Annotated in this window: 44 protein-coding genes, 2 tRNA genes, 1 pseudogene and 1 riboswitch; of the genes and pseudogenes, 20 read left to right on the forward strand and 27 right to left on the reverse strand. The window is 57.8% G+C overall.

Features of this window, described 5'->3' with window-relative positions; translation table 11 throughout:
• Nucleotides 1-414 precede the first annotated feature (414 nt).
• From G494_RS0110865 to G494_RS0110885, 5 genes are all read right to left on the reverse strand, one after another.
• The gene (locus G494_RS0110865) at nt 415-1,596 is read right to left on the reverse strand and encodes an iron-containing alcohol dehydrogenase (RefSeq protein ID WP_028584568.1); all 1,182 of its coding nucleotides are present in this window, start codon (nt 1,594-1,596) and stop codon (nt 415-417) included.
• A gap of 397 nt (nt 1,597-1,993) precedes the next feature.
• A complete protein-coding gene (locus tag G494_RS0110870) occupies nt 1,994-3,334 on the reverse strand; it encodes a sigma-54-dependent transcriptional regulator (RefSeq protein ID WP_035246203.1) in 1,341 nt (446 codons plus the stop codon).
• Nucleotides 3,327-4,523, reverse strand: a complete 1,197-nt coding sequence (locus G494_RS0110875; protein WP_028584570.1) for a two-component system sensor histidine kinase NtrB — start codon at nt 4,521-4,523, stop codon at nt 3,327-3,329. The genes G494_RS0110870 and G494_RS0110875 overlap by 8 nt, the downstream gene beginning before the upstream one ends.
• Nucleotides 4,523-5,671 carry an iron-containing alcohol dehydrogenase gene (locus G494_RS0110880; protein WP_028584571.1) on the reverse strand — a complete coding sequence of 383 codons (1,149 nt, stop codon included), beginning with the start codon at nt 5,669-5,671 and terminating at the stop codon, nt 4,523-4,525. Before G494_RS0110880 ends, G494_RS0110875 begins: the two co-directional genes overlap by 1 nt.
• Before the next feature lie 420 nt (nt 5,672-6,091).
• Nucleotides 6,092-7,387, reverse strand: coding sequence for a multiheme c-type cytochrome (locus G494_RS0110885; protein WP_028584572.1), 1,296 nt, complete (start codon nt 7,385-7,387; stop codon nt 6,092-6,094).
• Nucleotides 7,388-7,830: 443 nt separating this feature from the next.
• On the opposite strand from G494_RS0110885, the gene G494_RS0110895 reads away from it, so the two are divergent.
• Nucleotides 7,831-9,576, forward strand: coding sequence for a DUF342 domain-containing protein (locus tag G494_RS0110895; protein ID WP_028584573.1), 1,746 nt, complete (start codon nt 7,831-7,833; stop codon nt 9,574-9,576).
• A gap of 494 nt (nt 9,577-10,070) precedes the next feature.
• Here the strand turns inward: G494_RS0110895 and G494_RS26730 are convergent.
• Both G494_RS26730 and G494_RS0110905 read right to left on the reverse strand, forming a co-directional pair.
• Nucleotides 10,071-10,169 (reverse strand) — tRNA-Sec (locus G494_RS26730).
• A gap of 914 nt (nt 10,170-11,083) precedes the next feature.
• Nucleotides 11,084-11,659: a recombinase family protein gene (locus G494_RS0110905; protein WP_028584575.1), complete on the reverse strand. Its 576-nt coding sequence runs from the start codon at nt 11,657-11,659 to the stop codon at nt 11,084-11,086.
• A 500-nt stretch (nt 11,660-12,159) separates the two neighbouring features.
• Here G494_RS0110905 and G494_RS0110910 point away from each other — a divergent pair, with 500 nt between their 5' ends.
• The 4 genes from G494_RS0110910 (at nt 12,160) to G494_RS25430 (ending at nt 16,487) form a co-directional block, all read left to right on the forward strand.
• Nucleotides 12,160-13,584, forward strand: coding sequence for a hypothetical protein (locus G494_RS0110910; protein WP_153305839.1), 1,425 nt, complete (start codon nt 12,160-12,162; stop codon nt 13,582-13,584).
• Between the two features lie 879 nt (nt 13,585-14,463).
• A complete protein-coding gene (locus G494_RS0110920) occupies nt 14,464-14,742 on the forward strand; it encodes a hypothetical protein (RefSeq protein ID WP_028584578.1) in 279 nt (92 codons plus the stop codon).
• A 166-nt stretch (nt 14,743-14,908) separates the two neighbouring features.
• Complete coding sequence (locus tag G494_RS25425) at nt 14,909-15,553, forward strand: Rha family transcriptional regulator (protein WP_051305604.1); 645 nt, start codon at nt 14,909-14,911, stop codon at nt 15,551-15,553.
• Nucleotides 15,537-16,487 carry a BRO-N domain-containing protein gene (locus tag G494_RS25430; protein ID WP_051305605.1) on the forward strand — a complete coding sequence of 317 codons (951 nt, stop codon included), beginning with the start codon at nt 15,537-15,539 and terminating at the stop codon, nt 16,485-16,487. Before G494_RS25425 ends, G494_RS25430 begins: the two co-directional genes overlap by 17 nt.
• Before the next feature lie 343 nt (nt 16,488-16,830).
• Here G494_RS25430 and G494_RS0110940 read toward each other — a convergent pair whose 3' ends face one another.
• Nucleotides 16,831-17,970 (reverse strand): tyrosine-type recombinase/integrase, encoded by a 1,140-nt coding sequence (locus G494_RS0110940; protein ID WP_028584579.1) that lies wholly within the window; start codon nt 17,968-17,970, stop codon nt 16,831-16,833.
• 116 nt (nt 17,971-18,086) lie between these two features.
• Nucleotides 18,087-18,184 (reverse strand) — tRNA-Sec (locus G494_RS0110945).
• Between the two features lie 127 nt (nt 18,185-18,311).
• Between G494_RS0110945 and G494_RS27260 the strand changes: the two genes are divergently transcribed.
• Nucleotides 18,312-18,659, forward strand: a complete 348-nt coding sequence (locus tag G494_RS27260) for a hypothetical protein (RefSeq protein WP_035246206.1) — start codon at nt 18,312-18,314, stop codon at nt 18,657-18,659.
• A gap of 293 nt (nt 18,660-18,952) precedes the next feature.
• Here the strand turns inward: G494_RS27260 and G494_RS0110955 are convergent, their stop codons facing one another.
• The 10 genes from G494_RS0110955 to hgcA all read right to left on the reverse strand — a co-directional run bounded on the left by G494_RS0110955 (nt 18,953) and on the right by hgcA (nt 31,616).
• The gene (locus G494_RS0110955; RefSeq protein WP_035246208.1) at nt 18,953-20,065 is read right to left on the reverse strand and encodes an ABC transporter permease; all 1,113 of its coding nucleotides are present in this window, start codon (nt 20,063-20,065) and stop codon (nt 18,953-18,955) included.
• The gene (locus tag G494_RS0110960; protein WP_028584581.1) at nt 20,062-21,006 is read right to left on the reverse strand and encodes an ABC transporter ATP-binding protein; all 945 of its coding nucleotides are present in this window, start codon (nt 21,004-21,006) and stop codon (nt 20,062-20,064) included. The genes G494_RS0110955 and G494_RS0110960 overlap by 4 nt, the downstream gene beginning before the upstream one ends.
• A gap of 2 nt (nt 21,007-21,008) precedes the next feature.
• Nucleotides 21,009-21,959, reverse strand: coding sequence for an HlyD family secretion protein (locus tag G494_RS0110965; protein WP_028584582.1), 951 nt, complete (start codon nt 21,957-21,959; stop codon nt 21,009-21,011).
• Nucleotides 21,960-22,054: 95 nt separating this feature from the next.
• Nucleotides 22,055-22,345 (reverse strand): mercury methylation ferredoxin HgcB, encoded by a 291-nt coding sequence (hgcB, locus tag G494_RS0110970; protein ID WP_028584583.1) that lies wholly within the window; start codon nt 22,343-22,345, stop codon nt 22,055-22,057.
• A gap of 68 nt (nt 22,346-22,413) precedes the next feature.
• Nucleotides 22,414-23,340: a diguanylate cyclase domain-containing protein gene (locus G494_RS0110975; protein ID WP_028584584.1), complete on the reverse strand. Its 927-nt coding sequence runs from the start codon at nt 23,338-23,340 to the stop codon at nt 22,414-22,416.
• On the reverse strand, nt 23,337-26,180 hold the full coding sequence (locus G494_RS22970) for a response regulator (RefSeq protein ID WP_084456683.1): 2,844 nt from the start codon (nt 26,178-26,180) through the stop codon (nt 23,337-23,339). Before G494_RS22970 ends, G494_RS0110975 begins: the two co-directional genes overlap by 4 nt.
• A complete protein-coding gene (locus G494_RS25435; protein WP_161629972.1) occupies nt 26,180-26,626 on the reverse strand; it encodes a hydrogenase maturation protease in 447 nt (148 codons plus the stop codon). Before G494_RS25435 ends, G494_RS22970 begins: the two co-directional genes overlap by 1 nt.
• A complete protein-coding gene (locus G494_RS0110990; RefSeq protein WP_028584585.1) occupies nt 26,623-28,164 on the reverse strand; it encodes a nickel-dependent hydrogenase large subunit in 1,542 nt (513 codons plus the stop codon). Before G494_RS0110990 ends, G494_RS25435 begins: the two co-directional genes overlap by 4 nt.
• Before the next feature lie 15 nt (nt 28,165-28,179).
• Nucleotides 28,180-29,115, reverse strand: coding sequence for an NADH-quinone oxidoreductase subunit B family protein (locus tag G494_RS0110995; RefSeq protein WP_028584586.1), 936 nt, complete (start codon nt 29,113-29,115; stop codon nt 28,180-28,182).
• A gap of 1,352 nt (nt 29,116-30,467) precedes the next feature.
• Nucleotides 30,468-31,616 (reverse strand): mercury methylation corrinoid protein HgcA, encoded by a 1,149-nt coding sequence (gene hgcA, locus G494_RS0111000; protein WP_250697403.1) that lies wholly within the window; start codon nt 31,614-31,616, stop codon nt 30,468-30,470.
• A 268-nt stretch (nt 31,617-31,884) separates the two neighbouring features.
• On the opposite strand from hgcA, the gene G494_RS27915 reads away from it, so the two are divergent.
• Together G494_RS27915 and G494_RS22980 are read left to right on the forward strand one after the other, a co-directional pair.
• Entirely contained in the window at nt 31,885-33,531 is a 1,647-nt protein-coding gene (locus G494_RS27915) for an alpha-keto acid decarboxylase family protein (protein ID WP_028584588.1), read from the forward strand.
• 374 nt (nt 33,532-33,905) lie between these two features.
• Entirely contained in the window at nt 33,906-35,144 is a 1,239-nt protein-coding gene (locus tag G494_RS22980; protein ID WP_035246211.1) for an aminotransferase class I/II-fold pyridoxal phosphate-dependent enzyme, read from the forward strand.
• 31 nt (nt 35,145-35,175) lie between these two features.
• Here G494_RS22980 and G494_RS0111020 read toward each other — a convergent pair whose 3' ends face one another.
• Nucleotides 35,176-36,612 (reverse strand): DUF3999 domain-containing protein, encoded by a 1,437-nt coding sequence (locus G494_RS0111020; protein ID WP_028584589.1) that lies wholly within the window; start codon nt 36,610-36,612, stop codon nt 35,176-35,178.
• Nucleotides 36,609-39,326, reverse strand: a complete 2,718-nt coding sequence (locus tag G494_RS22985; protein WP_084456684.1) for a DUF2339 domain-containing protein — start codon at nt 39,324-39,326, stop codon at nt 36,609-36,611. Before G494_RS22985 ends, G494_RS0111020 begins: the two co-directional genes overlap by 4 nt.
• A 144-nt stretch (nt 39,327-39,470) precedes the next feature.
• Between G494_RS22985 and G494_RS22990 the strand changes: the two genes are divergently transcribed.
• Both G494_RS22990 and G494_RS0111035 read left to right on the forward strand, forming a co-directional pair.
• A complete protein-coding gene (locus tag G494_RS22990) occupies nt 39,471-41,273 on the forward strand; it encodes a chorismate-binding protein (RefSeq protein WP_161629973.1) in 1,803 nt (600 codons plus the stop codon).
• A gap of 132 nt (nt 41,274-41,405) precedes the next feature.
• Complete coding sequence (locus G494_RS0111035) at nt 41,406-42,350, forward strand: 2-hydroxyacid dehydrogenase (protein ID WP_028584590.1); 945 nt, start codon at nt 41,406-41,408, stop codon at nt 42,348-42,350.
• A 131-nt stretch (nt 42,351-42,481) separates the two neighbouring features.
• Here G494_RS0111035 and G494_RS0111040 read toward each other — a convergent pair whose 3' ends face one another.
• The 3 genes from G494_RS0111040 to G494_RS22995 are packed head-to-tail and all read right to left on the reverse strand — an operon-like array spanning nt 42,482 to nt 45,362.
• The gene (locus tag G494_RS0111040) at nt 42,482-43,831 is read right to left on the reverse strand and encodes a Ni/Fe hydrogenase subunit alpha (protein ID WP_028584591.1); all 1,350 of its coding nucleotides are present in this window, start codon (nt 43,829-43,831) and stop codon (nt 42,482-42,484) included.
• 42 nt (nt 43,832-43,873) lie between these two features.
• The gene (locus tag G494_RS0111045; protein ID WP_232362534.1) at nt 43,874-44,812 is read right to left on the reverse strand and encodes an NADH-quinone oxidoreductase subunit B family protein; all 939 of its coding nucleotides are present in this window, start codon (nt 44,810-44,812) and stop codon (nt 43,874-43,876) included.
• Entirely contained in the window at nt 44,790-45,362 is a 573-nt protein-coding gene (locus G494_RS22995) for a hydrogenase maturation protease (protein ID WP_084456689.1), read from the reverse strand. Before G494_RS22995 ends, G494_RS0111045 begins: the two co-directional genes overlap by 23 nt.
• A gap of 232 nt (nt 45,363-45,594) precedes the next feature.
• On the opposite strand from G494_RS22995, the gene G494_RS0111055 reads away from it, so the two are divergent.
• Both G494_RS0111055 and G494_RS0111060 read left to right on the forward strand, forming a co-directional pair.
• Nucleotides 45,595-45,966: a nucleotide pyrophosphohydrolase gene (locus G494_RS0111055; protein WP_028584593.1), complete on the forward strand. Its 372-nt coding sequence runs from the start codon at nt 45,595-45,597 to the stop codon at nt 45,964-45,966.
• Nucleotides 45,963-47,045, forward strand: a complete 1,083-nt coding sequence (locus G494_RS0111060; RefSeq protein ID WP_028584594.1) for a phosphotransferase enzyme family protein — start codon at nt 45,963-45,965, stop codon at nt 47,043-47,045. Before G494_RS0111055 ends, G494_RS0111060 begins: the two co-directional genes overlap by 4 nt.
• Nucleotides 47,046-47,142: 97 nt before the next feature.
• On the opposite strand, the gene G494_RS0111065 is transcribed toward G494_RS0111060, so the two are convergent.
• Together G494_RS0111065 and G494_RS0111070 are read right to left on the reverse strand one after the other, a co-directional pair.
• Complete coding sequence (locus G494_RS0111065) at nt 47,143-47,340, reverse strand: hypothetical protein (RefSeq protein ID WP_028584595.1); 198 nt, start codon at nt 47,338-47,340, stop codon at nt 47,143-47,145.
• A 338-nt stretch (nt 47,341-47,678) separates the two neighbouring features.
• Nucleotides 47,679-48,671 (reverse strand): sirohydrochlorin cobaltochelatase, encoded by a 993-nt coding sequence (locus tag G494_RS0111070; protein WP_028584596.1) that lies wholly within the window; start codon nt 48,669-48,671, stop codon nt 47,679-47,681.
• Nucleotides 48,672-48,822: 151 nt separating this feature from the next.
• Nucleotides 48,823-49,005, reverse strand: a riboswitch (cobalamin riboswitch).
• A 410-nt stretch (nt 49,006-49,415) separates the two neighbouring features.
• Between G494_RS0111070 and G494_RS0111075 the strand changes: the two genes are divergently transcribed.
• The 7 genes from G494_RS0111075 (at nt 49,416) to G494_RS0111105 (ending at nt 54,487) form a co-directional block, all read left to right on the forward strand.
• Nucleotides 49,416-49,718: a hypothetical protein gene (locus tag G494_RS0111075; RefSeq protein WP_028584597.1), complete on the forward strand. Its 303-nt coding sequence runs from the start codon at nt 49,416-49,418 to the stop codon at nt 49,716-49,718.
• 167 nt (nt 49,719-49,885) lie between these two features.
• Nucleotides 49,886-50,449 carry a CBS domain-containing protein gene (locus tag G494_RS0111080; RefSeq protein WP_028584598.1) on the forward strand — a complete coding sequence of 188 codons (564 nt, stop codon included), beginning with the start codon at nt 49,886-49,888 and terminating at the stop codon, nt 50,447-50,449.
• A 93-nt stretch (nt 50,450-50,542) separates the two neighbouring features.
• Complete coding sequence (locus G494_RS0111085; RefSeq protein WP_028584599.1) at nt 50,543-51,964, forward strand: transferase; 1,422 nt, start codon at nt 50,543-50,545, stop codon at nt 51,962-51,964.
• Between the two features lie 70 nt (nt 51,965-52,034).
• The gene (locus G494_RS0111090) at nt 52,035-52,292 is read left to right on the forward strand and encodes a hypothetical protein (protein WP_153305840.1); all 258 of its coding nucleotides are present in this window, start codon (nt 52,035-52,037) and stop codon (nt 52,290-52,292) included.
• Between the two features lie 575 nt (nt 52,293-52,867).
• A complete protein-coding gene (locus G494_RS0111095) occupies nt 52,868-53,371 on the forward strand; it encodes a hypothetical protein (RefSeq protein WP_028584601.1) in 504 nt (167 codons plus the stop codon).
• 162 nt (nt 53,372-53,533) lie between these two features.
• Nucleotides 53,534-53,965: a hypothetical protein gene (locus tag G494_RS0111100; protein WP_028584602.1), complete on the forward strand. Its 432-nt coding sequence runs from the start codon at nt 53,534-53,536 to the stop codon at nt 53,963-53,965.
• An 81-nt stretch (nt 53,966-54,046) separates the two neighbouring features.
• Nucleotides 54,047-54,487 (forward strand): NUDIX domain-containing protein, encoded by a 441-nt coding sequence (locus G494_RS0111105; RefSeq protein WP_035246214.1) that lies wholly within the window; start codon nt 54,047-54,049, stop codon nt 54,485-54,487.
• 179 nt (nt 54,488-54,666) lie between these two features.
• On the opposite strand, the gene G494_RS0111110 is transcribed toward G494_RS0111105, so the two are convergent.
• Complete coding sequence (locus G494_RS0111110) at nt 54,667-54,933, reverse strand: amidohydrolase family protein (protein WP_028584604.1); 267 nt, start codon at nt 54,931-54,933, stop codon at nt 54,667-54,669.
• A gap of 150 nt (nt 54,934-55,083) precedes the next feature.
• On the opposite strand from G494_RS0111110, the pseudogene G494_RS27395 reads away from it, so the two are divergent.
• A pseudogene (locus G494_RS27395) lies at nt 55,084-55,263 on the forward strand (IS21 family transposase); the annotation flags it as partial.

Raw genomic sequence — 55,263 nt, forward strand, 5'->3', positions numbered from 1 at the left:
TCAAGGGTACGTTGAAAATAGACCCGGACACAATGGATGTACCGACAAGGGCATCTTGAATAGTTGTTTTTCCTGCCAATCCCGAGGCCGAGGAGCTGCCAATCGGATCATATCTGCCTGCAACAGGATGGGGCATCCTTCCTCGACCCTGGTCGAAAAAGCTAACTATTCAAGATACTCTTAAGCTGGACATCTGGTGACCGGCAACAGCCCCAGACCTTCTTGGTAACAGGCAGGCAGTTGATGATGCGGCGAGGTAAGGAGGGGCTCAGCGCATCATCCCCTGCCACGGCGTGGCACACAGAGACCAAAAACTCTGTGACGGCCGACCTGTAGAGGAGAAAGGGACCACGCCGGCTGCGTCTCCAACCGACCTAGGTTGACCGGACGCAGTCCCTTATCTCGAATCAGGATTTAGAGGGCTGCGGTATAGATGGCCGCAACGTCCATATCCTTGGGACGACGAGGGTTGGTCAGCCCACAGGCATCCTTCTGGGCATTACCGGTCATGGTCTCGATATCTTCGGCCTTTACCTCTTTGCCGTAGCGCTTGCCCAACTCGATCAGGCCGCTGGGGATGCCGATATCTGCGGAGAGCTTCTGGATGGCTTCCAGGGCCAACTCAGCAGCATCACGGGGCGCCAGGCCGTCCACATTCTCACCCATCAGTTCGGCGATCTTGATGAAACGATCCATCTTGGCGATCAGGTTGAAACGGCTGACATGGGGCAGGAGGATGGCGTTACACTCACCATGGGGCAGGTCATAGAAGCCGCCCAGCTGGTGGGCCATGGCGTGGACGTGACCCAGACTGGCGTTATTGAAGGCCATGCCGGCCAGGTACTGGGCATAACACATCCCCTCACGGGCCACGATGTCGTCGCCGTTGGCCACGGCCGGACGGAGGTGCTGGGCGATCAGCTCGATGGCCTTCTCGGCAGCAGAGTCGGTCATGGGGGTGGCGATGGTGGAGACATAGGCCTCGACCGCGTGGGTCAGGGCGTCCATACCGGTGGCTGCGGTGAGTGCAGGGGGCATGCCCATCATCAGGAGCGGATCATCCAGGGCGATGCCCGGGGTTACCCGCCAGTCCACGATGGCCATCTTGACCTTGCGGCTGGTGTCGGTGATGATGCAGAAACGGGTCATCTCCGAGGCCGTTCCGGCGGTGGTGTTGACCGCTACGTAGGGAGGCATGGGCTTGGTGGACTGATCCACGCCTTCAAAGTCATGGATCTTGCCGCCGTTGGCAACCACCAGACCGATACCCTTACCACAGTCGTGGGAAGAGCCGCCGCCCAGGGTGATCAGGCTGTCACAGTTGTTTTCCTTATAGACATCCACCCCGTCGTGGACGTTGATATCCGTGGGGTTGGGAATGGTTTCATCGTATACCACATAGGCCATCTCTGCTCCATCCAGCAGGTCGGTGATCTCTTTGGTGATACCGGCTGCGGTGATCCCCTTGTCGGTAACGATCAGGGGCTTGGACCCGCCAAGGTCTTTGATCTTTGCAGGGATCTCTTTTGCTGCACCAATACCAATCAAGGTAACGCTGGGGATAAAATAACCGTATACTTCTTCACGAATTGCCATAATGATACCTTCCTCGTAGTGTGGATTGCTCAAAAACTATCGTTATCTCTTCTGGATCCATTAACTGTGCGCTGACCTCTTTAAAGCAACCGCCGTGCCAACCGTAAAGTTCGCATAATTTCAAGGCGTTACCGACAAGAACCCTCTCCTGGAGAGGTCACTCTCAGCCCAGATAGCGGCCGACACAGCGACAGGCACCGCCATCCCCACAAACAAACACTATAAAAAAACAGCTACTTACAGAGAAAGGGTCGTAATGACCCGCAGGGAGCGCCGGATGGGGCACAATGACCCGGGAAAGATACTGCCTGGAAAAGCTGCTCCAGGCAGGGGCGCAGACAGGCAGCGCCGGACCAGGAAACCGGTTCCGGCTGCAGCGAGAAGGGAGGAGAGGGGACTACTCCTGGGAATAATTCCGCAGCTTGCGGTAGAGGGTCTTTCTGCTGACCCCCAGGGTTTCAGCGGTTTTGCCCCGGTTGCCGTCATGGAAATCGAGAATCCGGAGGATATGGAGCCGCTCCACCGACTCCAGGGTGAGGATATTTTCAGCCGCATCGGCCTGGACCACCAGCTCATGGGGCAGACAACGCTCGCTGATGATACCGTTTTCCGCCAGGATGATGGAACGCTCGATCACGTTGCGCAGCTCCCGGACATTGCCGGGCCAGTCATAGCGGAGCAGACAGGCCATGGCACTGTCCACCACCTGGTAGGAGCGGCCGTCGGAGTTGAGGGTGTTGAGGAAGTAGTTGACCAGCAGAGGCAGGTCTTCCTTGCGCTCCGCCAGGGACGGAACCCGGATGGTAAAGGCATTGATCCGGTGATAGAAGGCCTCGTTGAAACGCCCCTTTTCCACCTCCCGGGCCAGGTTGCGGTTGGTGGCAAAGAGAAAGCGGATATTCACCCGCCGCTCCTCCTTGCCGCCAACCTGCCGGTAGGTCTGGGTCTCCAAAGCCCGGAGCAGGGAGGCCTGGACCGCCATGGGCAGCTCACCGATCTCATCCAAGAAGAGGGTACTCTCATGGGCCAGGTCCAGGAGGCCGTCCCGGGACTCGTCGGCACCGGTAAAGGCACCCCTGACGTGGCCGAAGAGCTCGCTGCGGGACAGCTCCTTCTGCAGGGAGGCGCAGTTCTTGATCACCAGGGGACGGGCCGAACAGTTGGAGCGCTGGTGGATCAGGCGGGCGATCACATCCTTGCCCACCCCGGACTCGCCGTTGATCAGCACCGGGATGGAGGCAGGCGCCACCTTGTTGACCAGAAACATGATCTCAGCCACAGCCTTGGACTTACCGATAAAGTCCACCCTGCCGTCGTCGTCGCCGGCGCGCTGGCGCAGGAGGGCATTTTCCCGGGACAGGGCCGCCCGCTGCTGGGCCTTGGAGACCAGCAGATCCAGCCGATCCAGGTTAAAGGGCTTACGGATAAAATCATAGGCCCCCAGCTTCATGGCCTCCACCGCGGTATCGATATCGCCGTGACCGGTGATCATAATGATCTCGGTGCCGGTGAGGCTCTCCTTGAGGCGGATCAACAGCTCCAGCTCGGTCACATCGGGCAGGCGCAGATCCATGATGATCACCTCAAAGCGCTCCTCCTTGATCAGCTCCAGGGCCTGGCTGCCGGAGGCAGCGGTGACAATCCTGCGGTTGCTGTTCTTCAGCTCTTTTTCCAGGAGCAGACGGATATACTCCTCATCGTCGATGACCAGCACATTATACGAATCCACATCAATCATTGCTCACCCCCGGCAGGGTGACCAGAAACGAGGTCCCCTCCCCCAAAGTGCTCTCCACCGAGATCTCCCCCCGATGATTCTTGACGATGGAGTAGCAGGTGGAGAGGCCGATCCCCACCCCCTGGCCCACCGGCTTGGTGGTAAAGAAGGGTTCAAAGAGTTTATCCACCATCTCCGGGGCAATGCCATCGCCGTTATCCTCCACCACCAGGACCACGCTGCCCCGATCGCCGCTGCAGGTCTGGACCACGATGGTCCCCCCGCCGCGGGTGGCGTCAACGGCATTGGTCAGGAGGTTGATGATCACCTGCTTGAGCTGGGATTCATCGCCGATGATGTGGGGGAGTTGCTCCTCCAGATCGGTCTTGAGGGTGATCTGCTGTTGCCCCTTGAAGTGGTGTTTGAGGATGAAGAGGGTGTCCCGGATACAGCGGTTGAGGTCCACCGGCCGTTGGCTGGCAGCGACCGGTCGGCTGAAGGAGAGCAGGGTCTGGACAATGTCCCGGCAGCGGCCGCACTCCTTGAGGATGATCTCGGTATACTCGGAAAAATCCGCCAAGAGCTCCTTGTCCGGGTGGTCTTCCAGGCGGGAGATCCGCCGTTTCAGGCCCTCGGCAAAACCGCTGATGGCGGTCAGGGGGTTGTTGATCTCATGGGCCACCCCGGCGGCAAGGGTGCCGACGGTGGCCATCTTCTCGGCCTGGTAGAACTGGGCCTGGAACTCCTTGTCCAGGGTCACGTCCCGTTTAAAGAGCAGCACCTGGCGCTCACCGGTGGGCTCCGTCTTCAGAGGCGAGGCAATGATCTCAAACTGGCGGTAGCGGCCGTTGACCTTGTAGATGGCCAGGTCCTTGACGATCTCATCCCGGTCCAGGGACCTGATGGCGGGACAGTTCTCACAGATACTCAAGTTGTTGCGGAAGACCTCGTAGCAGTATCGGCCCACCGGATCCTCGTCCGCGAACCAGTCTTTAAAGACATGGTTGATGGTCAGGATACGCATATCCTCGGAAAGGACCACCATCAGGTCGGTGATCCCGTCCAGGACCGCCTGCATCTCCTGGCGCCGCTTCTCCAGTTCCAGGTTGGAGGTCTTCAAGAGCTCGACCTTCTGCTGCAGCTCCTGGTAAAAGCCCTGTTTACAGTGCTCGATCCCGATCAGGTCATGGAGGGTGGTTGAGGGTCCCATTACCACACCTCCTCACAGATCTTCAAGAAGTCCCGCCAGGTGGCAGGCCCCGGGTTGGTCAGGTTACAGGCATCGCGGACCGCCATCTTGCAGATGGCTTCCATATACCGCCACTCCTCCTCCTCGACCACCTCCCGCAACCGCTGGCTCACCTCCAGGCCGGCAAAGAACTGATCCAGCCGCTCGATCCCGGCCTGGGCAGTATCCAGGTCCGAGCCCAGCTGTTCACCCAGGACAATCCGGCCGATATCGGCCATCTTCTGGACCGCATACTTGCGGTTGAAACGCATCACCGCGGTGAGCAGGATGGGGTGGAGCACCCCGTGACTGACATCAAAGTGTCCCCCCAGGGAGTGGGCCAGGGCGTGTTCCGCTCCCAGACTGGCATTACTGAAGGCCATGGAGGCGGAGACCGAGGCGGTACTCAACTGCTCCAGGGCATCCAGGGAACGGGTATCCACCGCATCCTTGAGGTTGCCCACGATCAGCTCGATGGCCTTGAGGGAGTGCATCTCGGTAAAGGGTGAGGCGATCCGGGAGAGGTAGGCCTCGATGGCATGGGCCAGGGCATCCACCGCCGACTCGATGATCAGGGTCTTGCTCTTGGTCCGCAGGATCAGGGGATCGACGATGGAGATGTTGGGAATCAGGGTGCGGGTGATGATGGACATCTTTACCCGCCGCTCCACATCGGTGATGATGCAGAACTGGGAGATATCCGAACCATTGCCGGCGGTGGTGGTGATGCAGATCATGGGCGGCAGGGCCCGCTGGACCTTGTTGGCCCCCTCATAGTCCCGGATCCTGCCGCCGTTGCTGGCCAGGATGGCGATGCCCTTGGCCGTATCAATGGGGCTGCCGCCGCCGATGGCAATGATCACATCGGTGCCGTTTTTGCGGTAGAGCTCGGCCCCCTGCTCCACCTGAAAGTCCCGGGGATTGGCCGTCACCCCGGGATAATAGACCCACTCGATCCCCTCCTTCTCCAGGATATTCATGAGCCGCTGCAACCAGCCGGCCTCTTCGATGCCGGCATCACTGACCAGAAAGACCTTCTTCGCGCCCAGCCGACGGGCACAGAGCCCTGCATAGTTGAGACTGCCGCGACCAAAGATGATCTCCGGTACTGCAAACTTGGTAATTTCCATCAATGTCTCTTGGTCAAAATTTCAGGAGATGGAGCCCTGTCCCCCTGCCTGCTCAGAGCAGGTACAGGGTCGGACAATCTCGCCAACAATACCAGCACGCAGTAGTCAAGGGAACCTGAGACAGGAAAACAAACGAAAAACAGAGAGCGTATAACTCCACAAAAAACCGGCACCGGCTCATCTCTGCGGAACAATAACCACTTAGCCAACCCCCATAACATACAAAAAAACAGGCCCTATTGCAAAGCTTTCTCCCCGCAGCCACCCGGGCATCATGGTTCCCATGCCCCCTGCAAAGCTGGCGAGCCCTAAAGAGACATTATCAGCCACCGGTTCCTGACCCGCACCCATAGAGCAAAGAGCAAAAAAAGGCGGGGCCTCCCGGCACCCGCCCCTTGCAACCATGGTTTATGGTATCGGTTACTCGCTGTGCTGGGCCCGCATGGTCCTGGCCAGCTCCTTGATCTCGCCCAGGTCTTTGGTCATCTCGTTCCAGCCATACCAGTAGGCATAGTCGGGGTTGACGTGGAAAAATCCCTGATAGGCCCGCATCCGGTGCTTCATGTACATCTGCACCAGCACCTGGTCGATATAGGAGAGCTTATCCAGATCCTTGTCCCAGGCAGCACCGTTGGTGTGCATGAAGGTCAGGAGGAAGGGATAGTTGGCCGGATAGGCGGCAGGCTTCTTGATCAGGCCGTCCTTATAGAGGCCGGCAACGGTCTCGATGGCCTCGGCCATCAGCCGGTCGGCCTTGCTCATGATGGCATCACCCATATCCAGCTGTTCCTTGGCATAGGATGCAGAGTGACACCGGCCGCAGACCTTGAGCATCTTGTCCCGCTCCTTCTGCCAGGATGCCTGATCCAGCTTGGCCATGCGCACGGCCTTGACCGCATCCAGGATCGGGGTGGGCTGGCCCGTGGCCGGGTCGAGTACTCCCAGGGCCTTGAGGATGGTGACCCGGTCGGCGGCAGCCTGGGGATCATCGGGCAGGGGCAGACGGACCCCTAAGAAGCCCCAGGCCGTCTCGTTGTGGTGGTTGCCGTCGACCATATGGCAGGTCTGACAGCTGGGGGCAGCGGCCCCCTCGGGCAGGTCGCCGTTCTGCTTGGCAAACCAGCGCATGCCGTGCTTGGAGCTGGACCACATCTCCCACTGGGGATGGTCATAGCCCATGTGGCACTGCTGACAGGCCCTGGGGTTGAGAGCCTCTTTCCTGCTAAAGGCATGACGGGTATGGCACTCGTCACAGGAGTTGTTCTGGTAACGGTAGCCCTTGGCCTTGAGCTCCTTTTTCTGGGCCTCGGTCTTGATGCCCATGTTGTGACAGCCGCCGCAGCCGCGCCCGCCCTCGATCAGCTCATCCGGGGCCATGTGGGTGGCGGGGATGGCGTTGAGTGAGGTCCAGCCGAAGTTATGCTTGCCGTGGGAGAACTGCTCAAACTGCTCCCCATGGCACTCACCGCAGACCCGCTCATCGGGCAGGATGGCCTGCCGGTAGTCCTCGGCCGTGGCATGACCGCTGCCATGGCACTCCGCACAGCCGACATCGTTGTCCGCGTGGGCACTGACCTGCCAGTCCCTGACCATTCCGGGCGAGACCTCGCTATGGCAGCCGATACAGTCAGCCTCCGCCTGCACCGTTGCAGCGGCCAGGGCCAGCCAACAGAGCCCTCCCAGCATTCCCAGAATTCCCAGCATTCCTCTTTTCATGTTCCCTCCTTAAGAAAACAATGGGTTATCACAACAACTCAACCCCGGACGGATTGAGCAGACCACCATGGGGACAGCAAAGACGCCCTCCAGGCTGGTTGACAAAGCGGCTGAAGGGATTGCGGCAACCTCCTTTTTTCAGGCAGGCTCCTCCTGGCGCCGCTAGCGGGGCAGCCGAGCAAGCCCGGCCAGAGACATCTCACTGATATAGCAAGAATACACCCTGGACCGAAAGAGAGCAAACCAAAGCAGGGCCCGTGATTCCTGCAGCCCTCAAACCATCCCTCAGGCCTGGCCATCCATTGAGCCGCTTCTCTATTTTCAGTGAAACTGCTATAATAGACAATCGTAAACGACTCTAATCGTCACTCATAAGGATGTCAGACCCCGGCACCCCATCCGGATTCGGCTGCAACCACCCTTCAACCAGGGATCTACCTGCAATGGCTTTTACCTTTCCCCCGGGCTTTTCCTCGCCCCAGTCCATCGAGCCGACCCTCTGCTTCACCACCAATCCCCTGAAGATCGGCGAGGAGTATCCCCTGGAGAAGTTGCCGGTCAGCGAGCTGGTCAAGAAGGATCAGCTCTTGCTGGAGTTTAGCGATACGGACCTGGGGGAAAGCACACAGCTGGTGCGCAGGAGCGTGATTGCCGGCGACCACACCCTTCTTTCGGAAGATGGCAATCAGGTTCGGGCAGAGGTGAGCGGCTATCCCCGGGTGGCCTTTGTCCCCCTTGAGGAGAGCGATGATCAGCAGCTGCGGGTCTGGGTGGAACCGCTCTTTGCACTCTCCCCGGACCAGATGGAGGCGGCCATCGTCATCCAGCCGCTGCTCTTCAACTATGCCATCTTAAGCAGTGAAGACCTCTACCAGCAGCTCAGGGAGGCGGGGATCGTCTTTGGGGTCGACTACAAACAGCTCAACCTGGCCAAGCGCACGATCCGGGAGCGCTCCACCGAGGCGGAGCAGATCGTCCTGGCCAGGGGCAGGGAGCCCATCCCGGGCACCCGCGCCTACCTGGACTTTAAACTGGAGATCGGACCCATTGCCGGCAAGCTCTTAAAGAACGGCAGCATCGATTTCCGGGAACGGAAGATCATGGTGCCGGTTGCCGCAGGTCAGCTCATCGCCACCAAGGTGCCCCCCAGCCAGGGCAAACCGGGCATGACGGTGCTGGGCAAACGGCTGGCACAACGACCGGGCCGGGACATCGAGGTGGAGACCGCAGGCGATGCCCACTACTCCCGGGAAGAGCAGGAGGTCAGAGCCACCAAGGACGGGGTCCTTTCGGTGGTCCAGGATCAGGTGATCAAGGTCTTCAGCAAGCTGGAAATCAGCGGTGATATCGACTACTCCACCGGTAACATCGAATCGAGAAACTGCGTTGTCATTCACGGCTCCGTCTTCCCGGGATTTCAGGTAAAGACCGGCGGCGACCTGGAGATCAGGGGCAGCGTCACCTCCACCCAGGTGTCCAGCCAGGCCAACGTGGTCATCAAGGGGGGGGTGCTGGGGAATGTGAGTGCGGTCACAGCCTCCGGAGATATTGATCTCAACTTCATCGAACAGGGCCGAATCGGCTGCAGGGGAAACTGTGTCATCCGCAAGCAATGCTACTACAGCCACATCTATAGCGGCGGCGATATCCGTTGCCACGAACGCAGTACCGTGGTCGGCGGTGAGCTCATTGCCGAGGGCAGCATCTCCCTGGGCGATGCCGGAGCACCGGACGCAGACCCGCTGCTGCTGGCGGCTGGGGTGGTGGCGGAACGGCTGTTTCGCTCCAGAGAGCTCCTCCAGCAGCTGGAGGAGTATGAGAGCTCCATTGTCCAGCGGCTCAAGGGCTACAGCGGGGTGGCCCGGACCAAGAAGCTGCGCAGCCTCAAGGGCGGGATCGAAAAGATGAAGCACAGGTATCTCCGGATCAACCTGATCCCGGGCACCGGCCTCTACTCCCGCCCTGCCGAGGAGAGCGAGGGGGGCAGTCCCCGGCAGGGAGCCGAAGAGGAGGCGTCAGCCGTGGACCCCGTCGACCTCGGTCGGCTCAGCATCGAGGTCCGGGGGACCATCTTTGCCGGCACCCGGCTGCAGATCGGCAATCGGACCCTGACCCTGGAGCAGACCGACGCCGGCCGGCGCTACCGGCTGGATGACTCCAGGCGCCATATCATCTCGCTGCCACTGTAGGTCACCTCTAAAAAACACGCCCGAATCCGGAGACACCCTGCTGCCCCGAAGGCAGGAGAGCGGATCGCTGCTCATGAGCCGGAGGGGTTCGGAGCTCTGCAGAAAAAAGAAACTGGACAGGCAGAGCCGTAATGAGCCTGCCTTGAGCGCTCGTCGTTTCATGGAAAGAGAGGAGAGAGGGCAGTGCAGCGAAAATTTTTCTGAAAGACGTCCCCCCATGCCATAACTCAGCGACGTATTTCACCTGATCGGACGGCTTGAGCATGACCCCGAAACCCCTTAAAGTTACGTCCCTAATGAAGCATGGGGCGGAAACATAGAGCGTCTTCTGGCTGAAGGCTCTGTACCGTTCTTGCGGTGAGATGGAGCTGGGGTATTTCTGCCGTTCCTCTGCTGGATCTAGAGTAGAGGACGGGACCGATTTCAGGCTGAATCCGGGGGAATCGGGAGAGATGCCCCCCAAGGAACTTGAGGAGCTAACGCATTAGAATGAATGGCGGAAGTGCATGGGAATCGAACCCACCTGACAGGCTGTTCACCCGTCACACCGGATTTGAAGTCCGGGAGGGCCACCAGTGCCCTTCAATGATTCCATATAATTAGCCCACCATGATCCTATCCAGTAGATGCACAGTAGATGTTTCGACACATTTCAGGAAGTGCCGGTTGCAGTTTCCTGCAAGGTAGCACTGTAGCGTTTCTTATGTCAATGCTCATCAGTTACAAGTATAGGGCTCTTGACCGTTGAGAAATTCTTCTTGGCAGTAATCATGAGCCTGCTCAACAGACTCCTTTTTTCTAGCTTATAAACAGTTGCACTTACCAATGCATAGGTGTAATTACCTCTCGGAATTCAACAATTTTTCTACCAGGAGAAATTTCCTTTGAGATTTTTCACGCTGCTTACAATCTTAGTTATCTTGTCAGGGTGCTCTACTCACTCATCCAACCTTCAGGTCGGCAATAACCAATCCTATCTCAGCCTTACTGACCAAAGACAAGCCCTACGAACCGTCCAAGAGTACGACTCTTTACCTGAAGGAGGGAAGATACTCGGAATTGTAGGCGCATCACGATGCCACAGAAATTTCACGGAAACAGAACCAAGCAATGACATGGTAACCGTTGATCTTAAAGTCGCTGCATATGCTAAGGGTGCTGATGGTATAACAGATATTAAGATTAAGAAAGAATCTGGCCTCTCCAGCAACTGTTGGTATATCTTAGATGGTTCGGCAACAATGTTTATTCTCCCGGAATAGTAGCTTCAGGGAATTCTGACACAAATTTGTGAGACCCCATATCCCCCTATCTGCGAAACCGTTTCCCCCGGTGCCGGGCCTCCTTCCTGGTACCCCTCTAAAAAGGCAAGGTTCCTCTTGCTTTAAAAACGTGGCTTGTGGTGATCGTTTAGGTTAATGATATCGGTGGCATGCGTAGACACAGAAGGTCCAGGAGAGAGCCTGTTAGAGGCCCTCTCGCGGCTGTCTGGTAGTGTGCCACTGGGTCATGCTGCCTTCACCAGCTTGCTGGCCTTCACATTGTAGATCGATGCTCTACTACAGCCGTACTCCCTGGCCAACTCTGTCGGTGTAGCTCCTTGCTTGAGCTTCCCCTTGATCTCTACCTTCTGTTCATCGGTGAGCTTTGCAGGGCGACCCATGTGCTTACCTGCTGCCTTGGCTGCTGCTATGCCCTCCTGTTGACGCTGTCTGATCAGTGACCTTTCGAACTGGGCAAAGTTTGCCAGCATGCCGAACATGAGAAGCTGCATGGGGTCTGCCTCCTTGCCGGGGACGAATACCATATTCTCCTTGTGGAATGTCACGGTGACCCCTTTCTCCAGGAGTTCATTGACGATGGTATGGAGGTCGATAACTGACCGTCCCAACCGTGAAAGCTCATGGACGTGGAGGTGGTCTCCCTCTCGTACATAGTCCATCATTGCCTTCAGCTCCGGGCGGTTCATGCTCTTACCTGATACCTTCTCTTCAAAGATCTTGTCCAGATCCATCTCTCCCAGTTGCCTACCTGTGTTCTGATCTACAGAACTTACCCTGATGTATCCCACCTGTTTGCTCACGACTCCCTCCTTGTTTGGCGTTAAGTGTCATTTACTCTATAGACCTTTCTAGAAACAATGTCAAGAAGTCCTTCTCGAACCTTTATAACGCTCGCTTGTAACGTGTCGGAAAGGTGTACCTTTTTGGAATCTATCCGGTTTGATGCCTCTGTTTCCGGGGTGTTCCCCTATGTCGCTGACTTCCTGTATTTAATCAATCATGCCCTCTAATAGAGAGGTAGACGCCTGCTGATTACTATTTGGTAACTCCAGTATTTAAGCACTGAGCACAGTCCCTCTCTCAGCAGTTCACAAACGATCCCCATGGTGGGCATTCAGGTTCACCTCACGCCTGTCTCAAGGCTGGCTAGCTACCAGCTGCCCGTACTCAAACCATGGGGGTTGTCCTTTCAACGTGAGGCATCCATTCGACCAAACCAACACAGACACCAGGAGAATCCCTGCAGACCACATGGAGTGGGCCGGGGGGAGGTGTCTCAATTCAATCGCCGTGAGGTAATATGAACAAGACAGCAGTAACCGTAGTTGATGCAGTAATGGGTACCGGGAAATCAACCTGGGTAGCCTTGAAGATCAAAGAGGAGCAGAGCCGCTACGTGGTAGTCCTGCCAAGGCTGACAGAGCTTGAGCGCTATGAAGAACTCCTGGAGGGCCTGGAAGGGGTTGTATCCCTGAGAGATGATAAGGAGCAGGGCAAGAGTCAGAGTAAGCGGGAACTCTTCAAGGAGGCCCTGGTTGACGCCCAGGTGATCCTGATTACTCATGCCCTGTTCGAGAACTACCTGACCCCAGACACCTTCGAGATCATCGGGGAGGGTGAATGGTCGTTGATCATGGATGAAGTGATTACCGCCTTTGAGCCTGTCAAAGGGGTGACTGATACAGATATCATTGGATTGATTGGTAAGCAGGTGATGCGAAGGGAGCCAGTGAAGGGGAAAGTGGCCAGGTTGGTGCCAGATCCTGGAATGGCTGCATGCTATCGGGCTGCTCCTGCTACAGAGGCATCGAAGGCCCAGAAGCATTTTGTGGGGGCTGCTCAGATCAAGGATGTCTACGCTATCGAAAACGACAACGGTAAGGACTTCATGGCCTTCTCACTGAGGGAAGAGCGGCTGAACGCTTTCAAGGACGTTATCATCCTGACCTATCCGTTTAAGGACACAGATCTTGACTATTGGTTCCAGGTCAAAGGCTGGAAGGTGGAACATATGAAGCTAACCAGAGAGACCAAGACCAACTCCCTGGATGACTACAAGCTGACGTCCCATGATGGCCAGTACTCCGGCAAGGAGTTTGCTGAGCTGATAGAGCTGGTGAATGTAGAGCAGCGAGGGGTTAGGCCTCATGAGAGATATGGAACAAAGCCTGGTCACTTCAGTGCTACAGACTCCAAGAAGCGCCTGGTAATGAAGAAGGGTGGCAACGTGGGTAAAGAGGTGCAGCAGATTAGGAAAGCTCTGAGACGTGAATTTCGGCATCCTAAGGATAGGTCCCGTAGGGTTGATCCAGGGGACTTCATGTTCTCTTGCCGTAAGGAATGCATCCCTGTGTGGGCAGAGCCTAAGAATTCACTGTCCAAAGCCTTCATCGGAAGGGATACATGGGTCGCTTTCAATACACGTGGCATCAATGATCATGCTCATAGGCATCACCTTGCGTTCCTCTATAACGTGTTTCCGCAGCCTGAGATTGAAAAGACCGTCCAGGCGTTCGACCTGAACTATAACCGGGACCAGTACGCCTTGCACGTCCTGATTCAGTGGGTGTGGAGGTCAGCTATCCGGAAGGGGGAAAGGATACGCTTGTACCTGCCCAGTGATCGTATGAGGAGGATTCTGTTGGAATGGCTAAGAGTACCACATTGGGGTATGCTCGAAAAGAACGTGCGCGAAAACCGCGCATTGAGGTGTTTATATATTTGAAAGTAGGTTGTTATTGAAAGTGGTACTTATATAGAAACTAGAAGTTATCTCTAATGAAGAATGTTGATAGCGAGTGGCTACCATGGGAGATCCCTGGTTCACCAGGAGGAGATCCACCTGGAACTGATCCTATTGATTCCATAATCACTGATAGTCTCCTGATGGTATGCTTAAGCCAATGATGACCGTAGGCTTCTGGTTGGCAAGGGCATACCCTGGGGAGACCTCCAGGCTGAATACCTCATAAGCATAGGTTACCGGCGGTATGTTCCCTCCCTCCTCACTCGGAGCGCTTCGCGTCCTACGTTCGCTCGGGTCCATTTCATGGAGACCATCCTTTTTCATTTCCTGATCATCCATTGCTGAAAGGAAAGTACCCTACGAACTAGATCAGCAAATACTGGTCACTCCTCCAGCTGATAACCCTGATCCCTAAGCCCTAGCCACAGTTTTCCTATAGTGCTCACGCTGTGATTCCTCATGGCCTATCTCCCTGGTGAACATTCATTGGGAAGAGGTAGGTCTTGAGGGTCACGCTGAGCTGTCCAGTCCTTGTTTTCCTGTATCTGTCTTTTTGCCCTCAGGCTCACCACCCGTTGCTACCCGTTGACCAGAGCATTCAACAACTCCCAGGAGGGACTCCTCATCGCCTGGAAGGATCGAGAGGGATGTCTCCCATGGATTCCTGGAGGCCTGCCACATCGTGTCATGTATACGCTGATGTATAGGGAAATGGCAGTGGCTAGATATACGTTAGTGTATATAACTATTTGAACTTATTGATATTTTGTGCTTGACCTGCGCCTTGGTCGTCGTCTACTGTTGCGCCGCGAAATTCACAATCAACCTTAATCAATAACAACAGAATGGAGAGAGCAAATGGATATGGTTTGTAAGGTCGACGGAATTGGAGAAGTTGAGGTCTGTGACAGGTGCGAGGTCTACGCTGAGAGTGCTGATCATGTCTCGGCTGTCCATGCATATGCGTCGGATCTTCATGGGCCACGCCGCTATGTAATCGTGAGCAATGCCGCTGGAGAGGGGGAGATAGGTGGTATTCCTGATCTGTCCGCCCTGACCGATGCTATCGGAGAAAAGGTGAAAGAGCTGTATGAACGTATCATGGCCCTTGATGATCACCGTGTACTAGGACGTTAAAAACTATTCATCACCTGGGGAGGTCTCCGCTGTCGGAGCAGCTGTCGCTGTCGGCTCATATCGGCTGAATGGTAGGCCTCCCTGTTATCCTCCCTGCTGTACCATCCATTCCCCACCGGGAGTCCTTAGCTGATCACCCGCTTGCCCCACAGCAATCAACCTCCCCATGAACAGCGACCAGAAGATGTCCTCAAGGCAGATCGCTGAGCGGACTGGGAAGGAACACAAGCATGTTATGCGGGACATTAGAACCCTGGTAGATCAGGAGGCTATACATGAATCCAGTTTTGGATTGATGTCCTATCCTGTTGAGATCGGGAATGGCGCAGTCCGCCAGAGCCAGATGTACCAACTCGACTTCCACGCCACCATGACCCTGATCACAGGCTACCGGGCTGACCTCAGGGCTGCTGTGATCGCTCGCTGGATTGAGCTGGAGACTTTACTCCAATGGAGGAGAACAACCATGAGCGAACTCATGACAATCAACGGTGACCTGAAAGAGGTCAATGGCGAAATGATGATGAGCAGCAAGCAGATCGCGGAGCCGCTCTGTGAACCTGGGGATCTTCCACGGCATGATAATGTAAAGCGTGCCATGGAACGCCTTGAACTTAGGGAATTAATTGTTGTTACCCCAATGGAGGAAGAACAAATTGACTCGATGGGACGGGCACATAAGGTGAAGGTCTACTACGTAAACGAGGACCACTCGTACATCGTGGTTGCCCAGCTCTCCCCTGAGTTCACCGCAAAGCTCGTCCATGAGTGGCGACGGTTGACTGAGGAGAACCATGAGCTGCCCCCTTAAAACAGGGGGACAGGTAAGATACCTCCAGATCATCCCGGAGCACCCTGAACCAGCAATCACCCCGTTTGACTATGAAGACCATGAAGTTCGCACCATCACCAAAGATGGAGAACCTTGGTTTGTTGCCAAGGATGTCGCTGAGGTGCTGGGGTACGTTAACCTAAGTAGGGATGTCGAGAGACACTGTAAGTATGTTGAAATACTTAAAAGTACCGAAACGGTACCTTTGGATATCCCGCCTCGTGGCCTGCAGATCATCCCAGAGTCAGACCTTTATCGACTCATCATCAAGTCCAGGCTTGCCGGAGTTGAACAGTTCGAGGCCTGGGTGATGGAAGAGGTGTTGCCCTTATATCTTGCGAAATCGTCCAACGTCAGTACACTTGGTCAACAGGATGTCATAAAGAGAAAGGATAGGTTAAGGTTTGATTATATTAACAAGGAGGAAAACATGGAACCTGTTAGTTTGGTGGCAACCATCGGCACATGTGCTTCAACACTAAAAACAGTCGTCGGCCTGTTCAAGGATGTCAAAACCCAAGTGTCAGAGGGTAAGGGGAGCGAAGCGTTAGGCTCTATAAATGATGCAGAGGGGAAGGTTTCTGAACTGCTCGCATCTTTGATAGAGATTCAAACTAGTACAATCAGGATCCAGGACGAAAACAGGCGGCTTACTGAAAAGTTGAGAGCTAGAGATGATTGGAGTGAACGTCTCAATGAGTATGTAAAAACGAGAACAGATGGTAGAGCTGTTGTCTATCAACATACGGGCGACATAGGTGAGTATGCATGCCCAGCTTGTATTGAAACGCGTAGAGGGATATTTCCGCTACAAGACCAAAATACATATGGTGGTAATTCCCAATGTCCAGAATGTAAATCTATGTACAATACAAGAGAGAGGGCAGGTATTACAGGTGCCAAACTGATTTAGAGTTGAACTTTATTTATCAGGAGCATAGGGGGAAAACTAAAGGTCTCTATGCTATTGGTGTGAAAGGTCGGCAGGGACCATGAGCTTGACGGCCATATAAGGTGTCCTGTTTCAAGACCCTCTCAGGTTATCCCGTACTCAATCTTCTCAATAGCCTCCCTTAGCAGTATCTCTGGCATGTACCGCTTACCATACCTGCCCATGGTTTCGCTCTCGATGGTATGACCGTCAAGCTCATGGATCATGAAGGGGTCAACCCGTTTATGTTTCAGATGGGTGATGATGAAAGGGGTCTACATAGTGTACATACCCCTGAAGGAAGAGGCCTGTCCCCTGGAGGGACTCAATACCTGACCATCTCCAATACCCTCTTTGCCACCAGCAGGTTCTCTCTGGAATGCCACTGGATGTACTGGGCGGTGATATCGTTGCTCTTGTGATTGAGCAAGCGTTTCACCATCAGGTAGTCTATGCCGACCTCGGTTGCCCTGGTGGCAAAGGTTCTGCGGAGATCATGGCATTGAAAGGAGAACCCAAGTAACCCAGCGAGCCTGTTCAACGTGGATCGAGTATCCTTGATATGGCTGTCCTTCTTTTGTGTCGAGGGGAAGAGATATGGGGTGGAGTTCCTGGCCTTATCAATGATGGCCTGGGTAGCTGAGGTGACAGGTACGTAGTGTGGTCGTCTATTCTTGGGATCTTTAATGAGCAAGCAGAACACGCCGTCAACCTCTATGAGATCGTCCCATTTTAGTTTCAGGGCCTCGTTCTTACGTAGACCAGTGTAGAGGATCAACTGCAACCCTAAAACCATAGGGTGGCTGTCTGAGGTCGTTACACGCAACAATTCTCTGACCTCCTCAGCCTTCAGGTAATGCTCCCTCTTCCGTGTTCCCCTATCCACCCGTTTGAGTTTCAGGACATCAACAGGATTGTTGTCGATGAGTTCATCGGCTCTCGCGTAGTTCATCAGGGCCGACAGGATCCGCATAGTCTTAGCTGCCTGGGAGAAAGTCGGCTTGCCGCCGTTGATCCCTTTATCCCTGATCTCGTAGAACCGTTTCTCCACCATATCTTTGCTGATGGAGTGGACAGGGGAATCTAACCAATCAGCGAGATAGAACCCGACAGCCTCCCGATAATCTTGAATCGTTCGCGGTTTCAGCCTTCCCCCTGAGAGATATTGCTCGAACAAAGAGCCTAAAGGGAGGTCTTTCTGGTGAATTTCGTGGACTCCTGCCTTGATGTCTGCGATTATTTCCAGAGCTTTCATTCTGGCTTCATGGAGAGACAGTAGAGGATATGCACCGAAAGTTTTTCTGAAAGACTTCCCCTCATGCCATAACTCAGCGACGTATTTTACCTGGCCTGACGGGTTAACCTTGACCCCGAATCCCCTTAATGTTGCGTCTCTAATGAAGTATGGAGTATCCTCTGACTGAAGGCTATTTAACGTTCTTGTGGTGAGATGAACCTGAGACATTTCTTCCGCTCCTCTGGTAGATGTACAGTAGAGGATTGGACCGATTTCAGGCTAAATATGAGGAATCTGAAGAATTGCCCCCCAAGGAACTTGAGGAGCTAACGCATTAGAATGAATGGCGGAAGTGCATGGGAATCGAACCCACCTGACAGGCTGTTCACCCGTCACACCGGATTTGAAGTCCGGGAGGGCCACCAGTGCCCTTTCCACTTCCCCTTTTGCATCTTAAGCGTAATATGTATTGACCTGAAAAACAACTTTTTATTATAATCGAGCCGTTCGTCAAACCACCCCCTTATCAACCCAGAGTTATAACAGGATGGGATACTCCCAGAATAGAGATGGAATGTGAGCGACTACTTCGCCTGATTAAAGACTGGTACCTGCGCGTCAAGCAGGAGACCATGGCACCTGCACGGATGATGCAGTTTGTCGACCAGCATGTCAAGGACTGTGAAATCTGCCAGGCAGAACTGACCCTGTCCGACGAAATAGAAAAAATTCGGGAGATTGTTCTCCCTGAATCCAAGATTCCCAAGGCTGCTCGGATCCAGGAGGATCGTCCCACCCCGGAGATCTCTCCGGACGAGGAGGACGAGGAAGTCCAGGAAAAATATATCGATGACGATGACGAGGACGAGGAGAGCGAAGATCTTACCAGTAATCTGGAAACCGGGGAACATCCCTGAAACAGGTCTTCCCCCCTCCCTCTTCCATCCCAGGCGCTACTCGATAAGCGCCTGAGAGAGAACGCCGGCAAGCAGCCATGGGCTGATTATCGGCGCAGCTGCTGAACAGGGACGGTGTAGTACCGGCTCGACCTTGGTGGTTGAGCCGGTGCACGCCCTCTCGACCCCTCTCCCTCCCGGATGCCCTCCATCCTGGAAGCTCCCCTGATCCACGATTGCCGACAGGCAAGCTGTTCGCAGGCCCTTGCAGACAGGAGCCCCCCCCTGTCACGGCCAGCCCCCCTCTGCTGGCCCTATTCCAGCCGTTTGCTGAAACGAAAGGCGCTGATCGCCAGAAAAAGCGTTGCAAAGCCCAGAAGATAGCCGATATCTGCGCCCATACCGGTAAGGGGCTCTCCCCTGAGGATGATCCCGCGGATGATCCGCAGGAAGTGGGTCAGGGGCAGCACCTCGGCCAGCTGCCGGGCCACCCGGGGCATGGCCACAAAGGGGAACATGAATCCGGAAAGCAGCATGGAGGGCAGAAAGACAAAGATGAACATCTGCATGGCAGCCAGCTGGTTGCGGGCCAGGGTGGAGATCATCAGTCCCAGGGTGAGGTTGGCCAGGATAAAGATCAGGCAGACCGTGTAGATCTCCAGGAGTTTGCCGGCCACCGGGATGGCAAAGAGGAGTACCCCCAAGAAGAGGATCACCGAGACCTGGAGCAGGCCGATGCCGATATAGGGGATGATCTTGCCGATCATCAACTCCAGGTTCCTGATGGGGGTGGCGATCAAGAGCTCCATGTTGCCCCGCTCCCGCTCGCGGACGATGGCAATGGAGGTGAACATGATCATGGTCATGGTCAGAATCACCCCCAACAGCCCCGGCACCGTAAACAGGGCCGCCCGCCGCTCCGGATTGTAGAGCAGGCGCACCGAGATCGCTTGGGGTGTATCCCGGTTGGAGAGGGTCCTGCCCGGGGCAAAACGAAAGTTGGCCAACTGGCGCAGGGCCCCGGCCACCATGGTGTCTGAGCCGTCCACCACCAGCTGGGCCGTAGGCCGATCCCCCAGCTGGTAGCGCTCCTCGGCATCCGGGGGGATCACCAGGCCGGCGCTGAGCTCGCCGTCCCGGATCCGCCCCTCCAGCTCCTGGGGCGTTGCGCAACGGGCAATAAAGTGGAGGACCTGGGTTGCCTCCAGGTCCAGGGCCAGCTGACGGGAAAAGCTGTTGGCCGGCTGATCCACCAGCCCGGCCGGCACCTGACGGACATCGGTGTTGATGGTGTAGCCGAACAGCACCAGTTGAAACAGGGGAATCATCACCACCATGCCAAAGGTCAGCCGATCGTGGATCAGGTGGAGGACCTCCTTGCGGCAGACCGCCCCGATGCGGATCAGGGCCTGGAGCAGGCTGCTCATCGCCCTGCTCCGCCGGCACCCTTGGCGCCGTTTTCCCGGGTGGCCATCACAAAGACATCCTCGATGGTGGCGCCGGCAGGCTCAATCCCGGCCGTAAAGCCGGCCAGGTGTTCCCGGAGCCAGTCCAGCCCATCGACCACCCCGGGCATGAGCATCACCCGCAGGGAGAGTCCGATCCGGGTGGTGGCCAGGACCTGGGAGACACCCTCCAGATGGTTGCGGATGGCGGTGATCTGGGGCCCGTCGATGGCAAAGACTCCGGCACCCAGCTGCCCCTTCAAGGCCTCCGGGCTACCGTCGGCCACCTTCCTGCCCTCGTTGATGATGGCCAGATGGTGGCAGCGCTCGGCCTCATCCATCAGGTGGGTGGTCACCAGCACCGTGGTCCCGGACTCACACATCAGAAAGAGTTCGTCCCAGAACTCGCGGCGGGTGTTGGGGTCCACCTCGGAGGTGGGCTCATCCAAGAGCAGCAGCCGGGGTTGATGGATCACCGCCGCTGCCAGGGCCAGGCGCCGTTTCTGCCCGCCGGAGAGGGCTCCGGCAAGCCGTCTGCTGAAAGGCTCCAGGCGAAAACGCTGCAGCAACTCCCGGATCCGCCCCCTCTGCTCTGCCCGCCTGACCCCCATGATCCGGGCCATGAATTCCATATTCTGGAGGATGGTCAGGTCGGCGTACATGGAAAACTTCTGGGTCATATAGCCCACCTGACGCCGGATAAGCTCGGTCTGCTCGGGGATACGCATCCCCAGGACCTCGATTTCTCCCGCCGTGGGCGCCAACAGGCCGCACATCATCCGAATGGCGGTGGTCTTGCCGCTGCCGTTGGGGCCCAGAAAACCGTAGACCCCATGGGGCGGGATGCTCATATCCACCTGGTCCACGGCCGTGAAGTCGCCGAACCGTTTGCTCAATCCCCTTACCCGGATGACGGCCTCCATCCCTACTCCAAGATCAGCTGCACCGGGGTGCCGGCGCTGAGAGATTCGGCATCCTCCTCGATGAGATCGAGCTGGGCCAGATAGGAGAGCCGGGCTCGATCCTGTTCGGAGAGGGCAAAGTAGGGGGTAAAGGCGGCCTCGCTGGAGATGCTGCGCAGCCGGGCCTTGAAGGCTCGATCCCGACCGTCGATCAGCAGGCTGTAGGTCGCTCCGGGACGGAGGCGGGAGCGGAAGGGCTCGGGCACATAGACCCTGGCCCAGGGCTGCTTTCCGGCCAGGAGGGTACAGACCACGGCCTGGGCCGGAGGCCGGTCCCCTGCCTTAAAGGGCAGGCTGTCCACCAGGCCGGCCCTGGAGGCCCTGATGGTATACTCTTCCCGGAGCAGCTTGAGGTAGGCCAGGTGGGCCCTCAGCTCACTTTCCCGGGCCCGGGCCTGTTCAAGCTGCTCGATCCGGGTTCCGGCCTGGAGCAGGGCCAGCTCCTGCTCTGCTACGGTCAACTCGTTCCTGGCCTGGATGGCGTTGTTCTCTGCCAGATCCAGCTTCTGCCTGCTGCTGGCTGCGGTGGCCAGCAGCTCCTGCTGACGGACAACCAGGGTACGCCTGAACTCCAGGGCGGCGCGGGCCGCACTCACCCGGGCCCGGGCTCGGGTGATCTCCTGGGGACGGGGACCGTTTTCCAGTTCCTTGAGCCGCCAGCCCGCCTGCTCCAGGCGGGCCTGAATTTCCGCCAGCTGTTGACTGATCTTGCGATCATCGATCCGGACGAGCACGCTCCCGGCAGCAACCCGGCTCCCCTCCCGGACCGCCAGCTCGGTGATCAGCTCGCCGGCCGGAGTCCGGCTGTTGAGCCGATCCCACTCCAGGGTCCCCAGGGCCTGGGGAGGAGACTCCCGGCAGCCGCTCAAGACCAGGAGCAGCCCCAGAAAAAGCAACTTTCCACGGTAGCCCATAGATCCAACTCCTCTCCCTCAAGATACGATATACCGCTGCCCTGAAGAGCGGAAACCTCCACAAACCAGCTGAGATCCTCCTGCTCTACCAGGGACTACTCACAGCAGCCCTTAAAAACCTGTCTGCCCAGGAGGGTGTTGAGCCACTGGCTGATGATATGGGCGGCACAACCCACCCCTGGAGAGACGGTGATGGCCCGGGTGGGGCAGTTGGTCTGGCAGGCACCGCACTCCATGCAGCGGTCACGGTCAACGATGACCGCCCTGTTCCCCTCCAGCCGGAGGATGCGGTGGGGACAGACCAGGCTGCAGCGACCGCAGCCGATGCAGTCCTGACGGTCGAGCCGGAGAGTGACCGTACCATCGATATAACGAAATGCTTGCACCTCTGGGCCTCCTGAGCAGAGCTCATTGCCGGTTTATCTGTTCAGCCTATCTGGGTGAGCACCCTGCCTCACTCATTGAATACACTGCCCACGGTCTGATTACGACCATTCTCCTTGGCGAGATAAAGATTTTTATCCGCTGCCTCCAACAAGGTCTCAGGCGATATGGCCCTTCCCTGGTGGGTGGTGGTGCCCACGCCAATGCTGACGGATACATGGGCGGCAACCTCTGAGTATTCGTGGGGGATACGGAGCTCGGCCACGGTATTGCGGGCGCGTTCGGCCACGATCTTTGCTGCAGGCAGATCCGTTTCCGGGAGGACCATCACAAACTCCTCACCCCCGTAACGGGCGATCAGGTCTCCCGGTCGTTTCAGATCCCGCTCCAGGGCCTGGGCGATCCCCTGGAGGGCAAGGTCCCCCATGGCGTGGCCGTAATGATCGTTATACTGCTTAAAAAAATCCACATCCACCATTGCCAAAGAGATGGGGCTGCCGTTGCGAACAGCTCGTGCCCACTCCCTCCGGAACACCTCCTCAAAACGGCGGCGATTTGGAATTTCGGTAAGACCATCCAGATGGGCCAATTGATCCAGCAGCTTATACTGATGGACAAAACGAAGGTGATTGCGGATCCGTATCTTTACAATGGGTGGGGAGTAGGGTTTGGTAATATAATCCACCGCCCCAAGTCTGAGTCCATGCTCCTCATCCTCCACAGAACTGAGTGCCGTGACAAAGATGACCGGGATATGCTTGGTCTTGTCATCGTTTTTCAACTGCTTCAGGACATCGTAGCCTCCCATCTCCGGCATGACCACATCCAGGAGGATGAGGTCAGGAGGAAGGTCGCTCCAGGCATGTTGCAGGGCCTGTTCGCCGCTCCTGGCAAGTACCGGCGTATACTCCTCCTTCAGGAGGGTTGCCAAGACCTTGAGGTTCATCTTCTCATCATCAACGATCAGAATGCGGGCCTTTTCCTGCTGCGACTTCATCTATCATCACCCTTCTGCTGGAGCCTGCGCAATAAATCGCCGCCCAGGGCTGCGGCCTGTTCATATTCGATCTCATCAATCAGTTCAGCAATGAGCCGCAACTCTTCGTCGACCCCGGCTTGGCAGAGGAGTTGCTCCACCTGGACAAACTGTTCCTCTGCTGCCGCTTCTCCCTTGCTCAGCTGGTCGATGAGCAGCTGCAGTTCTCCCTCAGGCTCCTGGCCGCCAAGAAAACTCAGGCCAAGCTCCTTATCCCGGGCAAGGGGAGCTTCCGCCAGCGCAGGAAGGGCGGAGAGGCTGGAAAGGATGGCATCCAGGGCATCGATAAAGGAACCAAGCTGGTTTGCCGCCTCCTCCCGCTGATCTTTTTTCAGGAACTCTTCCAGCTTGCGGGCGGCCCTCATCAGGGCAGAGGCACCGATATACCCGGCCACCCCCTTGACGGTATGGGCCATATCCTGAATCTGCCGCCAGTCACCCGTCCCTGACCAGTCTCGCAGCTGGGTTGGCAGAGCGGAGTAGCCCTTCTGAAAATCATAGAGCATCTTCACAAAGAGCTGTTGATTCTGATTCAGCACATCGAGGGCTGCCGCCTGGTCGATCCCGGCCAAGACAGGCAACTCCTCCTCAAGGGGCAGCAAACCCCGGCTTGGTTTCCGGGGTGATCCTGGGTGGCTTGCAGCCTGTTGTTCCGGTATCCACCGTTGCAAGGTCTGATGGAGGAGGTCCAGATCAAGGGGCTTGGTGATATGATCGTTCATGCCTGCGACCAGGCTCTTCTCTCTGTCTCCGGCCATGGCATGGGCGGTCATGGCGATAACAGGCAGATCCCTGTATCGACCTTGGCTGCGGATCCTTCTGGTTACCTCCAGGCCATCCATCTCCGGCATCTGGATATCCATGAAGACAAGCGCAAAGGATTCCTGCTCCAGGGCAGCCAGGCACTCCCTGCCATTGGAGGCGATGGTGACCACCATGCCGGCATCCAGGAGAAACTCCCTGGCCACCTCCTGATTGATCCTATTATCATCCACCAGGAGGACATGGGCTCCCCGAATCTTCTCCAGATCCACGCTTCGGGACTGCTCCCTGATGGTCACTGTTCCCGAATCCCTTGCAATGCCGAGGATATCCAAGAGGGTATTGTACATAACCGAGGCATAGACCGGCTTCAGCAAAAAGGCCTGGAGACCGGCCTCATCGGCCTCCAGATAGGCCTCCTCACGTCCGTTGGCGGTCACCATCAGCATGGCCGGTACCTTTGAGAGGGAGGTGTTGGCCTTAATCTTCCTGGCGGTCTCGATGCCGTCGATTCCAGGCATTATCCAGTCGAGCAGGACCACATCGTAGGGGGCACCGCGCTGCACGGCCTGCTCAAGACGGGAGAGGGCCGATCTGCCGTCGGCTGCGGTATCCACCTCAAGCTTCCACGATCTCAACATGGTGGAGAGAACATCGCGGCTCGCGCTATTATCATCCACCACCAGGGCGCGAAGCCCCTCTAAGAGCTCCGAAGCCACCCGGGGCGGCTCTCCCTCGACCTCAGCAAGGCGTAACCGTGCCGTAAAAATGAATTCCGAACCCTTTCCCGCTTGACTTTCAGCCCAGATCGTCCCTCCCATCAGCTCGCTCAGCTGTTTACAGATGGCCAGTCCAAGCCCTGTGCCTCCATACTTGCGGGTGACCGAATCATCGGCCTGGCTGAATGCACTGAAGAGCAGGCCAAGCTGATCCTCTCTTAAGCCGATGCCGCTGTCACAGACGGTGAAACGGACGACTATCTCCTCCTGGCCCCGCTCTTCCAGGTTGACCGAAATCACAATCTCACCCTGGTCGGTGAATTTTACGGCATTACTGGCCAGATTCATCAGCACCTGTCCCAGACGCAGGGGGTCTCCGATGAGCCTATACGGAACCTGGGGATCGATCTGAAACAAAAACTCCAACCCTTTCATCTCGGCCTGGATGCCGATGGCATTGGCGATGTTGCCGAGGATATCCTCCAGGTTGAAGGGGATCTCTTCCAACTGCAGTTTCCCTGCATCGATCTTGGAAAAGTCGAGGATGTCGTTGATCAGCCGTAACAGGATATTGGCCGAGCCAAGAATCTTATCCGCATAGTTGCGTTGCCTGGGATCAAGGGGGGTCTTCTGCAGCAACGAGGCCATACCGATGATCCCATTCATGGGGGTACGGATCTCATGGCTCATCCGGGCCAGGAAGTCCCCCTTGGAGGCATTGGCCGCCTCGGCCGCCTCCTTGGCCTGAATGAGCTCAGCCTCCATCTGCTTCTGGAGGGTCTTGTCCATGGCCGTAAAGAGGTAGCCATCCACACGGCCATCGGGGTTGTAGAGGCTGGTGATGGAGAGGCTCACCGGCAGATGCGCCCCGTCCTTGCACAGATAGAGCCACTCCTGGGCCTGGCTGTGTTTGTGTTTCACAAACTGGTCAAAGACCTTCATGTCCTGCAGGCTGGATCCGGCCACCCCGCTTAGCTGCTGACCATAGTGTTCGAGCTCGTCTGCGAGATGGAGGTCAAGGATGCTACAGTTATCGATCATTTCTGCCGGACTGTAGCCCAGCAGGGTGGCAGCCCCCTTGCTGAACAGCCGGATGATCCCGTCCAGATCGGTGGCAATGATGGAGAGCTGGGTGGCGGCATCCAACACAGCCTGCCGTTCAGCATCCGCGACCTGAAATTTATGGAGCATGCTCTCGGTCTGCTCAAACTGCCTCACCACCAGGTCGGCGCTAATTTCAGCCGCCTCTCTGGCAACCTTGAGTTCGCCGCGCAGCATCTCGATCTCCTGCTCCATTGCGGCTCTACTCTTCTTTTCCATCAGCTGCACCCCTGCAAACCATGGGCAGCGAGGACAAGACTGAGTCCGGCAGCCCGTTCAATCAAGGGGCCGCTACAGGCCCCTTCAAGGCCGACCAGGACAATCTCCTCGGGCGGCTCTCCATCGCAGACCTCGGGAAGTACGGCCAGGACATAGGCCAGCCCCGCCCCATGGCCGAAATGGCGGTCATCGAGGCTGGCCACGATCTGCCGCTGGTCAAGAACGACCAGCTCACCCGGCCGGGTAAATCCCCTGACCGCATCGACAAAGACGACCCTGCCCCCCTGCTCCAACAGGGGCAGGAGATTGAGGCCGGCCAGTCCGCCTTCGCTGAGCTCTATCCCGTCAGCCAGGGGCTGCAGTTCCCCCAGGCGGTCAAAGACCGCCGGTCCGGCGGCATCTTCCGGGACCAGGCGGTTGCCGATACAGATGATCTGACGCTTCACCGGCTCCATCCCCTGAGAGGTGGCCCCTTTGGTCTGCTCAGACAATGGACCGCACAGACCAGGCAGGGGTCAAAGGAGCGGACCACATGCCCTGCCTCGACGGGATTGTTCAGGTCTTTAATCGGGGTACCGATCAGGGCCTCTTCCCATGGACCACGCTGACCGGCGCCATCACGGGGGGAGCCGTTCCAGGCGGTGGGGGTGATGATCTGGTAATGGCCAATCTTGCCGTCCCTGATCCTGAGCCAATGTCCCAGGGCGCCTCGGGCAGCCTGAATCATCCCGACGCCTTCACCGTCTGGGATGGACTTGACGGCATGGTAAAAATCCTCCTGCCGTCTGTGCAGCAGTTCGTCAACCCAGATCGCCATGGGCTCCAGAAAATGGGCAGGACGGACCAGCCGTGCCAACTCTCGAACCAGGACATTGGGGCCTGCCTGGGCGAGCAGATCCTTAAACAGGGGATTGCCGGCCATGACCATCTCGGCCAGGGGGCCGGTCTCAACGACCTCTCCTCCGTAGCGGGGCGCCTTTATCCAGGAGTAGGACCTGCCCCCCTGTCCCGAGGCATAGGGTCTGGTCCTGCCGGCAAAGGGGTGGGCTGGTCCATCACCCTGTTGGTACCAGGAGTGAGAGAGGTCTTCACTGATCTTTGAGGCCGTGAAGGAGGAGACCTCGGTTCCGACGGCAAAGCCAGGAGCCATCAATCTTCCACCAACACCTTGCACTCCGGTCTCCTGGGGGAGGGTGAAATTGCCATAGGAGAGAAAGCGATTTGGACCCCTGCCCAAGGTGTCCAGTCCTGCCTGCCGGGCAAAACGGATAAAAAAACCAAGCTCACTCTCTCGATGGCAGGGATCTTCATCGAGCCAGCCATCGAGATCCCTGCTGCTCTGTACCTCCAGCCATCTTTCCAGGGAACAGCCGAGGATGCTTCGTTCATACCAACCACGAAACCGTTCCAGGATGATTCCGCACTGAAGGAGCTTGGATCGTTCCGGCATCGAGGTGACCCCCCCGGGAACCATGAAGCTGGTGTGGGGCCATTGTCCGCCGATGATGGCCACCATCTGCAAAAGCCGTTTGCTTTCCCGGATGACCTCGATTGCAGCCCTTCCCTGCAGGGGGCTGTAGCGCTGCTGCGCCTGCTCTCCCAGGGGATGGTCCTGATAGGCCTCCTGATTGGCAAAATCCACCATAAACATCAGCACGGCCTGGCGGAGATCGGACTGGATCGTTTCAACCATCAGGGCCAGGTTACGCAGACGGCGCGCATTGTCGGGGGGACTACTCCCGGCAACATCATCCAGGGCCTCCACCGCTGCGGTGAGGTGGGTCAGACTACAGATGCCGCAGATACGAGGGGTCACCACCAGGCCATCCAGTGCTCCCCGCCCGTGCATCATCTCCTCGAAGCCACGAAACATGGTGCCCACACTCCAGGCATCGCTGACGATACCGTCTTCCACGTCAACCCGGATTTCGAGATCACCCTCGGCCCTGTTGAACGGAATATTTATATCTCTCAGGGTCTTCATATCGTCCTTTCCAGCTTATACTTTTGATTTCCGATTCTTCAGATGCTCGGGGGCGGCAGCGGCGGCCATGCCCTTATAGACCATATAATGGGCACGGTTGACTCCCATGGGCAGAGAGAGGGGAATGCCTTCGATATTGGGGGTCTGAAAAAAGGGCGTGGCCCTGGGAAAATCCGGGTCTGTGCAGCCGAAACAGGGGATTCCGGCCCTGGGTTTTGAAGAGTGTTGATTCCAGAGCAACTTATTGCAGGGGCCCGGCACCAGGGGGCCTGCACAGCCCATGTGAAAAAAGAGGCAACCCATCTCGCCAAAGTCAGACTCCTCCACCCGGTACTCATGATATTCATTGCGGGTGCACCCCTGGTGGACAGTCGTGCCGTACCACTCGAGGGGACGCTGATACTCATCCAGCTCGAGGCTTACCTCGTTGGCCAGGGCAACGATCGCCCCGGCTACCACATCGTGATGGCAGGGGCAGCCGGCCAGGTTGATGACCGGCTGTCCGGAGCCGGCGGTGAAATCTTTTCCCAGAAATCCACCCCGCTGTTTCTTGGTGAATTGCAGTCCCGTTGCCTCTATCACCGCATCAACGCCAAAACCACCAAAGGAGGCACAGGTTCCCACGGCCACCACAGAGCTGGCCTGTGATGCCAGGCTGTAGACCAACTCCTTTCTGGGATGGCCGTCCCTGGTGTGGAACATCCCGGTACCAGCCGGTCCACAGATGACGGATCCTTCCACCATCAGGATATCGAGGGTCTGTTCCCCGGAATGGATCTGTGCCAGGAGATCTTCATGGCTGGCCGGGGAAAGGTGAGAAAAAGAGGGATGCCAGAGGAGCTGAACGTTCAACTGGCGAAAGAGCTCAATGATATCAGGATATTCACTACTTAAAAAGGAGAAGGTATCTCCGCCGCAGCCTCCCCCCTGTAACCAATATACGCTCTTCATTCCAGGTTCTCCTCTCTCTTGGTTGAAGGGTAGCCGGAGTACGCACCGAGCACGCCGGCCAGGCTGTGATCAGGAGGCGACCGCCCGATGAACGCCCAGCCTCTGCTCAAGGTACCCTTCAAGAATATAGGGGACACCTCTGGAGAGTTGCCCGGAAGCAGGTCTGATTGTACCTCTGCGCCGGGAGCATGGGCTCGTCCGGGTCAAGCAGAAGGGCGTGAAGGCCCTCTCCAGCAATAATTATATCACTGAATCCAGGGGAGACCTAAAAAAAACGTCAGCCCGGGCGCAGGCTCCGGGAGTAAGCGGCCGCGCTGTTTATGCGGAGACTGCGGACGACCGGGACGGGACCGGCTCAGGATCTGGGCGGAAAAAACTTCCGGGTCCTTGAAAAATCCGATTGTTCAGGCAAGGTCCAGGCGCGCGAGCCATTGTACAGCAGCCATAGGTTTGATATTTCGAGGATAAAATTTCCCGACCAGGTATAAGACCCAGCCAAAATGTATCTCTCCATATAGGCAGTTCGCTGATTCTATTGTCCTTTGTATTCTTTTTCCTTCATGCCACGGTTTCTACCGTCATGCCCCCGCCAGCGCGGGAATGACGACTCTGAAAAGTGCTGCGCCTTCACCATAACAGCACGTATATCGGGATTATCTTGGCACACCCTCTTTGTAGTGCTGCTGCAGACCGATCTATCCATTCCTTCCATTACCGTCTAGTCCTCCCCTCTACCGTCATGCCCGCGCAGGCGGGCATCCAGGTCTTTTATGGGTGTCTTGAACAATGAGATTTTTCGATCAAGATCAAGGCATGCGAGAAAAATTACCACAGGCATATAATCGATATTCCGAGGGTAATTTTTAGTGCATAACGCAGAGATTGGAAGAAAAAGCCATTATTCAAGGTAGCCTTATAGGCTTGCCTGATATAATGCGATGCACAGGGGGACATTTCCTCACTGCTCCATTTCTTGATAAGGGTTTCTATTTGAATGTTTTTCTGTTCCCAGAAAGGCCCTGACTGATCGCTGCTCACACCGGTGTAGAGTGACCCCTTCGGTCTGCTCGCCAAGATGGAGACGCTGGAGCGCTGCCTGGTTCCCCAAAAACTGGATTCCCGCCTGCGCGGGAATGACGACCACCAAGACACCAAGACACCAAGCAGGTTACCAGCGGTCCGGACGCTCTCCTGCGTGGCAATGACAGCAAAAAAAGACCCCCTACCTCAGTACCAGGAAATTCAAGCTGTCTCCCAAGGTAGAAGAAAAATGGCTGAGTTTCATGGTTCAGCAGATAAAACTTTGAGCGCAACGCCAAGGTTGGAAGAAAAAGCAACTTTTCAAGGTGAGCTTACAGGAAGGGCGCCAGCAGCCAGAGCGTCAGCGCCAGACCGGTGAGGGCAAACTGCACCACCAGGCCACGCTTCATCTCATACTCGACCCCGCTGGGCGAGGTAAAGGGGGTGGAGCCGGTGAAGTTCATGGCCAGGAAGGAGGCGATGCTCAGCGACCAGAACAGCAGGGCCAGCCCTTCAACCACGGCCAATGGCGCGGCAAAGAGCCAGCACAGCCCCCCGCTCAGCAGACCGGGCAACAAGCCCTTGAGCCAGAACTGGCGACCCGGCAGCCAGGGCAGGAGCAGCGGTACCAGGACCGTGCCGCTGCAGATGGCGGCCAGGGTGGTGATCAGCAGCAGCGGCCCCCGGCTGAGCACGGCCTCCAGGGAGAAGAAACCTGGTCCCAGGCCGGAAATGAGCAGACAGCTGATCAGGATTGCGGCCAGGGGCTTGAGCACCAGGAAGAATTCCACCGGGATCAACACCGCCCGTTCCTGCCAGGAAAAGGTGACCGTGCGCATCTCTTCATCCGCCACCTCGCCCTGGGCCAGGAAGCGGGGCAGATCTGCCGCCCGCACCGGTCCGAAGATCACTCTGAAGCCGCTCTGCCGGCGGACCTCCTCTGCGCAGAGGGCCGGGGCCGAAAGTTGGGGCACGATCAGCCGGCGGCGGCTGAGCAGTCGGGAGAGCTGATAGTGATCCAGGCTGTAGACGAGTTCAGCCGTGGAAAAGGTGTTCTTGCCGGCGGCGCACCAGACATTGATTCCCCGGGTATCGATGACCAGGATCCAGGCATCGATACCGGCCAGTTGGAAGCGCAGCTGGTCAAAGGAGAGCTTGTAGTTGGCCGTGACCAGCAGCGGCGAGTCTGCCTGGGGATTGCCCACCCCATAGATCCCCGGAGCAACCAGGTAGGTATTGCGGATGGCCCCCAGCCGGGCCCCGATGGTTCCTAAGCGATCAGACCAGAGCGGTGCGGTGGTCACCCGGGGGACCGGCCCCAGAGGCGAGTCGATGAAGCCGCTGACCCAGGGACTCAGGGCGTAACCGGCACGGTGATGGGCCCCGGACCGGGGCTGCTGGGGCGGGCCTCAACAGGGCTCGCTCTCCTTTCCCGAAGGCGGGGCCGAGGCCCGCAGATCCGGCAGCGGACCGGACTGCAGGGAATCAGGGGGAGCGGGGGGGCTGTTGTCCTGCTGGTGCATGCTGCTCTCCTGGTCATGGGTATTTTCCTGAACGATAAACGATCATCCCCCCTGCAGTCAAGGGACAGGAGCGGCAAAGGAAGGCGGAGCAGCGGTTGGACAAGCAGAAGCTGCTGGGATATACTTTTTTAAGGATCACCTTTTCCAGAGCACAACAGCAGGCAGCAACAGCAAGCCTATCCCCTGAGCCATCGATCTCGCGCATCCTACCCTTAAAGGAGGCCCCATGAGTACCCAGACAAACGTTGGCGAATATCTGATCACTAAACTCCATCAATGCGGGATCCGCCATATGTTCGGTATCCCCGGTGACTATGTGCTGGGCTTTTATGACCTGGTGGAGAAGAACCCCCTGATCGAGTTAATCAACACCTCTGACGAGCAGGGGGCTGGCTTTGCCGCCGATGCCTACGCCCGCATCTCCGGCCTGGGGGCGGTCTGCGTCACCTACGGGGTGGGCGGTTTGAAGCTCGCCAACACCACGGCCCAGGCCTATGCCGAAAAATCGCCGGTGGTGATCATCAGCGGCAGCCCGGGTATGGCTGAACGGGATCGGCAGCGGTTGCTCCACCACCAGATCACCGACTTTTCCACCCAGGCCAGGGTCTTTGCCGAGTTCACCGTGGCCTCCACGGTGCTCGACTCTCCGCAGACGGCCCAGGAGGAGATCGACCGGGTCATCCTGGCCGCCCTGGAAGAGAAGCGGCCGGTCTATATCGAGCTGCCCAGAGACCTGGTCTTTGCCCCTATTCATCCCGTCAGCAGCAGCGAGGACCGAAGCCTCCACAGCGACCCCGAGGCCCTGGAAGAGGCCCTGGAAGAAACCGCCCGCCTGATCAACCAGGCCCGGCAGCCGGTCATCCTGGCCGGGGTGGAGCTCCACCGCTTCGGCCTCCAGGAAGAGGTGGTCGCCCTGGCCCGGGGCCGGGGCATCCCGGTTGCCGCCACCATGCTGGCCAAGTCCGTGGTCCCGGATTCCGAGGAATTCTATCTGGGCGTCTTTGAGGGCGGCACCGAGGCGGTCACCCACTACGTGGAGTCGAGCGACTGTCTCTTGATGCTGGGTACCTTCCTCTCTGATCTCAACCTGGGCCTCTTTACCACCGACATCGACCCCAGCCGGGGGATCTATGCCACCAGTGAACGACTCAGTATCCGCCACCACTACTACGATACCGTCCTCTTTGCCGACTTTCTCCGCGGCCTGGCCCGGGCCCCCATCGAACCGCGTCCCCTGGGCCCCATCCCCAGGCCCCAGCCGGCAAGGCCCATCAGCGACCCCTGCGGCGAGAGCCCCATCACCGTGGCCGCGCTGTTCCAACAGCTCAACACCTTTATCCGGGCCGAGACCATGGTGGTCGCCGATGTGGGCGATGCCCTGTTCGGGGCCAACGACCTCTTTGTCCACAATGCCGCCGATTTCCTCAGCCCGGCCTACTATGCCTCCCTGGGCTTTGCAGTCCCGGGTGCCCTGGGCGCCCAGCTGGCCAACCCCTATGCCCGGCCGCTGGTGCTGGTGGGAGACGGGGCCTTCCAGATGACCGGGGTGGAGCTCTCCACCATCGCCCGCTACGGCCTCAACCCCATCGTGGTGGTCCTCAACAACCAGGGCTACTCCACGGAACGCCCCATGCTCGACGGCGCCTACAACGATGTCCACCCCTGGGCCTTCAGCAAGCTGCCGCTGATCCTGGGCTCAGGCCAGGGCTTCCTGGTCCATACCCAGGCCGAGCTCTGCCAGGCCCTGGCAGCGGCCGAGAAGAACGAGGAGTTCACCATCATCGAGGTCCTCCTGGACCGGGACGATCGCTCACCGGCCCTGAACCGGCTGACCGCCAAGCTGGGGGCCAGGGTCAAGGAATCCGCCGAGTAGGCGGTCGGTGTCCCGCCCATCACCACGACCCGGGGGCCGAGGCCCCCCTCGCTCCCTGGTCTTGACAGCTGCACACCGATACCGTATGGTACTGAATACCATTTAATCCCTCATTATCAGTGAGTAATCTACATATAGAATCAATGCAGAACAGAGATACCGCTAGAGCGGCGGCGGCCATGAACCTGGTTCAATGGCAGCCGAACGCTCTTTTTTAGCAAAAAACAGCACGCAAACGCCATTTGGACCAGTTCCCGGTCCATGGCGTCTCTTCAGCCTGGGCCATGACGGTTCAGGCTTTTTTTATGCCTGCACCGCGGCATGGCCTCCACAGATACCACGACCCCAATCTCACCTACACGGAGGAGCACACCATGAGCGATAAACCCCACAAGATCAAGTATGCCGAGCGGATGCAGCATCTCCCGCCCTACCTCTTTGGGATGATCAACAAGATCAAGATGGAGAAACGCTGGCAGGGCGAGGATGTCATCGACCTGGGTATGGGCAACCCCATCGATCCCGCGCCCCAGCAGGTCACCGAAAAGCTCTGCCAGGTCGCCATCGACCCCAAGAGCCACCGTTACCCCGAGGCCGGAGGGATGAAGAACCTCAAGCGTGAGATCGGGCTCTACTACCGGGAAAACTACGGGGTGGAGCTCAACGGGGCGGATGACGTGATCTGCACCATCGGCTCCAAGGAGGGGATCTCCCACCTCTGTCTGGCCCTGCTGGGTCCCGGAGACACGGTCCTGGTGCCGGCTCCGGCCTTTCCCATCCACGTCTATGCCGCGGTGATTGCCGGGGCCAACGTGCTGCGGGTCTCTTTGAGCAGCGAGGAGCAGTTCCTGAAGCAGATCCACACCATGTGCCGCTCCCTCTGCCCCGGACCCAAGCTGGTGATGCTCAACTATCCCCACAACCCCACCGGCACCCTGGCGACCAGGGAATTCTTCCAGGAGATCGTCAAGATGGCTCGGCAGCTGGACTTCATGGTGATCAATGACTTTGCCTACTCCCGGGTCACCTATGACGGCTATGTGGCCCCCAGCTTCCTGGAGGCAGAGGGCAGCCTGGAGGTGGGAGTGGAGTTCGGCAGCTTCTCCAAGTCCTACAACATGGCGGGCTGGCGGTTGGGCTACTGTGTGGGCAACCAGAAGATGATCCAGGGGCTGGCCCAGATCAAGGGCTACTACGACTATGGGATCTTTTCCGCCATCCAGGTGGCCGGGATCGTGGCCATGCGCGACTGTGACGATACCATCTCCGAACAGGTGGCCCTCTATCAGAAGCGACGGGATGTGCTCTGCGAGGGCTTGACCCGGATGGGCTGGGAGGTGGAGATCCCCAAGGCAGGAATGTTCCTCTGGGTCAAGATCCCCCGGCTCTACAGCCAGATGGGTTCGGTCCAGTTTGCCATTGAGATGATGGAACGGGCCAACGTGGCCGTGGCCCCGGGTGCCGGTTTCGGCCAGGAGGGAGAGGGCTATCTCCGCCTGGCCCTGGTGGAGAACGAGAACCGGATCAGGCAGGCCCTCAAGCAGATGCGCCGGGCCATGGCCGAGATCGATCGGGAGATGGCGGCCGGCACCTTTTCCCTGGCCACAGCCTGAGCAGGGAGGAGGACAAACACTCTCCGGCTCTTCACCGGCGGCCGGAGAGTTCCCGCCAGAGGCCACGGACCATCCAGGCCAGCAGCCCCAGTCCGGAGAGCAGCACCCCCCAGAGGATCCACTGCCTCCAGGGCAGGGGCGGGACCGGCGGGCTGAGGGCGGCGCTGCCGCCCAGCTCCCGCCGTTGGCCCACGGTGGCCGTGGTCAGCAGCTCCTGCTCCTCCCAGCCCTTGCCGGCCACCAGCTGGCTCAAAAGTTCTGAGCGCGGGGCCTCCCTGCTCAGCTTGCCGCTGCCCACGGCCAGGAGATAGGGGGGAGCCCCCTGGGCAGTAAACAGGAGCTCGTCCGGGTGCCAGCCCAGCTCCAGGCCAATGGCTCCATCCCGGGGTGCACCGTTGCCCTGGTCGAGAATCTCCAGCCGCCAGAAGGGGTCGCGGCTGGGCCCAAAGCTGCAGGGATCTCCGTTCAGGGAGCCCCCCTCCAACTCCAGGCGATAGAACAGCCCCTGGCAGCGGCTGTGCCAGGGGCCATCGGGGTCGCGCCGGGAAGAGATCCTGGCCCGCAGGGCGGTGTTGTTCCCGGGAAAGAGCAGCCGAACCGCACTGACCGGAAAATGACCGCCAGAGCTATAGTCGAATCGCTCCACCGGCTGAGCCCGATCTCTGGTGGCTGCAGCGGCCAGGGTCCAGTGGAGGCTCTGGCCCGGATCGGCACCACTGAGAGCCATCACCCGCTCCAGGACCAGCTCGGTGCCCTGCTCCAGGATGAGCTTGAGATAGGGTTGGTGGAAACGGGGCAGCTCAATCCTCCTCCGCACCACCCGCTGGCCATGATACTCCAGATCAACCAGGCTCGCCCGGCCAACCAGGGTGGTCCAGCGGTTGAGGTCACGGCTCTGGAGCAGCTCTACCGCCACTACCCCCGGGCCGCCCGCACTGCCCCCTCTCTGCCAGTGGAACTCCAGGGCAGCGGGCTTCTGCGAAACCTCGCTCAGATCAAGGAGATAGCCGCGCCCTCCCTTCCCCTTCCCAGGCACTGCTGTCGAAGCATCCGCCTCCACCCTGAGGCGGGTCCCCTGGTTCTGCTGTCCCAGGCGCAGGTCCAGGCTGAACCCCTGTTCCGCTGCAGATCCGCTCCCAGCCAGGGGGAAGAAGGGGACCTTCAGTTGCTTGACCAGATCCTGTTCCAACCGGATCCCGCGGCGCAGGCCATGGGCCACGGGCTCGGCAGCACCGTTAAAGACCCGGAGATCGGCCAGATCCGAGCGGCTTGCCTCCCGGTAGACCGAGGCAGGCAGGCCCAAACGGTAGATGGCGCCGCCCGGCGGGGTCTCCAGCAGGTAACCGTAAGCAAAATCATCCGGCCGAAGGGCTTCCCCCCAGGCCGCCCCTCCGGCCGTCGCCAGCAGCGGCAACCAGCAGAGCAGCAGCACAGCCTTGAGGAGGTGCTGCCACAGCCCCCCCTTCATGATCGCTCCCCCGCAGCCTTGGGGGGCAGCGGCGCCCAATAGCCGATCACCAGCATCAAGAGCCCCACCACCAGAAAGGAGATGATCCGGGCAAGGGTGCCGCTGCCGGCCAGATCGATGAAAAAGAGTTTCAAGACCACCATGGTCAGGAGCACGGCCCCGGCAAACCAGAGCGAACGCCGGACAAGACGGGTGGCACAGCCGGTCACCACCAGGGCGCTCAGGCTCCAGAGCACGGCCAGGGCCGCCTGGAACTCTGCCGAGTGATAGAGGGCTGCCAGGGTGTAGCTCACCCCGAGAAGGTGGTGAACGCCACGGGCAACCGCGCTGTTCAACCAGAAAAAGAAGAACAGGCCGCAGCCCCAGGCCAGCCTCTGGGGTGTGAGCAGGGAGCGCAGCCTGTCATCGCCCTGCCTGCCGACCCGGGCCGAGACCAGCAGCCCCAGGACCAGGAGCTGGGAGAGCTCCAGAGGGTTGAGCAGGACCAGGTAGGGCAGCGGTGCGGCCCCGCCCGGCTCAGCCCCTCCCAGCAGCAGCCAGCAACCGAGAAAACAGGCCAGGACCGTGCAGCCCGCTCCCTGATAGGCCGAGCGATGACGCTCCAGCGGCCAGAGGGGCAGACGAGCCCAGCGCCGGAGGACAAAGAAGAGCAGGGCCGGCAGCAGCCCCCAGCAGGCCAGGGACCAGCTTGGGGAAAACTCAGGCAGCCGCTGCCAGAGCCAGTCGACCTCCTGGCAGATCACCGCCAGCAGCAGCCAGAGGGTACCCAGGTGCCAGGCCGCTGCCAGGCGGCGGGGCCACCACTGTTCAAAGTGGTAGAGCAGCCGGTACTCCACCACCAGGGCCAGGGGCCAGACCACCACTCCCCAGCCGCCCAAAAGGTGGTCATGGAAGCCTGCGCCCAGGAGCCCTTTTACTGCTGCCAGGACCATGATCACCAGGAGCAGCATCTGCGCCTGGGCCAGTTGCTGCCAGCAGAGACGCCTGGACGCCATGGCCAGGACAATGGTCGAGCCTGCGGCAAAGAGGAGCAGGCCGTTGGCCAGCTCATAGCCCGGGGCATGGATGGTCATCTCCCGGTAACCGCCATAGTACCACCAGGACATGCCCCAGATGAGCAGTGGCCAGTGGAACCGATCTTCGCCCAACCTGATGCGGAGGCCCTTGGAGTTCTTCTCCAGAAAGTAGCTGGAGGCAAGGGCGGCCGTGGCAATGAGCAGACAGCCCAGGAAGTGACGGTTCAACAGCACTGCCGCCTCAAAGGGGTACCAGACCGAGCCCAGGAAGTAGAGGGCCGAGCCCAGCTGAAGGAGCAGGCCAAAGCAGCGGCTCGGGAAGCGGTCCTGACGAACGCCTACCCAGAGCAGTGCTGCCCCTTCCAGGGCCCAGGCAGCACTGGTCAACTTGCCGTCAAAGCCAAAGGGAATGGCCAGGCTGCCGGCCACCACCCCCAGGGCCAGGAAGGCCTCCACCAGCAGCCGCTGCCCTGCCCGGGAGCGTGTTCGCCAGAGCAGGGTGGCCAGGGCGAGGTAGAAGAGGCCGAGAAAGAGCATGGTCAGGGCCATGCCATAGGGGGTATCGCGGACCAGGAGGTACTGGAGGGCGATGAAGGCCAAGGGGGTCCCGAAGACCAGGGTGGTGTCCAGGTAGCGTTCTGCCCTGGAGGCTCCGCCGCGGGCAAAGAGGATGGCCACCCCCAGGTAGAGCAGAAAGAAGAAGAGCAGAAAGGGTTCGGTGCTGGCAAAATGCTCCGGCCGGTAGCCCTGGTAGCCCCAGAGGGAACCGATGCCAAAGGTGGCGACAAAGCCCAGCAGGTTCAACACCCGCCAGGACTGGAACCAGGCAATGGCCAGGATACCGATGTTGAGGAGCCCGAAATAGGAGAAGAGCAGCACATGACTGCCCCCGCCGCTGGACATCAGCACCGGTGCGGCAAAGCCGCCCAGGGCAGCAAATATGGCCAGGGCCCGGGCCTGCTGCAAGACGGCCAGCATACTGGAGAGGCCGACCAGCCCGATCATCACGCCCAGACAGAGGGGAATGGGCAGGAAGTGGTAGAGCTTGGCAGCAGCAAAGACCACCAGGTAGAGCACGCCCACCCCTGCGCCCTGGAGGGTCAGGCCATAGCCTGCCCGCCTGCCCCGCAGCCACCAGCCCAGGGAGAGGAGCAGCAGCCCGCCCAAGCCGGCTGCGGCCAGGCGAAATTCCATGGGCACCAGGCTGTGCCGGACCGCATATTTAAGGAAAAAGGCCACTCCAAAGAAGAGGATCACCACCCCTGCCTTGAGCACCAGGTTGCCGCCGGTGAGCAGGGCGCACAGACGCCCATAGCCCTTGGCCCACCAGGAGGCGACCTGCCCGACCTTGCTGCCGGCGGCGGTCTGGGGTGCAGGTCGGACGGTGTCTGCCGGAGGAGGCTTCGGAATCTCGCTGCCCTTGGGATGGGAACGCTGGACAGCGCTGTCCGGGGACGCGGGTTCCGTGGCCGCCATCCCGGCTGACGCCGATCTCACGCCGGAGGCCGGCAACACGGCCTGGCCGGAATCTGCTGCCGGAACAGAATCCGCAGCCTCCAGACGGCGCACCCGGGAGCGGAGCGCCAGCAGCTCCGCTGCCATGGCGCCCAGCAGCCCGCCCAGCACCGCGCCACCCAGGCTGGGATCCAGGAGGGCGGCAGCAAAGACGGCAAAGACCAGGGAAAAAACAATATGCATGGGAGGATTCTCAAAGATGGTATTCAAGGTACCCTTATTCCAGATACCCTTAGGGCAAGCGTTCCCTGCAATTATATGCTATCGCTGGAGAGAATGAAAAGGCCCAGCCCCAGATTTACTGTTTTCCCGTTTTCAGCAGAGCATATGACACCCTCGCCGACCTCTTCGTTGCTGGCCCCGGATCAGGCCGCCCTCTATGACGCTGCCGCCGGCGGCTGGCTCCACTTCCAGCAACCCCGAAAGATCCTGGTCGCCCAGCGGCTGGAAGAGGTGGTGCCGCTCCTCCGCCGCCTGGAAGAACTGACCGCCCGCCACGGCTGGGCAGCCGCCGGCTGGCTCAGCTACGAGGCAGCCCCTGCCTGCGACCCGGCCCTGCCGGTCCAGCCGGACCCTTCAGGCTTTCCCCTGGCCTGGTTCCTGCTCTGCGAGCCTCCTGCCGCGATGAGCGCTCCCGGCGCCAGCTGTGCCATCCCCTTTTCCTGGAGCCCCTCAATAGAAGACCAGGCCTACCTGGCAGGGGTCGCCAGGATCAAGGAGCTGATCAGCCGCGGGGACAGCTATCAGGTCAACTACACCTACCGGCTCCGTGCTCCCCTGGCGCCTGCCCATGAGCACAACCTCCTGGCCCTGCTCCGGCAGGAGCCCCCCTTTTACGGTGGCTTGATCTCCAGCCGGGACTGGCTGATCTCCAGCGGCTCGCCCGAGCTCTTCTTTACCAGGCAGGGCAGGCAGCTGATCTCCCGGCCCATGAAGGGCACCGCCCCCCGGGGCCGGGATGCTGCCGAGGATCAGGAGCTGGCCGCAGGGCTGAGAGCCTCGCTCAAGAACCGGGCGGAAAACGTGATGATTGTGGACATGGTCCGCAACGACCTGGGCCGGATCGCCCGGCCGGGCAGCGTCCGGGTCAAAGAACTCTTTGCCCTGGAACGCTACCCCACCCTCTTCCAGCTGACCTCCACGGTCGAAGCCGAGAGCAGAAGCTCGCTGGCCGAGATCTTCCAGGCCACCTTTCCTCCGGCATCCATCACCGGAGCCCCCAAGACCAGGACCATGGAGATCATCTCCGAGCTGGAGCCGCAGCCCCGCAGGATCTATACCGGCACCATGGGTTTTGTCCTACCCGATGGCCGGGCCCAGTTCAATGTGGCCATCCGCACCCTGCTGGTGGACCGGGAACGCCGGGAGGCGGAGTATGGGCTGGGCAGCGGCATTGTCTGGGACTCGGATCCCGAAGAAGAACTTGCCGAGTGCCGTACCAAGGCCCGGATCTGCACGCCGCCCACCCCTGCCTTTGCCCTGCTGGAGACCATGCTCTGGACCCCGGGACAGGGTTACAGCCTCCTGCCGGAACACCTGGAGCGGCTCCAGCGCTCGGCGATCTACTTCGACTATCCCCTGGACCTGGCCGCCATCCGGGCCGAGCTGCAGCGCTTGGCCGCCTCCCTTGGCCAACGCTCCCGGGTGCGGCTGCTGCTCCACCGCGATGGCCGGATCGGTTGCAGCGCAACGGAGATCGCGCCCCTGGCCGCAGACCACCAGGCCAGGGTCACCCTGGCACCAACCCCTATCCCGGCTCCTGATCCCTGGTTTGTCCACAAGACCACCCGGCGCAGCTTCTACGAGCAGGCCCGGCAGGCCTGCCCGGACCATGATGATGTGCTGCTCTACAACGCCCGGGGAGAACTCACCGAGTCCACCATTGCCAACCTGCTGATCTCCATGGACAACACCCTCTACACCCCGCCCCTGAGCTGCGGCCTGCTCCCCGGTACGGCCCGGGCCAGCCTCCTGGCCCGGGGCCGGATCCGGGAGCGGGTCCTGCCCCGGGAGCTGCTGGAACAGGGCCACCCCCTCTACCTGGTCAACTCGGTACGCGGGATCTACAGGGCACGCTACTGCCCGGAGGAAGGAGAGCGCAGCGACCGGGTCGCTTGCAGGGCAGAGTGAAGGAAATGAGCCTCCTGCCTTGACCTCTTTTGGGCCGTCATGCCCGCGCAGGCGGGCATGACGGCAAAAGCGCAGGGATGACAGCTGAAACAAGGAATTGATTAATCAGAAAAGAAAATAAGGAGAACAACGATGAACGGAGTGTTTTTAGATGCCGAAAGCCTGGCTGATCTGGATCTGTCCGCCCTGGCCGGCTGTTTTGAAGATCTTGCCGTCTACCAGCAGACCCCGAGCAAAGAGGTGGCCCAGCGGATCGCAGAGGCCGAGGTGGTGATCGTCAACAAGGTCAGGCTCACGGCTGCGCTCCTCCGGGGGGCGCCCCGGCTGCGGCTGGTCTGCCTGGTGGCCACGGGCACCGACAACGTCGACTGTGCGGCGGCCAGGGAGCTGGGGATCACGGTCTGCAACTGCCAGGCCTATGGCACCGACTCGGTGGTCCAGCATGTCTTTACCATGATCCTGGCCCTGCACACCAGCCTGCTCCCCTACACCCGGGCCGTGGCCGAGGGCCGCTGGCAGCAGTCCAGCCAGTTCTGCCTGCTGGATTTCCCCATCGTCGAACTCAAGGGACGCACCCTGGGGATCATGGGCTACGGCACCCTGGGCAGGGGGGTGGCCAGGATGGCCGAAGCCTTTGAGATGGAGGTCCTTTTGGGAGAACGGCCCGGAGTGCGCCAGGAGGGGCGCATCCCCCTGGAGGAGCTCCTGCCCCAGGTGGACATCCTCACCCTCCACTGCCCCCTCAGCGAACAGACCCGCAACCTGATCGATGCCCGGGCCCTGGAGCTGATGCGGCCCAGCAGTTTTTTGATCAACGCCGCCCGGGGCGGGATTGTCGAGGAGCAGGCCCTGGCCGATGCCCTGCGAAGGGGGACCATTGCCGGTGCAGCCAGCGATGTGCTGACCACAGAGCCTCCCGGCGACGACAACCCGCTGTTGGCAGCGGATATCCCCAACCTGATCGTCACCCCCCACTGTGCCTGGGGCAGCTACCAGGCCCGGGCCAGGATCGTGGCCCAGACCGTGGAGAATATTGAGGGCTTTGTCCGCCAGGCGCCACTGCGGGTGGTGAACTAAGCAGGGGGGGCCAAGGCAGCGGTGCGGGCTCAAGCCTGGTTGGAGAGTTCCTCCAGCAGTCGGCCCTGGGCGTCAAAAAGTTTGACGGAAACTGGGACACCACCATCCAGGTGGTGCGTGGCGCAGGAAATTCAGGGGTCATAGGCGCGCACCGCCATCTCCACCCGGTTGAGCAGACTCTCGTCGTAGACGCCCCCACGGATCAGGGAGGAGGCCGCCTGTCTGACGCTCATGTTCATGGGAGCGATGTTGTGGGTGGTGCCCACGATCATGTTGGCCCGGACGATACAGCCCTGCTCATCGGTTGCATAGTCGTGGATCAGGGTCCCCCGGGGGGCCTCCACACAGCCCACGCCCTGCCCCTTGCCCGGGATCACCTCGGCCCGGACCCGGGGATCCAGGATGGCCTCATCGGCCAGCAGCTCCAGGGAGCGCTCACAGGCATAGACCAGCTCGATCAGCCGGGCATAGTGGTAGAGCAGGGTATACTGGGGCCTGGGGCCAAAGCTGGCCCGATACTCCTCCAGGGCGGCCTGGGCCCTGGGAGTGGGGATGAAGTCACAGACGTTAAGCCTGGCCAGGGTGTTGGCCCGGTAGATCCCCTGGGGCTGGTCCAGATCCAGGGAAAACCCCTGGCCCCAGGAAGCGGCATAGGGCGCCTTGGCATAGGACCAGGGCAGCACGGCCTCGTTGATATGGTCGCGGTACTCTCCGGCGCTGAAATCGGTGATCCCGCCCTCGGGATCCATCAGGCGGAGTCTGCCGTCATAAACCGCCAGCCCGCCCTGGTCATCCACGCTGCCCAGGAAGCCGGTGGTGATCACCCCCAACTCCTGGATCTCCTCCTGGTAGCGGCCAAAGACCTGCTCCTTGCCGTAGTCCAGGGCAAAGCCGGCAAAATCCAACAGGGTCTGACAGCCGCCGAGCAGATCCTCCCGCTCCTCCCGGGTCATGGGCTTGGCAAAGCCGCCGCTGACCCCGGCCACCGGATGGATGGCCTTACCGGCAAAGCGGTCCAGCAGCATCTGGCCCAACTGGCGCATCTGCACCACCCTGCGGGCAAGCTCGGGATCTGCCTTGGCAATCCCCATGATGTTGCGCACCGAGTAGTCGCTCTCCGGGCCCAGAATAAAGTCCGGGGCTGCCAGGAAAAAGAAATGGAGGATCTTGTCGTTGATAAAGGCCAGGGCATGGCAGAGCTCACGGAGGAGATGACCCGTGGGCGTGGGGCTCACCCCGAAGCAGCCATCCACGGCCTTGACCGCGGCCAGATGGTGCATCCAGGGGCAGATCCCGCAGATCCGGTTGACGATACGCGGCAGTTCCTCGGCCGGTCTGCCCTGCACCAGCTGCTCAAAGCCTCTGAGGGAGAGGATCTGCATCCTGGCATCGGCCACATTGCCCTCCTCGTCCAGCTCGATGGCGATGGAGGCATGGCCTTCGATCCGGGTGACCGGCTTGATGGTGATCACCTTAGCCATGGTCTGTTCCCCGCCTCTCTCTCTGCTCTCTGTCCAGCACCATCAGCCTCTCCTCCTGGCTCTCTTGCGTAATCGGTTATGCGCCCCGGAAAAACGGAGCAGACCCTGGCGATCGACAATGGTCTTCATATCCACCCCGCCGCTGACCAGGGCGTTCATCATGTCCATCATCTGGTTGCCCTGATTGCGCACCGGCCCGTAACAGCCCCGACAGGGGACCCGGGCCTGGATACAGCTGGGCGCGCCCCGGCGGGCACAGCCTGCGGCGGTCACCGGGCCCATGCACATCAGCCCCTGCTCCAGGAGACAACGCATTGCCGAGAGCTCCTGGGCCGGATCGTAGTCCGCATTGACGGTGAAGCGCTGGACCTCTTTTTTTTCGATCGTTCCCCTGCGGATGGCCGGACAGGTGTCGCAGACACTCTTGGTGGGCAACTGCGGCGCTCGCCCCTCCACCAGGGCGGTGAGCACCTCCTTGAGGTGGACAGGGTTGGGTGGACAGCCGGGAACCAGCAGGTCCACCCGGACCAGCTCGTCCACGGCATAGACCCGATCCAGGGGCCGGGGGACCCCCTGGTCAGGAACCGCAGCCTGCCCATGATCGGCGGCTGCAAAGACCTCGGCATAGGTCTGCTCCAGGCCCCTGGTGTTGGTCAGGGCCGGGATGCCGCCATGGGTGGCGCAGGTGCCCATGGCCACCAGAAAATCGCACTTGGCCCGGATCTCTTCCAGGAGCTCGCGATGTTCCTCGTTGGCGCAGCCGCCGGAGACCAGGCCCACCTCGGCCCTGGGCAGGGAGAGCTGCGGCTCTGCCCCATCCTCCCCCTGGCTGGAAACATACTTATGGTCCATCAGGATGGGCATGTGGACGATCTCCAGCCCGGGCAGCAGCTCCAGCAGGCCCTCACCCATGTTGAGCAGGGCTATCTCACAGCCGGAACAGGAGTGGAGCCACTCCTCAACCAGTCGTAGGGGCATCATCTCCTCCTCGGCTCAGATCTTGGGGCCCCTGCACCCCGGTCAAGGTCGCCACCAGGGTACAGGCCGGCGCGATGGCGGCCTCCATGGCCGGCGACAGTCCCTCCTTCAACTCCACCACCGGCTCACCCACCTGGGCAACCACGATGGCCACCCGGACCCGGGTGTAGCGCTGGAGCTCGTGGAGCATGTTGACCGTGGGGAACTGGTGCAGGGAAAAATCATGGAGCTTGTTGCCGGGAATCTCTCCGGGGTCGAGAACAAAGACCTCGCCGGGCCGGCGATCCTCCTGGTCCACCGAGTCGACGATGATCAGCTGCTCGGGCCGGAGCTCTTCGGCCAGGAGATAGTCAAAGAGATACTCCCGGATCGAGGTGCCCGCATCCACACACTGGAGCCAGGGATAGGAGCAAAGCCGCGGCTCCAGGGCCGCGATCACCGCAGGCCCAAAGCCGTCATCACCGCAGAAGATGTTGCCGCAGCCAAAGATCACGGTCTTCACCCTGGTCGGTACGGCTCGTTCTGCCGCGCTCTGCTGATGCTTCTGCTCCATGTCCCTCTTCACCCCTGTTGTTCTCTTCGTTCCCGGCGGTCCGCCGTCTGCCGCCATCTCTGAATCCCCAATGTACACCAGCAGCCGGCTTTCCTCATCCTGTTTTCCGCAGGCGGCAGACGGGACACCTGGAAGAGGATGACCCCTGGCTGCAGATTTCCCTGTGTTGCCGAGCGGAAAAAGGGTAGATTCACCCCTGCATATCGACCCCGGACCTCTGTGGAGCACCACCATGACCACCCCTCCCTATAGCGATCTCCAGGCCCTGGCCGAGGATCTTCGCCGCTTCGCCGACCAGCGCGAGTGGCAACCCTTCCATTCGCCCAAGAACCTGGCCTCGGCCCTGATCGTTGAGGCTGCGGAACTGCTGGAACACTTCCAGTGGCTGCGCCAGGAAGAGAGCTGCCGACTCTCTGCCGACCAGCAGCAGGAGGTGGCCCATGAAATGGCCGATGTGCTTATCTACCTCACCCGCCTGGCCGACCGCCTGGGCATAGACCTGCTCCAGGCCGCAGCCGAGAAGATGGCCATCAACCAAGAGCGCTTCCCACCCCTTAAGCAGGGAGAACAGGAAAAAGGCGGCCAGGACGGAGCCAAACCATGAAGGCCGCCACGACAAGGGCCCTGGATTTTTTCCTGCCCAACCGGGACATCGCCCGGATCGCCCCCCTGGGCAGGGGCAAGATCAACGATACCTGGCTGGTCCGGCTCTGCTCGGGCAGGCAGCTGGTCCTCCAGCGCCTGTCGGCGGCGGTGTTTAGCGATCCCCTGGCGGTCATGGCCAACCTGCGCGCGGTCCTGGCCCATCTCGAACCCAGCCGGGAGCAGCTGCTGGCTGCAGGGGTGAGCTTCTTCCAGCTCCGGAGCAGTCCCGGGGGCACAGATTTCCTCCTGGACGAAGAGGGCCACTGCTGGCGCCTGCTCAGCGCTATCCACCCCTCCACCACCCTGGAAGGCCTCCGGACCCCGGAACAGGCTGAGGGTATCGGGGCCATGCTCGGCCGTTTTCACCTCCTGCTGGCCGACATGGATCAGCAGCTCCTCAGCGATCCCCTGCCCGGCTTCCACGATACCGCCGGCTACCTCCAGGCCTATGACCGGCTCATGGCAGCAGGAGCCCCGGCAGCAGAAAACAGGGATCAAGGGGAAAGCCTGTGCCACCGCTTCATCGCCGAGCAGCGGGGGCTGGTGCCCCTGTTTCAGCAACAGCAGCCCCAGCTCTCCCGGGGCCTGACCCATGGCGACCCCAAGGTCTCCAACTTCCTCTTCAGCCCGGACCAACGGCGGGTGATCAGCCTGATTGACCTGGACACGGTGCGTCCGGGCCTGCTGCTCCATGACCTGGGGGATTGCCTCCGCTCCTGCTGCAACCCCCTGGGAGAAAACCACCAGCAACCCGAGAAGACCCGCTTTGCGGGCGATATCTATGCGGCGGTGCTCCGGGGCTACTCCAGGGTTGGTCGCAGGTTGCTCACGGCAACAGACCTCCAGCTGCTGCCCCAGGCGGTCCGCCTGATCTGCTTTGAGCTGGGACTGCGCTTCTTCAGCGACCATCTCCAGGGTGATCGCTACTTCAAGACCAGCAGCCGGGGGCAGAACCTGGAGCGGGCCCTGATCCAGTTCCATCTGGCCGACGCAGCCGCACGTCAGGAACCAGAACTCGAAAGCTTGAGCCCTTTCTAGTCAGAGGGGCAGGAGGGGAAAGAGGGGGGGGACAGGGGAAACCCGAAGATGGAGCAGACCGCCAGTCCGGCGGTACCCATCTCCGGGGAGGGGAGGCTTATTTGCAGCTCTTCTCGCCATGGCCGGGGTGACAACATCCCCCCTTGAGGCCGCGAACATCGCTCTGATGCTTGGCAATGGAGATGATCTTGTTCAACCGTTTCTGAACCTTATTGGGCAGATCCTTTTTCGTCAGTTTTTCCGCCTCTTCCACGATGGCCTTGAAGGCCTTGTCAATCTTATCACTGGGTAACATAGGGGATTCCTCTCTGCAAATGGGTTAGAACTGATGCCCGGCTGCGGCAGCGGCAGCGAGCCGATTTCAACCTTCTTAGCACCTTAGGAACAACTGTTGAAAAATCAAGGGGTCACAGCTTGGTTACAGCCTGACCCCTTGACTTGTGTTCAGCGTTGATGAGCCCTCTCTCCTCTTAAAGGGTGTCTTTAATAATGAGATTTTTCGATCAAGATCAAGGCATGCGAGAAAAATTACCACAGACATATAATCGATATTCCGAGGATAATTTTTAGAGCACAACGCAGAGAATGGAAGAAAAAGCCACTATTCAAGCTAGCCTTAAGGAGGCTGGCCGCTTACTTGAGCACCAGGCCGTGGTCCTTGGCCGCATCCCTGATGTGGTCCACAAAGAGCTGGGCAAAGGCATCGTTGGAGCCCAGGCCTTCCAGGACCGTCTCGACCTGATAGCCTTCCTTGGTGAGGCTGGATTTCCAGGAGTCGTCCTCTGGGCCGGCCATGTCGTTGGTGGCATGGTCGCCGGCCACGATCATGAAGGGCTTGAGCAGGATCTTTTCACTCTTGGCATGCTTGAGGTGACCCATGAAGTCATCCAGCGCCGGCATCCCCTCGACCACGCCGAAGTAGGTGGTGACCTCCGGGTAGGCGGCCCGCATCTTCTTCTGCACCTCGGCATAGATCCCGGTGGACCAGTGTTCGTTGCCATGGCCCATGTAGACCAGGGTAGCGCCGGCCTTGCGGGCGGCTTCGGCATCGCCGGCCAGGGTGGCAACGGCCGCATCCACGTCATGATGGTACTCATAACGATCGCCGGGCATGCCCAGGGCAGGCCGACCCATGACGATACTGTTAAAGGGACGCCACTTGTCCTTCATGGTGCGGATGGAGGCCAGGCCGTTGATGTACTGCATCAGGTCATGGGACTGCTCCATGAAAAACATGTGGGTGGGTTGGACGATGATATCGGAGTAGCCGTCTTCGCGCAGATCACCGATGGTGGCGATGATGTTCTCAACATAGAGCACCTCTTTGGGAATGCCCTGGTCCAGCCACTTCTGGGGTTCTGCCTGGCGCTTTTTCCAGACCGAACGGATGATGTTGGAGGTAAAGGTAAGCCGGACCTCGGTGTCGGGATAGGCAGCCCTGACCTTATCGCTGATGTTGGTGATGGCCTTGACCGCACTGGGGACGGTGGTGCCGAAGCTGGCCAGGACGATGGCGGTCTTGCCCTGTTTGGCGGGACTCATCCCCCCGGAGGCCAGGGCCGAACCCAGGCCAAGGCTGATGGCCAGGACCAGGCTCACAATCAATGTTGTCACTCCTCTCTTCATTGCGTTCTCTCCTCTACTGTTTGCTCTTTTCACTTGAACTGCGGTTACTGTCCACCTGGTCCGGGCAAAAAAAAACCCCGAACCATGATACCAATGATTCGGGGATGCCCTGTTCTATCCGCGTCTCGTTCCACCCTCCCTGTCCAGGGGAAGACGGTCTCTCTTTCAGGCAGGTCTTCTGACTTCCGGATCGTTCTAGTTACTGCGCCTTCCCAATCCTCAAGATCAGTGGCTGAGTGCAGTGTTCGTCCCCGGTCACAGCGGCGGGCCCGTCTCCGAGTTACACGGAGTTCCCTATTGTTCCATCTCTGGAACCTGAAAGTGGTCTCACCCTACCGGATAGAAATTTAATTTGTCAAGAAAATTACATATAAGCAGAGCTCACCACAGAAGAAAACGGTGTCTGTCGGTACTGATCTTGAAGCAGATGTGCCCTGGCTGGGATCACCAGCACCGCTGGCCGAAACTGAAAAACGGGCCCTGGGTCATCAATATTTCAAGGGAGCCTTGAATAAATGGAGCGACAGCGTTATGTACAACTCACTGGACTTACGCTACAAGTGTTAATTTAAGAATTATGGTCCCCTTGAAATGTTCGGTTTTTCGATCAAGCTCAAGGAGCGAGACACACCTTGCCGCAGCCACATAGCTGATATTCCGTGCATAAACATTTAAACGCAAGGTGGCCTTGAGTTAGATTAAGGGGTCAAATTCAGATCACGAACAGGATTTTAGGAGAAGATTATGGACGTCGCTTACCTGGTCGACATTTCTTACATGATATATCTCAGTGCCAATGAAGTAGACTTTGAACCGGTCAGTAATGAGGAATATGTCTACCAGTCACAGAAAGAGGCCAAAGAGGCTGCCCTTGGCTATGATCTGCACCAGCACAAACAGGGCCTGTTGGACAGACTCAAAATCGACAAAGGTAGAATAGCAGTTGATGTAATAACCATAAAAGACGGGGAAATAGAAGACTCAATCCTGATGAAAAGTCTTGAATGCACGGTCAGCGAAGGTCTTCCGAAATGGATTGAGAAGTAATCCCTGGCTATCAATCGCAGAGAAACAGGGGAGATAGCAGGAGCTTGCTGAAGGAAGCTATGGCTACCGCAGGATACCGATTCTGCGCAAAGAACCTGGCTCGCCCCCTACTGATCGATCCATCTATGTCTTTAATATAAAAGTAATTTTAGCCAAAAGGAATATGTATGGAGAAGATATGTGTCAAAGATCTCATGGTTCCGATTTCTGAATATGCCACAGTCACTGTCGGCACCTCTTTGATCGATGCTGTCTTAGCCCTGGAGGCAGCCCAGGAAGCCTACTCCTCGAGTAAATACGAGCATAGAGCAATTCTTGTTCTGGATGAAAACCATACTGTTATCGGGAAAATCGGCCAACTTCGGATATTGAAAGCTATTGAAACCAGATATGATCTTGGTTGTGATGTGGAAAAACTGAGTCGTTTCAAATTCAGCGATCAGTATATAGCAGATAAATGTGAACAGTACAGACTGGAAGGTCCGATTCTGGATGAAGAGTCTTTTCGGACAACGGCAAATAAGAAAGTAGAAGAATTCATGCAGCGACCCACGTCGGGTGAATTCGTATCGGAAGAGAGTTCACTGGACATGGCAATCCATAAACTGGTAGCAGGACCGCACCTCTCTCTCCTTGTTACAAAGGAAGAAGAGATAGTAGGGATTTTGAAAATAGGAGACGTCTTTGCCTCTGTTTTTCATAAGATGCGCAATAGAAAAGGGGCGCTCTGACACCTACCTTCTGCTGGTTGCCGACATCGAGAGCTCCTTTAATTGATATATTCATCCTGGGTACATTATATTTCTACGCTAGAGGATAGAGAGATGAACGAACTCCAAAAATTATACGAAAGAATCATCCAACGGGTCAATATCAACCTCCGTGAACTCGACTTTGACGCTGAACCATATTCCACCGGCATTATTCAGCCAGAGCAAATGAATAAGTTTTATGCCTTTTACGGGATAACAACGGATCATCCCTTGAACCTGGTCTTCAAAAATTCCGGATTGGCCGGCAGCTATTTTCTGGGAAAATGCCGGGTTTCAAACTCATTGCTGTACAAAAGTGATATTCGGGGAGATGAGCTGAAGAGGGAGGGAGCTTCTTTTCAATATCAGGGTTTCACAATAGACCTTAACGATGACGAGTTGATCGACATCAGAGACTCTGCCCTGGCCAAAACCCTGGTCCATAATTTTTCACATGACCCGGAAACACCTGAGGTGTTTTTTATCAAAGATACACTTGCCATGGACTATGCCAATATCCATGGCGCCCCAACCGATGGCGCCTTTTTAGGCCCCTTTGCGACCGTTGATTTAACCACTATCCACGACTCTGTCATTGGAACGTACTCCTATATCCAGGCCGGTGAAATCAGTCACATGAAAATTGATCCGGGAACGATATGGGTACACGCCCAGGACCAGTTTAACTTTTACTACCAACACGATCCTGATCTGCTCAAGAAATATGCAAGCGTGGTAGCTGGTGACCGCCCCCATGGCATAATCTTTGACTTCATAGAGGAACACGAAGAGGCTTTCCAGCGCCTTTTCGATGCTGTCAATATCGAGACGATTGAATCTGTGCCCAAAACTGCTTCCCTTGATCGATATGCTGTTGTCCTGCCGAACACAACCATTGCAGACAATGTCCTCATTTCCCAAAGGGCTTATCTGGAAAACTCTCATATCGGCAAAGGCTCCAATGCGCAGGAAAACTGTTACATTATCCACTCCAAGCTCGATGGCTTCAATGTAACTGCGCATGGCGCCAAAATAATTGAATCAGACCTTGAAAGCGATGTCTTTGTCGGATTCAACAGTTTTTTATACGGAAAAAAAGGGGCGAGACTACATATCGGAAAAGGCTGCATCGTAATGCCACATACCATTATTGACATTGATGCACCACTGCATATCCCAAAAGATCATCTTGTCTGGGGATTAATCAGAAACGATGCTGAACTTGAACAGAACAGCATCTCCTTTGATGCATTGAAGGCTCACAAAACTGCCTTCAACAGAGGCAACCTGCACTTTGAAGGCAACGGCTACCTGTTTGTCAAGGCATTCAAGGATCGTATTGACCATATCCTTGATGCCAATGGTGCATTTTTTAACGGAGAGAACAATACCGGTCACGCCCAAAGGAATCAAAACCTGTCACTCAACACCATACAACCGTTTCAATTTGGTTCGATGAAAGGGTTGTACCCGAACATCACCATAGAACTCTAAAAATGAACATGCCCCGTCTGTAGCGATTGTCAGGCCACATGTCTCTTCACCAACCGTACGACTCATCATCATGACAATATATGTAGGGATGACCCAGGATCTTCAAGCCGCCAAAGAATATTTACTTCAAAAACATAACGGTATGTATCCTGACGTTGAAATGGGACCGTTTAAATACGAAGCTGATGCAATAAACTATATTAAATTTATGCAAAATAAATTTCCCGACAGCATCAACCTTGACCTTCAGTTCCTTTCAACGGACTACAGCACATCAGACAGATGGTATGTTTTCTCATTTGAGCATTCCAGCAACATGGTTCAATGACAAGGCAGGTTTTCGGATAGTTACCTTTTCAAGGAAAGAGCGCAAAACAGAGGGCGTGGCACCTTTTCCTGACCAAGTCTGCTGGACCCCTCGACCATGGGCGGCTTTGCCACTGATTCGGAAACAACCGCGAGGGAACAGCTGATACAGGCAAGGCCCCCTGCTCCCTCTACAAACTACAGACCTCACCTGGTTCCGGCGGTTCCAGTACCCCGGTTCCAGATGAAAGCATCTCTAACAGTGATTACCACCAACCCTCAGCCACACCTAGCCCTGCTCACCTAACACACAGATACCTCATGAGAAAAACAGACAAAAACACTGATCCCAGGGAAGCTTTGATTCTGATACGACGGCAACAGATGACTCTCTTGGAGAACTTGATGATCATGGGCCCAGTGACGACTGAACCAGAATAGCCCAGTCGGATCGCTCCGGAGGGGGTGAATCAAAATTAGGGCGTCGGGATCAATTGATTCGCCGGAACCGATGAGTCGAAACAACAGAAAATTCATAAGCTACTACATCTCTGTGGCAATTTTGAAGCTGGATGTTCTAGAAAGAAGATAAGATAGGTGAGTAAATTGGCCATCAAAGAGAAGATTTCAGAGTTTATGATGAAAGTAGCCAGATTTGAATTCTTTCTCATAAACAGCAATATAGAACTTGGAAAAATTAATGAAGAATCTTCTGGATTAAAGAAAATAACAGGAGTCAATTGGGGAAAACTCGCAAGATTACTAGAAAAAAAATTCAAATTCGTCGACTTCAATTTCAAAGAATATAATCTCGAAATTTTTAAAAACACAGCACCACAGTATCTTGTGAAATCAGAAAGTGGCCAGCTCAAATGGGATAGTGATGATAAAGCGATAGATTCATGGGAAATTTTGCTGTCAAGAGGGTTTGCACAACTTAGAAACAATATTGCTCATGGCAATAAAGCCCATATATCTTCAGCTTTCACACAAACAAGAACTGAAGAATTCATCGAATCTGGACACTGTTTAATGAATTTTATTGCAAAAGAAATCTTTAACGTAGAGCACTGGGCCTCAGAGATAGTTTTCAAAAGTTAAAATGTAAGGGGGCGCCCATGAGACCGCTTTGTAGCGATTTGTAGTCATAAACGGCCTGTCTGTCGTGGAATGCAAGGTCCTCGACGCAGGGCCAGGGTCATTTGATTCACGATATTCCAGATTCGTTCTATTCACTCCACAAGAAAGGGTTAAGGCAAGAGAATGTCTTTTAATAAAACCATCATTCAAGAAGAAACGACCGGTTGCGGAATTGCTTCTGTGGCCAATGTTGTAGGGAAGTCCTATTCCGAAGTAAAGAACTTAGCAAATTCAGTGGGAATATTTGCTGAAGATCAAAGTTTGTTTTCAGATACCAACTACGTCAGAAAGCTATTACAAGAATATGACATCTCTGTTTCTGGTGATGAGAAACCTTTCGTTTCATGGGATGAACTGCCTGATATGGCGTTATTGGCAATAAAGTATCAAGAAGTTAAAGGGAGACCCTTCTGGCATTGGGTTGTTTTTCAAAGGTCGAATGGCATGGCAGTAGTGAAAGATTCTGCATCATATCTGGAAAACAACCATCGGGTTGATTTTAGCAACATGAAACCAAAATGGTTTATTGAAGTTTTGCAACCAGATTCCCTATAGACGATTTTCTTTGCAACCGTATAGCCCAAGCTGAACATAGAAATGACAACCTTCAGGCTGGAAATTTCTCAAGGAATAACTATGAATTTTCATTATCTTGTGCGGGCAATTATTCCCAGTGCAAATAACATACTACTGGTGCGTGAAATTGGTGCGAGTAATACCTTCCTCCCAGGAGGGCATATAGAGTTTGGTGAATCGGCAAAGAGCGCACTTCGACGAGAACTCATCGAGGAGCTTGGTATTTCCATCGATATCATTGGGTTTTGTGGAGCCGTTGAACACCAGTGGGGAAATGAAACGGATCGACATGCAGAAATTAATCTGGTTTTTAAAGCCATCATTCCCGATTTTGACAATAAATTGAGCCTAGAATCGAAAGAGCCTCACTTAGAATTTCTTTGGGTTCCTAAAGCTTCATTAGCTTCACATAATTTGCTGCCTTCTCCAATGATTGAGATGGTGAATGACGCAGCCACAAATAACCAAGCATTTTGGGGTTCCACCCTCGAACAAAAGTGAAACCCTGTAGGGTGCCTTGAAAAATTAGATTTTTCGATCAAGGTCAAGGCGCGCGATAAATTTTACTGTAGGCATATACCCGATATTCCGAGGATAAAATTTTGAACGCAAGGCCGGGATTGGAAGAAAAAGCATTTTTTCAAGGTGGCCTAAAGTGGCCCCCCCTCTCAAGAGGGGGCTCAGACCTTCTGATAGAGCGCCGAGCTGCAGGGCCTGCCGTGGAGATAGATCCCCTCCAGGTAGCTGAGTTTCCTGGGCAGTTGGGCCGGGGTGCCGCGGGCCACCAGGAAGTGGGCCGGTTTGCCGATCTCCATCCGCCCCAGCTCCTGTTCACAGCCCAGCAGGGCGGCGCCATGGTCGGTGGCCGCCTGGATCGCCTCACCCAGGGAACAGCCTCCCCTGATCAGGAGCCGGACCTCTCCGGCCAGAGATTCTCCATGGAGCACACCTGCCAGACCGGCACAGTAGTTGTGCTAACCTAAAAATGATCAAAAAAGGGGTGTCGTGCTAACCGAAAATTGACCACCTTGAACAGCCCCTCGACTATTATGGTTTTCAAAAAATCATAAAAGAGGGGGGGGGAGGAGTTGTTAACAGTGGATCAATATGAACTCATCCGCACGGCCTATCGGCAATACGGTAAGAATATCAGCGAGCTGTCACGCATGACCGGTCATAGTCGAAATACCATCAAAAAAGCAATAAGGGGCGAGGCTTGGGGGTATGCAGAGCGCAAGGCGCAGCCGTTCCCTCGACTGGGCCCCTATCTTGAGCAG

Source organism: Desulfogranum mediterraneum DSM 13871, assembly GCF_000429965.1.
Taxonomy (GTDB): Bacteria; Desulfobacterota; Desulfobulbia; order Desulfobulbales; family Desulfobulbaceae; genus Desulfogranum; species Desulfogranum mediterraneum.

Bases quoted from the DNA above. Each gene is read 5' to 3' on its own strand.
- G494_RS0110995 (WP_028584586.1), bottom strand. From the start codon at position 29,115: ATGAAGAGCGTATATTGGTTACAGGGGGGAGGCTGCGGCGGAGATACC.
- G494_RS0111060 (WP_028584594.1), top strand. From the start codon at position 45,963: ATGAAGGCCGCCACGACAAGGGCCCTGGATTTTTTCCTGCCCAACCGG.
- G494_RS27915 (WP_028584588.1), top strand. From the start codon at position 31,885: ATGAGTACCCAGACAAACGTTGGCGAATATCTGATCACTAAACTCCAT.
- G494_RS25430 (WP_051305605.1), top strand. From the start codon at position 15,537: ATGAGCTGCCCCCTTAAAACAGGGGGACAGGTAAGATACCTCCAGATC.
- G494_RS0110880 (WP_028584571.1), bottom strand. From the start codon at position 5,671: ATGGAAATTACCAAGTTTGCAGTACCGGAGATCATCTTTGGTCGCGGC.
- G494_RS0111080 (WP_028584598.1), top strand. From the start codon at position 49,886: ATGGAGAAGATATGTGTCAAAGATCTCATGGTTCCGATTTCTGAATAT.
- G494_RS0111065 (WP_028584595.1), bottom strand. From the start codon at position 47,340: ATGTTACCCAGTGATAAGATTGACAAGGCCTTCAAGGCCATCGTGGAA.
- G494_RS0110940 (WP_028584579.1), bottom strand. From the start codon at position 17,970: ATGTCTCAGGTTCATCTCACCACAAGAACGTTAAATAGCCTTCAGTCA.
- G494_RS0110975 (WP_028584584.1), bottom strand. From the start codon at position 23,340: ATGAAGTCGCAGCAGGAAAAGGCCCGCATTCTGATCGTTGATGATGAG.
- G494_RS0110960 (WP_028584581.1), bottom strand. From the start codon at position 21,006: ATGGAGGCCGTCATCCGGGTAAGGGGATTGAGCAAACGGTTCGGCGAC.
- G494_RS0110920 (WP_028584578.1), top strand. From the start codon at position 14,464: ATGGATATGGTTTGTAAGGTCGACGGAATTGGAGAAGTTGAGGTCTGT.
- G494_RS0111040 (WP_028584591.1), bottom strand. From the start codon at position 43,831: ATGGCTAAGGTGATCACCATCAAGCCGGTCACCCGGATCGAAGGCCAT.
- G494_RS22990 (WP_161629973.1), top strand. From the start codon at position 39,471: ATGACACCCTCGCCGACCTCTTCGTTGCTGGCCCCGGATCAGGCCGCC.
- G494_RS0111070 (WP_028584596.1), bottom strand. From the start codon at position 48,671: ATGAAGAGAGGAGTGACAACATTGATTGTGAGCCTGGTCCTGGCCATC.
- G494_RS0111055 (WP_028584593.1), top strand. From the start codon at position 45,595: ATGACCACCCCTCCCTATAGCGATCTCCAGGCCCTGGCCGAGGATCTT.
- G494_RS0110870 (WP_035246203.1), bottom strand. From the start codon at position 3,334: ATGATTGATGTGGATTCGTATAATGTGCTGGTCATCGACGATGAGGAG.
- G494_RS0111100 (WP_028584602.1), top strand. From the start codon at position 53,534: ATGTCTTTTAATAAAACCATCATTCAAGAAGAAACGACCGGTTGCGGA.
- G494_RS0111075 (WP_028584597.1), top strand. From the start codon at position 49,416: ATGGACGTCGCTTACCTGGTCGACATTTCTTACATGATATATCTCAGT.
- G494_RS0110865 (WP_028584568.1), bottom strand. From the start codon at position 1,596: ATGGCAATTCGTGAAGAAGTATACGGTTATTTTATCCCCAGCGTTACC.
- G494_RS25425 (WP_051305604.1), top strand. From the start codon at position 14,909: ATGAACAGCGACCAGAAGATGTCCTCAAGGCAGATCGCTGAGCGGACT.
- G494_RS0111085 (WP_028584599.1), top strand. From the start codon at position 50,543: ATGAACGAACTCCAAAAATTATACGAAAGAATCATCCAACGGGTCAAT.
- G494_RS0110875 (WP_028584570.1), bottom strand. From the start codon at position 4,523: ATGGGACCCTCAACCACCCTCCATGACCTGATCGGGATCGAGCACTGT.
- G494_RS0110910 (WP_153305839.1), top strand. From the start codon at position 12,160: ATGAACAAGACAGCAGTAACCGTAGTTGATGCAGTAATGGGTACCGGG.
- G494_RS0110885 (WP_028584572.1), bottom strand. From the start codon at position 7,387: ATGAAAAGAGGAATGCTGGGAATTCTGGGAATGCTGGGAGGGCTCTGT.
- G494_RS22980 (WP_035246211.1), top strand. From the start codon at position 33,906: ATGAGCGATAAACCCCACAAGATCAAGTATGCCGAGCGGATGCAGCAT.
- G494_RS0110955 (WP_035246208.1), bottom strand. From the start codon at position 20,065: ATGAGCAGCCTGCTCCAGGCCCTGATCCGCATCGGGGCGGTCTGCCGC.
- G494_RS0110990 (WP_028584585.1), bottom strand. From the start codon at position 28,164: ATGAAGACCCTGAGAGATATAAATATTCCGTTCAACAGGGCCGAGGGT.
- G494_RS0110895 (WP_028584573.1), top strand. From the start codon at position 7,831: ATGGCTTTTACCTTTCCCCCGGGCTTTTCCTCGCCCCAGTCCATCGAG.
- G494_RS27260 (WP_035246206.1), top strand. From the start codon at position 18,312: ATGGAATGTGAGCGACTACTTCGCCTGATTAAAGACTGGTACCTGCGC.
- G494_RS22970 (WP_084456683.1), bottom strand. From the start codon at position 26,180: ATGGAAAAGAAGAGTAGAGCCGCAATGGAGCAGGAGATCGAGATGCTG.
- G494_RS0111020 (WP_028584589.1), bottom strand. From the start codon at position 36,612: ATGAAGGGGGGGCTGTGGCAGCACCTCCTCAAGGCTGTGCTGCTGCTC.
- G494_RS0111105 (WP_035246214.1), top strand. From the start codon at position 54,047: ATGAATTTTCATTATCTTGTGCGGGCAATTATTCCCAGTGCAAATAAC.
- G494_RS22985 (WP_084456684.1), bottom strand. From the start codon at position 39,326: ATGCATATTGTTTTTTCCCTGGTCTTTGCCGTCTTTGCTGCCGCCCTC.
- G494_RS0111035 (WP_028584590.1), top strand. From the start codon at position 41,406: ATGAACGGAGTGTTTTTAGATGCCGAAAGCCTGGCTGATCTGGATCTG.
- G494_RS0110965 (WP_028584582.1), bottom strand. From the start codon at position 21,959: ATGGGCTACCGTGGAAAGTTGCTTTTTCTGGGGCTGCTCCTGGTCTTG.
- G494_RS0111090 (WP_153305840.1), top strand. From the start codon at position 52,035: ATGACAATATATGTAGGGATGACCCAGGATCTTCAAGCCGCCAAAGAA.
- G494_RS22995 (WP_084456689.1), bottom strand. From the start codon at position 45,362: ATGGAGCAGAAGCATCAGCAGAGCGCGGCAGAACGAGCCGTACCGACC.
- G494_RS0111045 (WP_232362534.1), bottom strand. From the start codon at position 44,812: ATGATGCCCCTACGACTGGTTGAGGAGTGGCTCCACTCCTGTTCCGGC.